Consider the following 57,671-nt stretch of genomic DNA (forward strand, 5'->3'; position numbering starts at 1 on the left):
CAGGCGCCATGCCAAATTAAGCTCCATGGGTTAGGCCTCCTTGGCACTTAATTCAAGGTTGTTATTCTCGCTGTGCGATTGGGCCGAATCTAACTCTTCCTGTAAGTGACCGTTGTCCATAACCAGTTGCCTTTGGCAGCGTTTCGCCAATTGCAAGTCGTGGGTGACCAAGATGAGCGTGGTGTGGCTCTCTTGGTTCAGCTCAAACAACATATCGGCAATTTTATGGCCGTTAACACTGTCCAAATTGCCGGTTGGCTCGTCGGCAAATAGCACCTTAGGTTCACAAATAAAGGCGCGAGCAATGGCTACCCTTTGCTGCTCGCCGCCGGATAGCTGTTTAGGTAAATGGGTCAAACGGTGGGATAACCCCACACGCCCCAGCATAGCCTCAGCCTTCTCCTTAGCATTTTTAACCCCAGCAAGCTCGGCAGGTAGCATCACATTTTCGAGGGCAGTTAAGGTATCAACTAACATAAAAGATTGAAAAATAAAACTCACTTTCTGCTTACGCAGTGCGGCTTTCTGTTCCTCATTGAGCGGTGATAGGGCTTGGCCATCGAGCCAAATCTCCCCCGACGTGGGGGTATCGAGCGCGGCGAGTAAGCCAAGCAGTGTCGATTTGCCCGAACCTGAGGGGCCTAATATCGCCACACTTTCCCCCTGCTTGACATCTAAGTTAATGCCCTTGAGGATAGTGAGCGAACCTTCCTGAGTAGTCACCGATTTTTCGAGGTTAACAACATTGATGGCACTGTTTTTTGAAACGACGTTAGACATAGGATCCTTCTTATACAAATCGTTCTTGCGTCAATCGCTTAGATGCAAGCAGATGGCAAAGGCCGTGAGCGCCTGCATCCTGTTAAGTCTGTTTATAACCACGCCAGTTCAGGCGGCGAAAGTGTTGATCCTCGGCGATAGCTTAGGTGCCAGCTATGGCATGTCGGAACAAGTAGGCTGGGTGGCGCTGCTGCAAAAAAATTTACCCGAGCATGAATTTACCAATGGTTCGGTGAGCGGTGAAACCACAGCGGGCGGTTTGCGTCGTTTGCCTGCGCTGCTCGATTCCGTGGCCCCCGATTTGGTGGTGGTCGAACTCGGTGGTAACGATGGTTTACGTGGATTCCCCCCGACGCAACTCAAAAATAACCTAATCCAAATCATTACCCTAGCGAAAAATAGCGGTGCTAAAGTGCTACTGACCGAAATCATGGTACCGCCTAACTATGGCCCTCGCTATACCCAAAAGTTCACCCAAGTGTATCAAGAGATTGCTAAAGACGAGGAGATTGCATTAATTCCCTTCTTTATGCAGGACATTGCTCCCCACCCTGAGTTGATGCAAAGGGACGGAATTCATCCCAATGAAAAGGCCCAAGAGAAGATCGCCACTTGGATGCAACCTTGGATTGAAAAAGCATTAACTCAATAAAATCGCTGCAATTTTAAGCTAATAAACAGCTTGCTGATGTAAAGTTGCATTTAAGCGATAAAAACATGCTCCAACGCAACATTAACGCCTGAGATAAACAGTAAAATTCGTGTTAGCAAATGGTTAACCCAACAAGGAGTCAATATGTCCCTTAGCCATCAGCAAAAAGTGTACATACCCAAGGAAGCTCGTACCAACCAGTACATCACCGCCGAAATTAAAGTCACGGATGAATTACTGGCGCAATACCCCGATTACCATAGCTGTTATCAAACCTTAAGCCGCATTATTTTTAACTTGGCAGAACAACACGATCTCCGTAACGTTCATGTGATCACTAACGATAAACTGCCAGTCGTGCGTTACCACACCGAAGCCTATTGTTTCCAAACCGCTGAACAAATTCTGTTTTTTTACAATCCCGCCTATCACGAGGCACAAAACCTGTTTACCGAAGACAACTACCGCGCCCGCAAACTGCGTATTGTGTTTTTAGCGACAGGCGATGAGATCCGCAGCAACTCAGCCAATTTCCATACCCGAGTACGAGAACTCCTAAACGAATTAATGCCTAAGCTGCCGATTAAAGATCTCAAAGTGAAGATCCGCGACCACCAGCATTTATCCTATGATTTATTTGCTAAATCAAAAGGTAATAAAGAAACCTACGGCTATAAACTCAGAGCCATTGCACCAAGATACAAGGCCAGAAAATGTGACCTGCCGGAAAATGTTAGCTCACTCACCTATGTCACCGTCAGCCTGCCGCTGAGTCGCAAACTCAAACAAGGTTTACTACCCGACTCCGCAACGGACTTTAGCCCGTTATATCAACATCTTGAAGATAACTTCCTCAAGGCCGCAGCTAATAAGCAATTAACGCGTTTAGCTATGATCGCCAACGGCTTAACCCCCTTAGTGCGGAACAGTAAGTTTGAGAAACTCGACAGCAAGGCCGAAGTGCAAATGATCGGTTTTGACCCGAACGCAACCGAGCAACAAGTGATCCGCCGCTGGGATGCCGACAACTTAGTCGAAGCCGCGCATTTTACTATCGTCGCGGGCGCCAAGGACTGTGATGACTCCGGCTATGGCCGTTTTATGAATAACGTCGAAGCCGCGCTGAAAACCTTTGCCGCCGAGATTGGGCTAGATCCAGAGCGTGAAGATCTCGTGGTGCGCTTCCACCAGCACATTAGCTACCAGCTCTAATCATTCGCTATAGCACAACCTAAAACAAAGGGCGCATCTGCGCCCTTTCTATCTTTTATTCCAAAGCATTAGGCTCATACGATGCTCTGCACTAAAGAGCGCTAACTTGGCTTTAGCCAACCTTTTATCAGCTTGACTACTTTATCGTAGTCATCATCAAAACTGTGGCCACCGCTTAACTCCATCACAGTGACATTGGGCTGCTTGACCTCAGGGCATAAATGCAGCGGCGCATCGTCCTCTTTACCATAGAGGCAAAGCATAGGCACAGTGGTTTGTTTGTTCACTTCGGGCAAGGTTAAGTAACGAGCCGATTGATTATCCGAGGTGACAATCTCGCTCACGTGGATTTCAAAATCCGAAGATTGTGAAGGAGAGAGCAGCACAGCCCCCAAGACATTCTTCCGATACCGGGCGGGCATCTCATTTAGCACAAAGGGGATAACTTCGGCCCCAAAGGAATAACCAATCAAAATCACTTTTTGCGTGCCAAATTCCGCCTGGTACTTGTCGATTATGGCTAAGGTATCTTGGGTGACATCTTTAGGATCTTTTTGTTTCCAATAGTATTTCAGCGAGCTCCAGCCGACCACAGGCCAGCCCTGCTGCTGTAAAATGCCCCCAACGGCTTTATCAAGGGTCGCCCAACCGCCATCGCCACTCAAAAAAATCACCAGCGGTGGTTTGGTATGTGATGATGCAGCGTTTACCTGAGTTGATGGTTCGACAGGCAACAGGGTCAGCCCCAGATTATCGGTAAACTCATCGGCAAAGGCGTTAGCAGTTGAACATAAAAGTAAAACGCTCAGTATCTTGATTAAGGATTTCGTCATCTCGCACCTACTTTTTAAATACGCCAGTTGCACCACGACTCGTTAAGGTCACCAAACTACCCACCACTACGGGTAAAGAGAGTCCGCCATAACAAATCAAATACTTAGCTTCCCATCTTGGATTAAACTTATCCTTATACCTTCTAAGCCCCTGAAAGTTGTAAAATTTATTCCCCTTCTTATAAACCGTTTTGGCAAGCTTGGTCCAAAACGGCACCAAGGCTCTATCGGTTAATCCTGACATGGGCGCCATGCCAAGATTAAACTGCTGATATCCTAGTTGTTTGCCCCAAAGCAATAGCTCAGTAAACAAAAAGTCCATTATGTTGCTGCCCGATAAATTCGGCAGATAACGCATCAAATCAACGGAGAACTCTATTTTGGCGCCACTGGCCCACACATTGGAAAAGGCCACCAGCTCGCCATTCAAATACACTAAGGCCATTGGCGTAGCGCACAGGTAAGCGGCGGAGAAATAACCAACCGAAAATCCCTTCTCTCGCCCCTGTTTGGCCTTAAGCCAACTGGTTGAAATTGCCTCTAATGTTGGCAATAGACTCTGCACTTCACTGGCATCGACAACTTTAAAGCTCAAGCCTTCCCTTAATGCCTTGGCATGGCTCTGCCGCAAACTGCGATACTTACTCGACTGCAACTCAAATTCCGCTAAGGACACTATGGCCTCTTCGCCGAGTTTATACAGGCTCAACCCTTGCTCTAAAAAGTGGGGTAAATACTTTTGCGTCACTTGATAAAACACTGGCCAGCCATCGTAGGCGTCACACAGCTCGCGAAACTGCCACAGGAGATCATCAAATTTATCTGGATTACCGATAGGATCGCCCATCACCACCCAGCAATGTCCGGCGCGGGCATACATTAAGAAGGCATCTTTTTCTTCATTAAATAACAGCGATTTATCTTGAACTAAGGCAAGATAACCGTGGCTACTCGGCGCATTGGCAACAATCTCCATGGCGCAGTACAAGGCCGAGCTATCTAGGCGACTGGTATGGGGTTTTCGCACCGCAAGCACATAGCGAATGGCAAAGCCGAGTAGAATCGCGAGAGCTATCGCACCGCCCCGTAACGCACGGGACACATGGCTATCCTGCGAGAAGGTTAACCAGAGCGAATGGTCATAATCCACATCTTGGTAGGCAAAAAACAACACCCACACCATTAAAAACAATGCTGCGGCGAGAGATAATAACCAGCCGAAGGAATATTTAACGCCCACAATCGAACCTTGGCGATAAAACACCTGTTCACAGGGCAGCATTAATAAATAGATAAGACCGAGTGCCAGAGAAATCTGCCATTCAGCGCCCTTAAGCACAATAAAGACAATGGCTACTAATAATAGCTTTTGGGTGAGTACAAAGGCTTTTTGATAACGCTTAAACAAGCCATGGGATAATAACAGTAGCGAAATACCACTGGCACTCAATATTAAGCTCGACAATTCGACTATCGGCAGTGGCACTATCTCCCCTAGCCAATGATATTTGTGCACAATGGAAGGGTTAACCACTGACAGCAATAAAACTAAACCGACAGAAAACACACTGATGCTTAATAGTGGTGGTAATAATTGCCTGACAATATGTAAATCAATATTTATCTTAGATAATTTATCCTTATTATTTAATACCAAGCCTGCCACAAAATAAATCAGGGCCAGCATAAAAGGCACAATATAATAAATGACCCGATACACAATCACCGAGCCCAGTATTTGCTCAACGGGTAAATACTGGGATAAGGTCACTGTTACTACAGATTCAAAAACACCAATCCCTCCAGGCACATGGGCAAGGACCCCGATCGCATTCGCCACAAAGAAAATACTGAGCACTTGAAGGTAACTTAACCCATCCACCGCAGGCAGCAGGCAATAAAATAATGCTCCCACCACTAACCAATCGAGTGTCGAAACCACAAACTGCTTTAACGACTGAGACAATACGGGAGGCGCGAACTCAAACCCACGAAAATATATCGTTTTTTTACGCCACAGGCTGAACAGAAAATAGCCTACAACACCGAGCAACATCAGAACGCCAAACACACGGCTCAAGGAAAACAGCCAAGTCGGCAATGGCAAATCAGCCAGTTGCTGCACCGGGAAGTTAATCAGCGCGATACCACAAATGAAGAATAACCCGAGGAAAAAAGTCACCGAGCAGGCGAGCACTATTTGAGTTATTTGATTTCCGCTTAACCCTAACTCTGAATAAAACTTATAGCGTATCGAAGTGCCTGTGAGTAATGAAAATCCTATGGTATTGGAAAAGGTAAAGGCTAAAAATGAAACGGGAGCGACCTTTTGATAGCTTAATGATGAGCCAAGTTGTTTAATCGCAAGATAATCATACAAGGTCAAGATTAAGTAGCTTGTCACAGTCAATGCAACGGCAAGCGCAAGCTGTGAAAATGAAAATAATTTAACCTCAGCCAAAATATCATTTAATTGATAATCCTGTTCAAGGTTATACAAAAGCAATAACGAGACTGTGAATATTAGTAAGCTAATAATCACCCGAATGCGTCTCCCCATTTTCATCTCCACATATTGTTTAAGGGGCAAATCAAGGTTAATGGCTATTATTGATAAAGCATTAAATCTGAATTAACTTTAATTTATTATTAAGCACTGTTTTAGCGAAAGATTTTTAACATAGTGATTTTTGAGTGGCAATCAAATTAAGTGTTAACTAGATGATGTTTTATTCATCTTGTAACAAGTATGTTTTAATTTGCATTAATAATATCCAACCGCCTTATCTGAACATAAAAACACCAGTAAGGGTATTCAGTCCCCCCAACCACTCACCCATATTTTGGGATAAGTATGTTGAGCTTAAATCGAGTCGCGTAACACCATCTCCCCTTAACGCAGCGATGACTTGCACCATTTTGGCCATATTTCACATTGCCTTTTGCTGCCCCTAGCGCATTCTGTTAACGAAATAATAACAAAAAGCAGGAGCACCTATGTTCAACAAGACGACACACCCACTGGCAAAGAAGGGCGTTAAGGCGACACCGCGCCACCTTTGGCCGAGTAACTCCCACAGGAATAAAACTCAAGCTAAGGCGAATTGGCTAATGCCAACTGGGGTCGCCCTACTGATGGCTTTTAATCTCACGGGTTGTTTTTCTGACGATGATCCAGCACCAGAGGTCGTCACGCCACCCGTGGTTCAGCCCCCTGAAACGGGCCCCACCTTCCCCGAAGGCGCCATCAAAATCCTACCGGGGGATAATCTCACCACCCGTATTCAAGAAGCCTTAATCAACGCGCAAAGTGGCGCTGTGATTGTGCTACCAAAGGGCACCTTTAATATCGATTCAACATTACTGTTCGATGGCGACGTGGATGGGGATGGCAGTTATGCCAAAAACGTCACTATCATGGGCTACGGGATGAAGGACACTATCCTCAATTTCGCCCAAGCCAACTCGGGGGATGGGATTTTCGTGCAAAATGCGCTGAACATTACCATTCAAGATCTGTCAGTCAATGAAGCCAAAAACAACGGTATCAAGCTTAAAAATACCAATGGCATCATACTGCGCCGCGTGGGGGCGGTGTGGGAAGGTGAGCTCGACAAAGATAACGGCGCCTATGGTCTGTATCCCGTTGAGTGTGAAAACATTTTGATTGAAGACAGCTATGTCCGCGGCAGTGCCGATGCGGGGATTTATGTGGGCCAATCCCAATATATTGTGGTACGCCGCAATATCGCCAAAGAAAACGTTGCCGGGATCGAAGTCGAAAACTCTAAGTATGCCGATGTGTATGACAACGAAGCCATGGGCAACACTGGCGGGATTTTAGTGTTCGACTTGCCGATCAACAACCACAGATACGGCTCTAGTGTGCGGATTTTCAACAACAAAGTGTATGACAACAACACGCCTAACTTCGCCAACGCCTCGGCCAACCCAGCTGGTGTGCATATAGTGCCGCCAGGCACTGGGGTGATTGTGCTGTCGACCGCCGATGTGGAAATCTTCAATAACGAAATTACCCATCACGACACCTTAGGGGTGACTGTCAGCAGCTTCTTTATTGCAGAACCCGATATGACCTCCTTTGTCGGCAACTATGGTCAACCAGGTCAAGCCATTGAAGATGGCTGGCGCCCAGTGCCGCGCAATATCTACTTGCACGATAACGTGATCACTGACTATGGCAGCAAGCCTAAAGGCTATTTAATTCAAGATATTATCCGCGCGTATGTCATCAGTCACGGCACCTTGCCCGGCGTGCTCTACGATGGCTTAGGGGAAATGCTTGCCAATAACGGCACCGCCGCTTACCTAGGTTTGAAAGAGGCACCCTTTGCCACAGATGGCAGCGATAACGTCTGCGCCAGTGATAACGGTGATGTGTCCTACGGCAGACTCTATGCCAACAGCAACACCGACATCAGTATCGCCGACGTGCAATACGAGAAGACCCAGAACAACCTGCTGAAATGTACCCAGGTGAGCCTACCCGTGCACACAGTCACCTTCGCGGGCCAAGTGTTTGGCTGCGGGGTTGACGATAATACCGCGGGCTGTGATGGCGGCGTGCTAGTTGGCGGCGGTGGTACTATCGGTGAAGGCGAAGGCGGTTTAGTGGGTGATGGTGACCAAAGTCTTTGTCAGGCGACGGGTTCAAACGTCAGTTGGGATGCGCTGCTAAAAGCAAACTGCCCTAAACTGTCGGATTACAATCTGTTCAGCGATGCCAAAAACCCCACGACAGGGCCTAATTCGGGCGGTGTCCCTTACGATCTTAACACTCAGCTCTTTACCGACTACGCCAGTAAATACCGCTTTGTGTATTTGCCTTCGGGACAAAAAGCCAGTTACTCCGAAAACGAAGCGTTTGATTTCCCAGTGGGTAGCGTTATCGTCAAAACCTTTGCCTTGCCAAGCGATACCAGTAAGCGTGGGATCAGTAACGAGAGTTTGATTGAAACCCGTTTGCTGATCCATCGTCCAACAGGTTGGAGCGCCCTGCCCTATGTGTGGAATGCCGACAAGACAGATGCGACGCTGGCGAAAGCCGGTGCAATTAGCAGCCAAACCTTAAGCCATAAAGGAGAAAGCCTCACCTTTAATTACATGGTCCCGAGCATGAACCAATGTAAGCAGTGCCACCAGTTTAAGGCCGATGACAACAGCAACGCCGTGTTTGTGCCTATTGGTCCTAAGGCGCGCCATTTAAACCGCAATTACAGCTATCAAGATGGCACCATGAACCAACTGCTGAAATGGGAAAGCCTAGGTATTTTGCAGGGATTACCAAACCTGAGCCAAGTACCACAAGTGCCCGCCTACCACGATGGTGATGAAGCCACTGTCGCAAGCTTAAGCGATACCGCATTAATGCAAACGGCAAAAGGTTATCTCGACATCAACTGCGCCCATTGCCATAGACCCGAGGGCAACGCCTCTAACACCGGCCTTAAACTCGAATACTGGCGTGGCTACAGTGATGATGCCGGTTTCTCCCACGGTACCTGTAAATCGCCGGTCGCCTATGGCGGTGGAAACTTAGGTTTCGACGTAGTGCCTGGCAATGCCGCTGAGTCCATCATGCACTTTAGAATGCAAAGTACGACCCCGGGCGATCGTATGCCTGAAATCGGTCGCAGCCTATCCCATGATGAAGGCGTGGCGCTGATCAGCGAATGGATTAAACGCCTGCCTGCAGCAAGCTGCTCGCACTAGCGTTAACGGTAACAATGGGTGAAAGCAGGCTTGCAATCACCCACTTGCTTACCACTCCAAGACTGAGCGACATCCAGACAGAGAAGGCCGACTTAGGCCTTCTTATTTCAAGCAACAGCTTAAAGAGCGGATAATCCAATGAAAAACCGCCTAACACTCATCGCAATATTCAGCCTAACGATGTTAGTAACAGCCTGTGGCGGCGGTGACAGCCAAAGCAGCGATAATGGCCAAACGCCGACTCCGCCGACGACACCAACTGTACCGACAACGCCCACCAGTCTGTGCGTGAATACCACTGGGCAAGTTAACTGGCCCGCCTTAATGGCAGAGGATTGCCCGGAATTAAGTCAATACGGGCTCTTTATCGACCCCGAAAACCCTACCGCGCAGCCGCAAGCACCGGGATTTGGTTATCAGCTCGCTACGCAGCTGTTTTCTAATTACGCCAGTAAATACCGCTTTATCTATTTACCCGCAGGCAGCAGCATGCAATACCAAGCGCAGGAGGCATTCGAGTTTCCAACTGGCGCCGTGCTGGTCAAAACCTTTGCTCTGCCACAGGATACAGCTATAACAGGCATAGCCAACGAAACCCTTATCGAAACGCGGCTATTGATAAAACGCTCCCAAGGCTGGACGAGTTTGGTTTATCAATGGCAACAAGGTGAAGCAAAGCTGCTTACCGCGAGCGCAAGCGTGCATCATACCCTGATTAATCAAGGCCAAAGTCAAAGCTTTGATTACAACATACCGAGCCGCGCCGAGTGCAAAATTTGCCACCAGATCAATCAAGATAACAGCAGTCAAATCATCCCGATAGGCCTTAAAGCCCATCTTTTGAATCGCGATATCATCGACCAAGGGCAAAGCGTCAATCAACTCAGCCTGTGGGCTAAGCAAGGCAAGCTTGAGCAGTTACCCGAGTTAAGCCAAGTCGCTAAAACCTATGCCATAGACAACCTCCAAGCCGATTTAACCAGCCGTGCTAAGGGCTATTTAGATGTTAACTGCGCCCATTGCCACAGCGCCAAAGGCTATGCCAGCATCTCCGGCTTACGCCTTGGGTTTTATATCGACCATACCAGCTATCAATATGGGATCTGCAAACAACCACCGGGGTGGGATGGTGGCCCTAAAGGACTCGATTACGATATCGTTCCCGGCAATGCCGACCACTCGATTCTGCTCTATCGCCAAACGCTGTCAGAACCTAAAGATCGCATGCCGCCCATTGGTCGCAACCTTGAGCACCAAGAAGGCGTGGAATTAATTCGTCAATGGATAGATTCACTGGCACCGAGTTTAGGGAATTGTACTTAGATGGATGACTAGCACTTATCAACGCTTAGGAAAGAGATACAGGCAATGGCTGTGTCTCTACACAACCACCAAATGATTTAACTATGGTTTTAACGGCAAAATAGCGGCTTTAACGGCAAGGTTCACTCAATCGCCTTGTTTAGTCAGCCCGTTAACCACCATTTAGCCGGCTAAAATACCCAGGCGGATGGCCAATCCAATGCTTAAAGGATTGACGGAAATGGCTAACATCGCTGTAACCTAAGGTCTCGGCAATCGCCTCAATATCCAACTCGTTAGCTAAAATCAACTCGACCGCCCTTTGGCAACGCACCTGATCGACTAAACGTTGGTAACTCGAGCCAAGCTGTGCCAGCTTACGCCGAAAGCTGCGATCGCTCATATGCAGTTGCGTCGCCATGTCATCTAAATGGAGCACTTGGGGAAAATGTTCGTTGATTGCCCCCAGCACGGTTTCGATAAAGGATGTGGTTGATACCGACGCGGTCTTTTCGGCGTAGGCAGGGAAAGGATACTGGATGGCAAGCGCGAGATGGTTGAGGGAAATGCTCCATTCGTAATATTCGCAATTAAACTGCACCCTAGCCCCCGTTGCCTGAGTTAAAAAACGCTCATCGCGGACAGGTTCCGCCAAATGGATTTGCCTAAGCGTTATCGCCTCCCCCGTGAGCTCTCTGGCAAGCCCTAACAGCGAACCAATGCTGTGCAGAAATTGAAATCCATATTGTGCTTTGTCGATACGGCCAGTATTTAGCCAACGAATGCAAACACAGTCTTCTTCTAGGCGCACTAAGGTGTCGGTAAAACTGCCAACCAGTTGGGGATGATTGACCACAAACTGCAGGCAGGCCTGTAGAGAAGTCAACTGCGCCAGATGGGGCAAGAGCACATCTAAACTACTCACCCGATAGCTTAGGCCTAATTTAGTGCCAATATCGGGGTCGCCGCCCTGCAAACGTAAAAACTCCATCGCATATTCTACCTGCCACACAAACACAAACTGGCAATGATTGAGCTCTGCTAGGCCAACGCCGATATGTTCACAGACTTGCTGTAAGGCGTTTTCGCCTAACTGCGAGGCAATAAAATCGAGAATATTACGTAGCTCAAATGCGGGATAGGTTTGATCACCTACCATCAGGTTCGTCTTGTAGTCGACGCGCTGTAACATGGAAAATCCTTAATTTGATTTGTTCAGCTTTTAATTCCCTAGGTGATTAGTTGTATAAGATCTCGCTTATTTTGAATAGTCTTAAACCAAACTTAATGTTAAAAAAATGTATTATTTTATTTCGCGCTCGGACAAAACAAAAACGCCTGCATATTCGCAGGCGTTTTCATCAGGATTGAGTTAACTCGTCGGCTTACATGGGACGATTTTTCTCAACTAATCGATTAAAAATCGCATTTACCGATAAAGACGCACCATGGGCGATTTTATCTGCCAACTTCTTACGGACTTGGTAGCGCAACTTGTACACAGTACGTTCGCCAGCTAACTGCATTAACACATCATCACTGGTTGAAATCGCATCGATAAGACCTAATTCAACCGCCTGTTGACCGTACCAATGTTCGCCCGTGGCCACCTTAGCCAAATCGAGCTGAGGACGATACTTGCTCACGAAAGCTTTAAACAACACATGGGTTTCTTCCAGCTCCTGTTGGAACTTCTGTCTGCCTTCGTCAGTATTTTCGCCAAACACGGTTAAGGTGCGCTTAAAATCACCGGCCGTGTGTTGCTCGTAGTCGATTTCATGTTTCTTCAATAAACGGTTGAAGTTAGGCAACTGGGCAACGACACCGATTGAACCTACGATGGCGAATGGCGCGGCATACACTTTGTTTGCCACACAGGCCATCATATAACCACCGCTGGCAGCGACCTTATCCACGCAAATCGTTAATGGGATTTCGGCCTGACGCAGACGGTCAAGCTGGCTAGAGGCCAGACCGTAGCCATGCACCATGCCACCGCCACTTTCGACATTCACCACCACTTCGTCGCCCTTTTCGGCAATGGTTAAAATCGCGCTGATTTCTTCCCGCAGTGAAGCTACTTCGGCGGCATCAATACTGCCTTTAAAATCAATAACAAAAACTTTGCCTTTGCTGTCTTCTTCGGCCGCTTTTTCCTTCGCCTTTTCGTCCGCTTTCAGCTGTTTTTCGTAGGCTTTAAACTGCTTCTTCGACAGCAGTTCTTCCTTCAAGCTGTGTTTAAGCTCTTCCAGTTCTTCTGAAAGATTGGTGATCCTCAGTTCACCTTTATCCGATTTGTGCTTCACCGTGGACGCGAGCACCACAATAATCACAGCAACAAGCGCAACCACTATTGTCACGGCTTTCGCTAAAAACATGCCATATTCGTATAGAAATTCCAAAGTACTCTCCGTTGGGGCCTAAGGTGATCCGGTTTAGTGCGCGCTATTCTAACAGTCTAAAGCGCCATAAAAAAACCCAGCAAAGGCTGGGTTTTTAGGATTTTACACGCGACTAGTTAGAACAGGTCGCAATCACGCTTGGATCGGTGACGAAAATCGTCGCTTCACCTTTACCTGCGGTAGAAGCATAGGTCGCCACTTGCGTCTGCATCTCAACGGTTGCCGCGGCAGCCATACCATCCGTTGAACTCTTCTCACTTGGGTCAACAATTGAGCTATGGTGCCCCTTAGCAAAACGCACCGCACCAGAACCTTTGGTGGTTGCATCCACACAAGGCAGACCGATTGCCGAGATCAACGGCTCAGTGCCTGAGAGCGGGAAGTTATCGACGCGATTAGGTAACACTTGGTCAGGTAAGTTACCGTTACCATCACCCGCGATTTCGATTAAGTGCACGGGTAATCCCGTTGCTTTCAACATACCTGCATGGTTAACCGGATCCGCCGAATCCACCGCCGTTTGCACCGCAAAGGCAAAGGTTGGAATAAACTGCGCATAAACCCCTTGTACTAAGGCCGCATATTCTGGGCTGCCTGGCTCGTATCCCGCAGTATTGGCTTTATCCACTAATGCTTGGAACGTCGATGAGGCAGTCACATTGCTAAACAGCACTGGGCCAAAGGTCGCAGAACCGGCAAACGCGCCCGCTAAACCACCCGCTGGTGCTGCCAGAGAGACCGCATTGATGGCATAAGGGTTAGGTAGCGCTTCGCCCGTGCTTGGATTTTTCATGCCCGTGCTGGCATAAGTCGCAAAGTCGGTGCCGACAATCGCACCTAAACTTAAGCCCTGCGCGCTAATCTTGGAAATATCGAATACTTGTGGTTGACCAGCCTGTGCAAGCCCCTGCGCTAAACCCGTTAAGGCTAAACGCACGACAAGGTGATCCATGGTGGCCTGACGGAAGTTATCCCGCACCGACAGCGTGCTTGAGATATTCACGAAGACGAGTGGATTACCATTCTTAAAGGCATCAGGTGTACCAATCACGTTACCGAAGGAAGGGTCGGTTGCCGATACTTCGTAAATCCCATCCCCATTGGCATCAAACGAGCGGGCACCATGCAAAGGCATATCGATGGCCACCGTTGCCACGCCCATAGCGGCATAGCTACCCGCATAGGCTAATGACATTTCCTTACCACCGCCTAAACCATGCAGCGCAATCGTCGTTGGCCAACCAGAAGTCGGTGGGGTAAAGGTTAAACCTTGTTGCTGATAGAAGGCCGCGAGTTTGGTCGCATTCGGCATAGAAATCAGTACAGGTACCGTTTCATAACCTTTAATCGCAGGGATGGGGTTAAATTTGGTTAAATGCTTGGTTTTATCCGCAGCCGTTCCATCATCGAGCAGCCAGGTTTTACCCGCCATCAAAGAAGGATTCGCTAACGCATCGGCAGGGTTCGCAATCCCATTGGCCACCGCCTGCATACCAAAGTTGGTTTGACTTAAGGTACCCGCTTGCAGCGCTAATAATACCGAAACAGGGCTATCACCTTGGGCTTTCCAGCGGCCATTGATCAGCGGCTGACCTGCCGATGACAGGCAGCTGACTGAGGAGCAGTCACCGTAAATTGGCAATTTAATCTTAGCGGTATAAACGTCGGCTAGGTTCGATACTACATACGCCGCGCCATCTGCTGGCGTTAAGCCTGCAGCCTGCGCCACAGTGTAACCCGCAGGCGTTGGCATTTGCGCAAAACTTGGGGCATAAGGTGCGCCCTGTGCCATCAAGAGTTTTGTGGTTTCATAGACGTTTGCAACCGATTGAGTGGTAAACAAGCCTGAATAGGTAATGGTTGAAGTATCGACATTGTGTGCCGCTGCAATCCCTTTCTCATAGCTGTTGACTAAGGTTTGTAGCATCAATTGGTCAGGCGTTTCTAAGGGTAAGGTGTTGATATCCATCTTCAACGTACCATAGGTCGTTGAAGGGGCAATGCCACGTCCCTCTGAATCCTGGATTAACTTGGTTGTTGCATAAATATAAGACTGGCCAGCTTTAAGCGGTTTGAGTGGCACAATAACGACTTTGTTACCCGATGCCGTTGAGACGAAATCCACCCCAAATTGTAATTCCGCACCGACTTTACAGGCAGAGACTGACGGTTTAGTTGTACATTCAGTATCCGATGACAACGGACCACCCACAGTGGCCTCAAACATTCTCACTGCGCCCGGTTGAGCAACCGATGCCGCCATCAGGGTCAGTTGGGTACCATCATGGTCTTTTGCTAAATCGATATCGATTGAAATGGGTGATGTGGTTGACCATCCATCTAAGGCACCAAGGGCAATTTGTGGATCGACATAGTTCCCCGAACTTTCACCCGGGATTGATAAGGTGCCATCCGTGGTGCCACTGAACAGCAAATCATTAGGCAAAGGCACTTTAGCATTCGCGGGGTCAAACACCATATGGGATTCAGGGATGAGCGGCTCTGTCTTATCCTTGAGTTCGTTATAACTGTCCTCGCCACATCCTGTGAGGCCCAGTGCTGATGCAATCGCAACACACAAAATGAGTCTTTTCATTTTTTTTCCCCAAATCTTGTTGTAATAGTTTTGTTTTCCCCAAGAAATTAGTCACAATAGCGCAAAAGCTATGACTAATAGGGCTTATGTTAGCCCCTAACTCGTTTCAAGTTAACGTAAAAGTATTGAGTTAGCCACAAGTTTGTCACAAACATTTTAGCTATTTATAACAAAGTTTCATTCATTTGTTTGAAACATGCGTTTAGCAATTCGGCGACTCTAGAAGTGGCGGGCATTTTCGCCAAGAGGAATAAAAGGCTCATGTTGGAATATCAAGCAGCAAAAGATTTACTCCAAGGTAAAACCATCCTGGTGACAGGCGCTGGCGCAGGTATCGGTCGCGCGGCGGCCATTGAATTTGCCAAACACGGTGCTACCGTGATTTTACTCGGTAAAACCGTCAAAAAACTCGAAGCCGTATACGATGTAATCGAACAGGCGGGTTACCCAACGCCAGCCATTGTGCCGTTGGATTTAAAAGGCGCCACCGAACAAAACTACCGCGACATGGCCGAAACCATTGGCGAGCAGTTTGGTCACTTAGATGGTCTGTTGCACAACGCCAGTTTACTCGGCGCCTTAGGCCCATTTGAACACATCGATATTCCATCACTCGAAGATGTACTGAAAGTCAACGTCACCTCACAGGTCATGCTGACCAAGGCCCTGTTGCCTATTATGCGCCAAGCACCCAGTGCCTCGATTATCTTTACCTCAAGCAGTGTTGGCCGTCAGGGCCGCGCCTACTGGGGCCCCTATGCCTTCTCTAAATTTGCTACCGAAGGCATGATGCAAGTGCTCGCCCACGAATGTGATGGCACTTCTGTACGCGTTAACAGCATTAATCCAGGTGCGACTCGCACCGAAATGCGTGCAAAAGCATACCCTGCCGAAAATCCATTAGATTTAAAAACGGCCGAAGAAATCATGCCAACGTATCTCTATTTAATGGGACAGGACTCTAGCGACATTAACGGTCAGCAATTTAACGCTCAATAGGCCGTGCTGCTCTAACGCATTGATACCTAGAAAATAAAGGGAGCCCTACGCTCCCTTTATTTTATCGGCCGCAGAAAGCAAAAAAGGCCGCATGCGGCCTTTTTACAGAGAGACTTAACATCACTCGAATGATATTAACTGCGCTGACGTGTTGGCTTAGCCTTAGGCGTTGCTGTCACTTTATGCTTGCGTACAGCGCGGCGAATTTTAGCGCTCTTCACCTGAGCACGGGCCACACTGTGTTTATCGGCAGCCAGCATAGTGCGAGTTTCAGGTTCAAGACCCGCTAATTGGCGCAGGTAGTTAACTTGCTCAATTGGCAATTCAACCCAGCCACCACGTGGCAGAGATTTAGGCAATTCCACCATACCGTAACGCACACGGATAAGACGGCTGACTTGCACCTCTTGGGATTCCCATAAACGACGCACTTCGCGGTTGCGGCCTTCACGTAAACATACGTGCCACCATTGGTTCATGCCCTCACCGCCCGCGGCTTTAATGGCATCGAACTGCGCCATACCGTCTTCCAACATTACGCCGGTACGCAGACGTTGTACCGCAGCCTCAGGCACTTCACCAAAGGTACGTACCGCGTATTCGCGTTCGACTTCGTTAGACGGGTGCATTAAACGGTTTGCTAATTCACCGTCGGAGGTAAACAGCAATAAGCCTGAAGTGTTGATATCCAGACGGCCGACCGCAACCCAACGGGAGTCACGCACTTTCGGCAAACGGTCAAACACGGTTGGACGACCTTCAGGGTCTTTACGGCTACAAATCTCACCTTCGGGTTTGTGATAGGCGAGTACGCGGCAAATCACATCGTCGGCGGACTTAAGCGATACGGCTCTACCATCAATACGAACCTTCGCATCGGCTTCGATACGGTCGCCAAGATTGGCAATCACGCCATCAATACTAACTCGGCCTGCAGCAATCCATGCCTCCATCTCACGACGGGAGCCATGGCCTGCACGGGCCAAGACTTTCTGCAATTTTTCACTCATTAGTATCTTGCTCTTCTGACTGTTCAGGCGTTACTTTCAAACCTGAAAATACCGCCTGCAATGACTCAGTATCCGTAAGCGCAGGTAAATCCGCTAGGGTATCTAAGCCAAAATAGGCTAAAAATTCTAAGGTCGTGGCGTAGAGTGCGGGTCGCCCCGGGACTTCTTTATGACCAACGACTTTAATCCAATGTCTATCTGACAAACTTTTAATGATATGGCTGCTAATGGCCACACCACGCACCTGCTCAATATCGCCACGGGTCACGGGTTGACGATAGGCGATCACCGCCAAGGTCTCTAATGTTGCCCGCGAATACTTAGGTGCTTTTTCCTGCCACAGGGGCTGCAAAAAAGGACTCAGGACTTCCAAGGTCTGGAAGCGATAACCTCCAGCCACTTTCACAAGTTGAACACCCCGTTCCTGATAATCCTGCTGCAACTCTTCCAATGCGGCTTTGATTTTGTCTCTGGAAACACTGAAATCCGCCAACACGGTTTCTTTCAACATTTTCACCGACAAGGGTTTCCCCAATACAAACAGACTCGCTTCTATAAGCTGTTTTAATTGAATTGGATTTATCTGCATCAATTAATAGGCCTTTACGTAAATAGTTGAAAACGGCTCTGTTTGGTACAATTCCACTAATAATTCTTTGACCAATTCCATTAGCGCTAAAAAGGTCACCACCACTCCGGCACGGCCTTCTTCGACGCTAAATAAACGCTCAAAGGGCGTAAACGTCTCGCTATTAAGCATGGCTAAAATTTGGCTCATGCGCTCGCGGGTCGATAACTGTTCACGCTTAACATGATGATCTTCGTTGGCATCGATACGTTTAAGCACTTCGCCAAAGGCGCGGGCGATTTCAAATAACGATACATCAGGCGGGATCACCAAAGGTTTGATATTCGGTGAAGGTGCCGCGGTTGCTTGAAACACATCGCGTTCAAGCCGAGGTAAATCATCAATTTTTTGCGAGGCTTCTTTGATAACCTCATAGGCCTTCAATTGACGGATCAACTGGGCCCGCGGATCTTCCTCCACTTCATCTTCCGCCACCATACGCGGCAGCAGCAGACGGGATTTAATCTCAGCCAGTGTTGCCGCCATGACCAAATAATCCGAGGCCAGTTCGATACGCGCCTGAGTGAGCATCGCGATATATTCTAGATATTGCGCGGTGATCTGCGAAATGGGTAAATCGACAACATCTAATTTTTGTTTACGGATCAAATACAAAAGTAAGTCGAGCGGCCCTTCGAAGGACTCCAAGAACACTTCTAACGCCTCAGGTGGAATAAACAAATCCTGCGGCATTTCGGTCATCGCCTGACCGCGAACAACGGCTAAGGGTAAACTTTGTTGCGTGCCCTGCATCCGCTATCCCCATGTAAAACAATCGTTTTTAAACGGTTGTAGATGACTGACTCGAACCCGTACTGAGCGCGGCATAAGCTCGCTATGCAAGCGCCCCCACGCCAAACGCGCGATTATACCCGCAATTGAGCGGCGATAATACTGTCAAATGATGGTTTTATCGCCTTAATCTCTTAGGATAAATCGCGGTTAGAGAAAGGGAGTCACATCACCCGCGCCTTCACGCAGCACTTCGAAACCATCTTCCGACATATCGATGACTGTGGTCGGTTTTTCACCTAAGTAGCCACCGTGCAGGATCACATCCACTTGATGTTCTAACAGATCGCGAATGTGCTCAGGATCCGATTCAGCAAAATCACTATTAGGCATCACCAAACTGGTCGACATCAGCGGCGCATCTAACGCTTCGAGCAGCGCTAAGGCAATCACATTGTCTGGCACGCGGATACCGATGGTTTTCTTCTTGTCATTTTGCAGACGACGGGGCACTTCCTTGCTCGCCTTAAAGATGAAAGTGTAAGGTCCAGGCGTGCAGCTTTTTAAGATGCGGTAGGCCTGATTATCCACCTTGGCATAGGTCGCTAACTCGGATAAGTCGCGGCACATTAACGAGAAATTATGGTCATGCTCGATTTGACGAATGCGGGTAATGCGCGTCATCGCATCTTTCTCGCCAATCATACAACCGAGGGCATAGCCCGAATCGGTTGGATATACAATCACACCGCCGGACTTAAGCACAGCCACGGCTTGACTGATCAGGCGTACCTGTGGATTTACTTCGTGTACATAAAAAAACTGACTCATGGTCGTTCCACCCAAGATCCCGACTGCCAGACCCAATCAATACCTTGAGGCTGGTAGAGGTTTTTACCTAGTTCAATCCAATTGCTTGGAAAGTGAAAATCACTCCCTATCGATGCAAGCAACTGATTTTGGACACTCAGCGCCACTAAATTTGCCCTGTCATCCACCGTTTGTTGGCCGAGTACCACTTCCATGGCATCCCCGCCTGCTTCTTTAAATTCTCGTACTAACCGCTTTAACCACTTGGCCGACAACTTATAACCGCTCGGATGGGCCAATACGGCGAGGCCGCCCGCATTGTGGATCACCTCAATCGCACTGGCCATATCGCCCCAATTGTTGGGCACATAACCGGTTTTACCGCGAGCTAAATAACGTTTGAACACACTTGGCATATCCACCGCATGGCCATTATCGGCAAGCCAGCGTGCATAGTGACCACGGCTTAAGGCAGCGCCAGCGGCGAGTTTTTTAGCGCCCTCATAGGCGCCTTCAATCCCGGCTTTAGCCAAGCGATGACCGATTTCTTCGGCGCGCTGCTCACGCAACTCACGCTGATGTGCCAAAAAGCCTAATAACTCGGCATGGGTCTCATCAAAGTTGAGTGCCACAATGTGAATATCGTAACTATTCCAACGGGTTGAAATCTCAACCCCAGAAATCAGTTTTAACGGTTCGGCCTGCGCTTGATTGAAGGCACGGGCTTCACTTAAGCCTGCAACCGTATCGTGATCCGTAATCGCAAATAACTGCACGCCCTTTTCAAGGGCTCTGGCGACCAGCTCGGACGGCGTGAGATGACCGTCGGATGCGGTCGTGTGGCTGTGCAAGTCAGCCAATATGCTTTGAGTATTCATGCCGTTATTGTACGTGAATTTAAGATGAAATGTGCATTTATCTCACACTTTATCGAGTAGGAATGGCATTCGGTACAGTGATTTAGCGGCGTGAATCCATCATTTTGAAAAATATTCAATTGACTTTCGGCTCAGGCTCATGTTTTCTATAGCTCAACTAACGAATTATTGAGGCCCTTTTGAATGACTCAGATTAACGCTTCTTTCAACATCATTTGGTGGTGGCACTTCCCAACTTAGCGGGTGGTGTGAAGCTCTGTGCTCATTTGAAAGTAACAGAATCAACAAAAAAGCCCGCAGAAATGCGGGCTTTTTTGTTGGTGCGAAAAATGTCTGCAACGCGGTAAACGGATAAAAAGCGAGATAAGCATGACCCTAAAGACATTTAATCAGGTTACCCAAGTTGATGGCGCGCATTTTGCCCCGTCTCAACAGACATTCGCACGTTCGCATACGCTCAAGGCGACGCTGGCATATCATAGCGACCCACTGCGCCTGTACCAGCACATCACCCAAGATGTACCCCATACCATGTTGTTAGAATCGGCAGAAATCGACAGCAAGGAAAATCTTAAGAGCATGGTGATGACCCATGCGGCGCTGATGATCCGCTGCGACGGCTATCGTTTACGCTTTAGCGCACTGAGTGACAATGGCATCAGTTTACTCGCCCCCATTGAGCAATTTTTTAGTGCTCGTTCAAGCCAAACTCAATGCCAACACGATGGCCACAACTTAGTGGTCACGCTGCAAAAGGACACTGAGCTTAAGGATGAAGATGCCCGCTTAAAATCCACCTCACCCCTCGATGGTTTGCGCTTGTTTGTAAAGCATATCGATTGTGGCCAGACGCCGGCATTCGAAGACTTATTTTTGGGAGGCGTGCTCTCCTACGATCTGATTGATACCGTCGAGCCTTTACCAGAAGCGCCAAATGGGGCAAATGATTGTCCTGATTATTTATTTTATCTCGCCGAAACCTTAATTCTTATCGATCACAAGCAAAAGCACGCCGAGATCATCACCCACAACTTTAGTGAAGGTTCTGCAAAACAGATTGAGGTGACCCAAGCCTTAGCCGAGCGAGCAGAGAATATCCGCGCCCAATGTGAAGCCTTAGTTAAGAGTGCAATGCCTGCGCCCGCCCTCATTGGCATAACGGCCAAAGAGCAAGTGAATGTCAGTGATGAGGACTTCAAACAAACCGTTATCGATTTAAAAGAACACATTATTGCTGGCGACATCTTCCAAGTCGTGCCTTCACGTAACTTTAGCCTGCCCTGCCCCAATACCTTGGGAGCTTACCGCGCACTGCGATTAACCAATCCCAGCCCCTATATGTTTTATTTCAGGGGCCATGACTTCACCCTGTTTGGCGCCTCGCCCGAGAGCGCGCTGAAATATGAAGCCAGCAATAATCAGGTCGAAGTGTACCCGATTGCAGGCACCCGTAAACGCGGCAAAACCGCCAGCGGCGAGATTGATTTCGACCTCGATAGCCGTATCGAACTCGAATTGCGTTTGGATAAAAAAGAGCTCTCCGAACATTTAATGTTGGTCGATTTAGCCCGTAACGATATCGCCCGTATCAGCCAAAGTGGTAGCCGCAAAGTGGCCGAGTTACTTAAAGTCGACCGTTATTCCCACGTGATGCACTTAGTCAGCCGCGTTACAGGTCAACTACGCCAAGACTTAGATGCACTCCACGCCTATCAGGCCTGTATGAATATGGGCACGCTAGTTGGCGCCCCAAAAGTGCGCGCCTCGCAATTGGTGCGTCAGGCAGAAAAGACCCGCCGCGGCAGCTACGGCGGCGCTGTGGGTTACCTCAACGCCCTTGGGGATATGGACACCTGTATCGTGATCCGCTCCGCCTTTGTGAAAAACGGCGTGGCCCATATCCAAGCGGGTGCTGGCGTGGTGTTTGATTCCGATCCCCAGAGTGAAGCCGATGAAACCCGCCAAAAGGCGCAGGCAGTGATTTCGGCCATCAAGATGGGCGCTGGCTTGGATGAAAGCCAGCAAGCAACTGCGACCACTACGACTGAACAATAAAGATAAGGAGCCCAAGATGAAACTCTATTTACTCGATAACTTCGACTCCTTTACCTACAACTTAGTCGACCAATTTAGAAGCCTTGGCTGTGAAGTGGTGATCTACCGTAACGATGTTGCCGCCGACTATATCGCCGACAAGCTGTTAGCGGAAACCGAGCCTAGCGCCTTAGTCCTATCGCCAGGCCCAGGTGCGCCCCATGAAGCGGGTTCCATGATGGCGTTGATCGACAAAGTCGCGGGCAAAGTGCCTATGCTTGGGATCTGTCTAGGTCATCAAGCCATGGTGGAATATTACGGTGGTAAAGTGGAGCGCGCGCCTTTCGTGGTTCATGGTAAAGCCAGCCCCACCTTCCATGATGGTACGGGCGTGTTTGCTAACTTGCCTTCGCCGCTACCTGTCGCCCGTTATCACAGCTTAGTCGCCACAAAAGTACCCGATTGTCTTGAAGTGATTGCCACCACAGAAGAGATGCCAATGGCGATTTTGCACTCCGAGCACAGAGCGGTCGGTTTTCAGTTTCATCCAGAATCCATCTTAACCACCTTGGGCAGCACATTGTTAACCCAAACCCTACGCTTTTTGACTCAAGACATCGCCCACAATACCGCAGGAGCCCAATAATGAGCGCAACATCGATTCAGCCCCTGCTCGATATTTTGTTTCAGGGTAAGGCATTGACCCGCGAGCAAACCGCCAGCCTCTTTAGCACCCTTATCCAAGGTGAAATGAATGAGGCAGTGATGGCGGCAATGTTAATGGCCCTTAAAATTCGCGGTGAAACCATTGCCGAAATAAGTGGCGCCGCCGATGCGATGCGCGCCGCCGCCAAGCCATTCCCCTATCCAGCCTCAAGCCGTAGCCAAGGGATTATCGATATCGTTGGCACCGGTGGCGATGGTTTTAATACCATCAATATTTCCACCACAGCAGCCTTTGTCGCCGCCGCTGCTGGCGCCAAGGTTGCAAAACACGGTAATCGCTCGGTCTCGAGCAAATCGGGCTCTTCGGATTTACTCGCCCAATTTGGCATCGATTTAACCATGTCACCCGAGCTGGCGAGCCGTTGCTTAGAATCACTCAACCTGTGTTTCCTGTTTGCGCCCCACTACCATGGCGGTGTCAAACATGCGGTGCCCGTGCGCCAAGCGCTGAAAACTCGCACCTTATTCAATGTGTTAGGGCCATTAATTAACCCAGCGCGCCCAGAATTTATGTTGCTTGGGGTCTATAGTCCTGAACTGGTGACGCCCATCGCCCGCGTACTGCAAGCCCTCGGCACGCAAAGAGCCATGGTGGTACACGGCAGTGGTTTAGATGAAGTGGCGCTCCATGGCAGCACGCAGGTCGCCGAACTCAAAGACGGTGAGATTATTGAGTATCAACTAACGCCTGCGGATTTTGGCGTGCCTCAAGCCCAAATTAGCGAGCTTGAAGGCGGAGAGCCTGCACAAAACGCCCAAATCACTCAATCTATTTTGCAAGGACAAGGCAGCGATGCCCACACCCATGCGGTTGCCATTAATGCCGGTTGTGCCTTATATCTGTGTGGCCTATCGGACTCAGTCAAAGCTGGCACCACCCTTGCGCTCAATACCATTAAAAGCGGCAAAGCCTTTGAATTACTGAATCAACTCGCTAAAGTCAGCAGCGAAGCACAGGAATAATGACCATGGCACAGGTTCAACAACCCGAGGCGCATCGCTCGGAAGATAATCAAGCATCGCAGGATGTAAGGGGTAGCATGCAAACCAGCACCGCAAAAGCCAACGTTTTAACCCGTATCGTCGATACTAAGGTCGCCCATATCGCCGCCCTTAAGTTGCGTTTTCCTGAAGACAGCTTAACCCCCAAGATTTCGGACCGTAGTTTATTTGCCGCCTTAAAAGCCCCGAAGGCGGGTTATATTTTAGAGTGTAAAAAAGCCAGTCCATCCAAAGGCTTAATCCGTAAAGACTTTGATGTCGAAGCCATCGCATCAATTTATACCCAATATGCCGCTGGGATTTCGGTATTAACCGATGAGCAATTTTTCCAAGGAGACATGGACTATATCCCGAAAGTACGGGCAAAAGTGAGCCAACCGATTCTGTGTAAAGACTTTTTTGTTGACGAATATCAAATCAAGTTGGCGGCACATCAGGGCGCCGATGCGATTCTGCTGATGCTTTCAGTGCTCGATGATGAGCGATATCAGCAACTTGCCAGCGAGGCGGCCAAGTATCAACTCGATGTGCTGACGGAAGTCAGCAATGAGGAAGAACTGAAACGCGCCATCGCCTTAAACGCACCTATTATTGGCATTAATAACCGCAACTTACGGGATTTAAGTACCGATTTGGCCACCACAGAAGCCCTTGCGCCGCATATCGGCAGCGAACGAGTAGTGATCAGCGAATCGGGCATTTACACTAACGAACAAGTGCGCCGCTTAAGTCCGTTAGTCGATGGCTTCTTAGTCGGTAGCTCGATTATGGCCGAAGAAGACATTGATTTAGCCTGCCGGAAATTGATCTTCGGTCACAATAAAGTCTGCGGCCTCACCCGCCTTGAAGATATTCAAGCGGCGGCCACTGCCGGCGCCGTGTATGCAGGACTTATTTTTGCTGAAAAATCACCGCGCGCGCTCACCCAAGATGCCGCCAAACAGTTAGTACAGCAATACCGCGCCGCTAACTTGCCCGCCATTGAGTTTGTCGGCGTATTTGTAAACAGCACGCCTGAATTCATGGCGAATATCGCCCAAGAATGTGGCTTAGCCGCGCTGCAACTGCATGGCAGTGAGACTGAGTTGGAAATTGCCGAGTTAAGCCAATTGCTGCAACAGGCCGGACTGAACACTCAAATTTGGAAGGCGGTCAGTGTCGATGCTCAAAGTGGTGAGCTTGCTGCGATGCCAAGAGGGGTGCAGCGTTATCTTTTTGATAGCAAGAATGACGCAGGTTTTGGTGGCACGGGGCAAGCCTTTGATTGGCAACTCCCCATTGCCCATAAAGCCGAGGCCATGCTCGCGGGCGGCCTCAATGCTGACAATGCCGCCCGAGCCAACGCCCAAGGATTTTACGGCTTAGATTTTAACTCTGGCCTCGAAACGGCTCCCGGCGTTAAGTCGGCAGAGAAAATTCAAGCGGCATTTAGTCAATTACGACTCTAGACCAGCTTTTATAAAAACCAGTGCAAAGCACAGGCTAGCAAGAATTGAAACTCGATGGCGTTAACCTAAAACGCCATCGAAACAAATGAATAGGATAAGGAACAAGGTATGTCACAGTTAAAGCTTAACCCTTATTTCGGCGAATACGGCGGTATGTATGTGCCGCAGATTTTAGTCCCCGCCCTCAAGCAACTCGAAAACGCCTTTGTCGAAGCGCAGGCCGATGAATCCTTTCAAGCCGAGTTTACCGACCTACTGAAAAACTACGCTGGTCGCCCAACGGCACTGACCTTAACCCGCAATTTAAGCCCTAACCCTATGGTGAAAATCTACCTCAAGCGGGAAGATTTACTCCACGGCGGCGCCCATAAAACCAACCAGGTATTGGGCCAAGCATTATTGGCTAAACGCATGGGTAAAAAGGAGATTATTGCCGAAACCGGCGCAGGCCAACACGGTGTTGCCACCGCCCTTGCCTGTGCACTGCTGGGATTAAAGTGCAAAGTGTATATGGGCGCGAAAGACGTTGCCCGCCAATCACCTAACGTATTTAGAATGCGTTTGATGGGCGCAGAAGTCATTCCTGTCACCTCAGGTTCTGCCACCTTAAAAGATGCCTGTAACGAGGCCATGCGCGACTGGTCCGGCAGCTACGAAAAAGCCCACTATCTATTAGGCACAGCCGCAGGGCCGCACCCTTTCCCGACCATAGTGCGTGAGTTCCAACGTATGATCGGCGAAGAAACCAAGAAGCAAATGCTGGAGCGCGAAGGTCGTCTACCCGATGCGGTGATCGCCTGTGTCGGCGGTGGCTCTAATGCCATCGGTATGTTTGCCGACTTTATTGATGAAACCAGTGTCGAGCTAATTGGGGTAGAACCCGCAGGTAAAGGCATCGATACCCATATGCACGGTGCGCCGCTCAAACATGGCAAAACTGGGATTTTCTTTGGTATGAAGGCGCCCCTGATGCAGGACAGCGAAGGTCAAATCGAAGAGTCTTATTCGATTTCAGCAGGCCTCGACTTCCCCTCCGTTGGCCCACAACACGCCCATTTGAACGCGATTGGCCGTGCTCGCTACGAATCGGCCACCGATGATGAAGCCCTAGAAGCCTTCCAATTATTGGCTCGTAGCGAAGGGATTATCCCCGCGCTCGAATCGGCCCACGCCCTCGCCTATGCCCTGCGCCTAGCGAAAGAGTGCACCAAAGAAACCATTTTGGTCGTTAACCTCTCGGGTCGAGGTGATAAGGATATTTTCACTGTGTCAGACATTTTAAACGGTAAAGAGGAATAACTAAGATGAGCAACACTGCAACCCAAACTATCCCTCAGCAAAGCGGCCGTTATCACGCAGCGTTTAGCCGTTTAAAAGCCGAAGGCCGCGGCGCCTTTGTGCCCTTTGTCACCTTAGGCGATCCAAGCCCTAAGTTGTCGCTGAAAATTATCGATACCTTAGTGCAAAATGGTGCCGATGCTCTGGAATTAGGTTTTCCCTTCTCCGATCCGCTGGCCGATGGCCCGGTGATCCAAGGCGCGAACCTCAGAGCCCTCGCCGCGAGTACAACGCCCACGCAGTGCTTCAACCTATTAGCGCAAATTCGCGCTAAATACCCTGAACTGCCAATTGGATTATTGCTATACGCGAACCTCGTATTCGCTAATGGCATCGATGCTTTTTACGCTAAAGCGCAGCAAGCGGGCGTGGACTCAGTGCTTATCGCCGATGTGCCAGTTGAAGAAGCCGCGCCTTTTATTCAAGCCGCTAAGGCCCATGGTATCGCGCCAATTTTTATCGCGCCGCCCAATGCCGATAGCGAAACCCTTGAAAAAGTGAGCCAAAGTGGCGAAGGCTATACCTATCTATTGTCCCGCGCCGGTGTGACAGGCACAGACACTAAGGCGGGTACGCCCGTTGAAGATATTTTAGCTAAGCTGCAAGCATTTAATGCGCCGCCACCGCTATTAGGCTTTGGGATCGCCGAGCCTGCTCAAGTGAGCGCCGCCATCAAAGCGGGCGCAGCGGGTGCGATTTCTGGCTCGGCCGTGGTTAAAATTATCGAAGCCCATCAACAGGATGAAGCTAAGTTACTGTCCACTTTAGGCGAATTTACCCGCGCCATGAAAGCGGCCACCTAATTAATTAAACCACTGACCATCTGAGCACAGACGTGTTTGCACCTGTGCTCAGTTGTTTCTAAGCGCTAAAAATGCCTCCAGCTCAGTTCGACAATCAGGTTTACCTCAGTGCCTCATTTGACTTAACACCTGCAAAATACGCTTTCAATGACTCAAGGCTTTGTTTGCGATCGCTAAGCTGTTGTCTCTCGCTATATTGGATCAACTGCTCGAGGTATTGCTGAGGTGGAGTCACCCTCAAGCCAAAGCGCTCCGATAATAATCGATATTGGTCAATCACTTGCTGCTTGCTAAATGTCTCGGCATAGATATCGATGGCAAAGTCTTTAAACAGATGGCGAATACCATCGTATAAACCTATGTGACTCACACTCTGATGTGTCTCGTCGGGATAGTATTTGGCCGCAAAACTCAGTCCTTGAGGGGGACTTTTAGTCAGCTTGTCCGCAAAGGCCAAATTTAAATCTCTATGATAGGAAGACACGCCAAATCCCGGTGACAAGGGATTATTTGCAATCGCCATAAAGAGTTGTTTCTGCTTGAAATCGCCCTTTTCAACTCGGTTTTCGAGCTGAGTGAGGTAATGTGGGCTGTCAAACCACAGACTAGTATCAATGGCGATATAGGCCGAAAAAAGTTGCCTGTCGGTACGTAGCGCTTCCATCGCCACTAAGCCCCCAAAGGAGTGGCCCACCAACACATTAATGCCATTGGTTCGCAGCTGACTATGTATGCTCGGCGCTAATTCCTGCTCGATAAAATCTAAAAATCGCCCCGCACCACCCGTTTGCTGGTATTTGGGATTGCCTTTTTTCCCACTAGGCAACACCAGCGTATGGGTCGGAGTGTAATCCCGCATCCTTTCGGTGTTATTAATGCCAACAATAATCATCTTGGGGATTTGCGGCATAGCGCCTTGACTTAAAAATTGCAGCAAGCTTGCCATATGATCAAATTGTTCATCTGCATCAAGTAGATAAACAACGGGATACGCCTCAGTCGATTGTGCATATCCCTCAGGAAGTGCAATCAGATACTGCCGTGTTTCCTTAAGCAGCTTGGACTGCAATTGCTGGCTTTGATATTCCACCGCCGCGGTGGGCGGTGATATCACGCTCCCCATCAATAAACCGACTACAACTAAAAAGTATCGCATTGGGTACTGTTTCCTATTAGGAAGATATTGAATATTCGATGAAAATGCATTTAAGACGCTAATAATGCGCAGTCTGCATTGAGGGACAAGGCGACAATATTTCCCCTCCTCCATCCTGCTAAGTGACGTGAATCACATCATCTTCGATTACATTGTAAATGACAATTATTATCATTCAAAGAAATGAGTGATTGTGCTATTTTGGCGACCAGTTGAAATAGTCGATTTACAAAGATTTACCATTTTTGCTTTGTTAATTAATTAGATAATGGATATCGGGGGATTGAAATTGAGTAACCATAAAACGCTAAATCGTTTTCCTTTCGCACTGTTAGCACTCGCCTGTTCACTGCAACCACTCCTGTCGGCACAGGCCGATGACACAGAACTCGAACACATAGTGGTCACCGCCAGCGCTAAGGACCAACAGTTAAGTTCAGCGCCCGCCTCTATCTCTGTCATCGATGCCGAAGAGATTAAGTTGCTGCCCGTAAAAGATCTCGGCGACGTGCTGCGTGGCAGTGTCGGTGTCAACGTGGTCAGTGGTAACGCAGGACGTAACAGCCTCTATGTCCGTGGTATGGATGAAACCTATGTACTAATGCTCGTTAACGGCAAACGCGTGTCCTCCTCAAACGGCCTTTGGCGCGGAGGTAACTTCGACATTACCGCAATTCCGATTGATGCAATCTCGCGGGTCGAAATTGTCCGTGGTCCAATGTCGGCACTCTACGGCTCAGACGCCGTTGGCGGGGTGATTAACGTGATCACTAAGGCGCCGACCGAGGATTGGCAGCTCACCCTCGATGCCGAATACAGTCAAATGCAAGAAGGGGATGGCGGCGATAGACAACGCTACAACGTGTTTACCTCGGGGAAATTGACCGATAGCTTAGGGCTGATGCTCACCGCCGAATCCGCAGAGCAGGATCTTTGGCAATTACCCGAAATCACACCGACCTTCGATACCATAGAAGAGCGTAAAACCAAGAAACTCTACAGCGCACTCACTTGGCAGTTGACTGACAATCAAACATTAGACTTTGATTATCAATATGATAAAGACAAAGTCCCTCTCACGACCTATGCTGAGAAATCAAAGCGCGAACAGCAAATCGAGCGCAATACCTTTGGCCTTACCCACAAGGCAGACTGGCAATGGGGCCAAACCCAGTTAGAGGCCAATCTCGAAGATTCTAAGCTCTACGACTACAACAGCCGTTACAGCCTGCAGCCGCCTTTAGGACGCCATATTGATGAAAAGAATACTAGCTTCAAAGCCACCAGCTTTTTCAGCCTATGGCAGCAGGACTTTACCTTAGGCGGCGAGTACCATAAGACCGAGGTTGAAGATCCAGTTCAGTACCCCACAACCAAAGGTGATAGCGTCGACCAATACTCACTCTTCGCTCAAGATGAAATCGACTTCTTAGATGACTGGACGCTGACCTTAGGTGCCCGCTACGAAGATAATGAAAAGTATGGCAATAACCTCAGCCCGCGCGCCTATATTGTCTATCGTGCCACCGATAAACTGACCTTTAAAGGCGGTGTAGGCACGGCCTTTAGGGCTCCGGCGTTATTTGAGTCATCGCCCACTTTTGCATCAGTCAGTTGCGGTGGTGCCTGCTCCGTGGTTGGTAATCCCGATCTCGACCCAGAAACCAGCGTAAACTATGAGTTCTCAGTACTCATGAGCGATAACACTTGGGATATTTCGGCAACGGCCTACCACAATAAAGTCAAAGACTTAATCACAGTATCGACCTGGGATAGAGTGAGCCCGAGCCGGACTTATTACAATGAGTCCGAAGTGACCTTACAGGGGATAGAACTGACGGGCCGAATCGATTTGACCGAAGATCTCAGTCTTAAAGGCAACTACAGCTATCTAGATACAGAAAAAAGCGATGGCTCAGAGTTAAATGGACGTCCCGATCAAACCGCCAATCTTCAGCTCGATTGGCATATGACTGATGACTGGCAACTCTATGTCAGCGGTAACTATTTTGGTGACTACTTAGATAGCAGCGCGATAAAACGCAGTGGCTATAGCCGCTTCGATTTTGGCACCAGCTATCGGTTAACGGAAAACATCAAGCTACGCGCGGGTATGACCAACTTTACCAACGAGCAACCCGCTGAAGACTCCGACGGCACCACAGAAACCATTCTGCCGGGACGCGCCGTGTTCGCTGGGGTGACGTTAACGCTGTAATCGCCTTCAATGAGTGTTTCGCCACTGAAGGGCCAAATCATCGGATTTGGCCCTTTTCTTTCTCGCCTCCCACACTGCGACAACCAATGATGCCAAAGTAAGAACTCTCAGCTTCTTAAAACTGTCAAACCCAAGGCTTATATTGAGCGCTGAGTCGCATGTCTTAGCGAAAGAGATGTTAATATAGCGCCGGTAACATCGGCAGTTTTGTTATGGTAAATGGACTTTTTATGCAGTATCAAATCTATATTCTCGACGTCACCCCTTGGGGTTGTGGTTTTCAAGGTGAAGTGGCCGCCCAATGGGATAATGGCGCCCCGGTGTGGTTTTATTATCAGGGGAGCGATCAACAGGCTAAACAACGTTTTCCCGTTAATCAGTGGGTTAAGGTTGAACTCTTCGGCCGCTTAGCCAAGGCAAACCTGCAGACCGACATCATTGAACACCGCCAGAGTCTGCACTTCCCTAAACATAATTGTCACTTTGAGGCATCCGGACAAATCGTTGAGATCACCCAAACGCCCGATGATACTGTGTATCTATTGCAATCTAGCCTTCCCCTGCCCTTCGATAACGAACTGGGCACCTCTCCGATCTCCCGCGGTCATTGGGTCAATGTCACTGGGGAATTATGGGTGACTAACTGGCAAGATTAAGGCTAAGCTAGACTCCCTCCCTAAACCATGACTTTGCCTAACGAGACGGTGAATCATGGCTAAGCGTCAATGGCTTTTAGGCCACTTTGTCTCTAGAATGGCGAACAGGTTGTGCTTAAGGTATTAATGATTAAGCCTAATCTATACATTCTTTCGCCAGAGCAAATCCGATTGAGGCCACATGTCCAGCTTAGATTCTGTACCCAATAAAAACCGTACGATTTTTGGTACTCCAAAATTACCCGCTAAATACGTTACGATTGTGATGCCGTTTTTTCTATCAATTTTAATGAGTTGCATCGTTTCAGGGATCAGTACCTTAAACGGTGTCGGTGCATCGGAGCAATTTGTTGAGCTCTGGTTTAGCGCATGGTTTATCTCTTGGATTGTCGCCTTCCCGACTCTATTGATGGTGCTCCCCTTAGTGCGAAAGTTAACCGCCGCCTTTGTGCAATTACCTTAAACTCACCTCCGTGTTTAATGCTGCTAAAGCCATTTTCTAAAATGGCTTTTATGTTTTTCCTCGCTTTACCCCTAAATCATCTAATAACCTAGTCAAGCTCTCGGATTTACAGTCGATTTACACTCAAGATTGGCTCACACTTTCGTTGCTTAAGCCTGCGTCCTCCAATCCCATCAGTCCGAAATAAATCCCTATTCAACTCAAATATAATTAACTGTTTTATTTTAAATAATTTTTAAAACATCACCTTAAGCATAAGTTTTACACCATTTTTGCTACGGCAATTCCCTCGCTAACAAACCGTATTTCAGCCCTTTATTTCCCAGTCAAAAGTACGACTCCTTCGACAACCTGCAAATGATAATGATTTGCATTTGTAATTTTTAGAATGCTAATTTATTCGCCGTTGCGCTGAGGCAGTAATCCTCAGCTTATGCGCAACACATGGAACCGATCCTGATCCGCAAGATAAGGGAATGACTCACTCGGCTGAGATAGAGAGAACCACTCCTGGCTTGCCCATCAGCCGATGATGACAACCACAGTTTCGGTTGGCAGCTGGAACTTAAGGAGGCGTAAGTGACTACCCCAAAAAAGGAAAACGATCGCAGGATTTTCGATCTACTCGGTATCGGCATAGGTCCGTTCAATCTCGGATTGGCCGCCCTGAGTGAACCCATCGATGGCTTTAGCTGTTTGTTTTTAGATGCCAAAACCGAGTTTGACTGGCACCCCGGCATGCTGCTCAGCGCCTCTCGGCTGCAAACGCCGTTTATGTCCGACTTAGTGACCATGGCCGATCCCACAAGTCGCTATAGTTACCTGAATTTTGCCAAGCAAACTGGCAGGCTGTATCCCTTTTATATCCGTGAAAACTTTTTCCTGCCACGGAATGAGTATAACCAGTATTGTCAATGGGTTAGCAAGCAACTCTCCAATCTGAGATTCGGTTTTAAGGTCACCCAATTAGATTACAACGCCGGTGAAGGTATCTACCATGTTACGGGGGTTGATAGACGCAGCGGCCAGCCCCAAACCTATTTGTGCCGTAAACTGGTGCTCGGCACGGGCACCACGCCCTACGTGCCAGACAATTGCCCGATGCACGATCCCCGCGTGATGCACAGCGCCAGCTATATGCAGCAGAAAACTTACCTGCAGAGCCAAAGCGCCATTACCGTGATCGGCAGTGGTCAAAGCGCGGCGGAAATCTTTTACGATCTGCTGCAAGATATTGATACCTATGGTTATCAATTAAATTGGATGACCCGCTCGCCACGCTTCTATCCGCTGGAATACACCAAACTCACCCTAGAAATGACTTCGCCAGATTATGTGGATTACTTCCACGAACTGACGCCAGAGAAACGCAACCGCTTGATTGCAAATCAAAAATCTCTCTACAAGGGGATCAATGCCGAGTTAATCAACGATATTTATGACCTGCTTTACCAAAAACGCTTAGTCAGCGATATCCAATGCCAACTGCTGACCAATGTGGCACTCGATAAGATAGAGACCTCGGGCGACAAGCTAACCCTCAAATTCAACCATCTCGAACAGGAATATGCCCTCGAGCAACAGACGGGCGCCGTAGTGTTAGGCACTGGCTATCAATATCGTTTACCCGAATTTATTCAAGGAATTAAATCACAAATTGAATTTGATGATCGCGGCCAACTCGCCATTCAGCGGGATTATGGCATCGATATCAGAGGCGATATTTTTATCCAAAATGCGGGCCTGCATACCCATGGCATCAGCTCACCGGATCTGGGCATGGGCTGCTACCGCAATGCGACGATTCTGCAAGCGGTTTTAGGTTACGCACCCTATCCGATTGAAGACAGTATCGCCTTCCAAACCTTCGATCCCAGCAAAATCCGCGCGCAGCAAAACCAACCCACAAGCAGCACCCATTCAGCCATAACAGCCACACCAAGCAAGACTATATCTTCGGCGGTGCAACCTGCGCAGCATCGCGGCCTTGAACCACAAACTGCGCTGCGGATAAGTCCTTCGGGCGGCAGTGTGTCGGTGTTGATGGCACCCCACAAGGAGGCGCAGTAATGGCCAGACATTGGAGTCGCCACTGTGCGGCCTCACTCTCAACACCCATTGTGATTGATGAGTTTGTGTTTAAACCGCTCAATCTCCCGCAACACCTCGCTATGTTGCAGAGCTGGTTTAACCAAGACTATGCCCGCTTTTGGGGTATGCAGGGCATGAGTCTCGATGCACTTGCTGAGGCGTTGGCGCCAAGCGAGCACAAGGTTGCGCTAATAGGTGAATGGCAAGCCAAACCGCTGTTTATGGTGGAGTTGTACGATCCCGCCCAGGATGAAGTGGGTGAGCACTATGCCGTGGAGCGACTCGATTGCGGTATGCACCTCATCCTCGCGCCGCTTGAGGGTAAGCCTGTTCATGGCTTGTCCGGTCAAGTGATGCAGGCTATTGCTGAGCTCATTCTCGAAAAGCTTGCCTTTAAACGAATGGTTGTCGAGCCGGATCAGCAAAATCACAAAATCCACCGCTTAAACAGCCAAGTTGGGATCCGCTACCAAAAAGCCATTCAACTGCGCAGCAAAGCCGCATTCCTCGGTTTTTGTAGCGCCCAGAGTCGCCAATTAGCGCAAAAAACCAGCGCCCCTTTTATGCAACGCACTGCAACTCAAGTAACCCATGCAACCGCAGTTAACCCTATCACTTTGCAGGTAACCCGATGAACTTAGCCACTAACCGCACATTACTTAAGCCATTCACTCAAGCCGAATTCCCCGCTCTGGAGGCCGCTGCCCACACGCATGTTCCCGCCCACTTAATACCGGAATATTGGCTGGCGGCCAATCGCCATTTGGTGAAAAAAATTCTCTGCGAATTTACCCATGAGAAGATCATCACCCCACAAATTTACCGCCAAGCGGCAGGTATCAATCACTATGAACTGAGGCTCAAGGACTGCACCTATTACTTCAGTGCGCGCCATTATCAGCTCGACCACCTTGAGATAGAAACCGGGTCGATTCGGGTCAGCAGCGCGGGCCAAGACAAGCCACTCGATGCCATGAGTTTGATTATCAAACTGAAAGATGCCTTAGGCATGAGTGAAACTCTGCTGCCCACTTACCTTGAAGAAATCACCAGTACCCTCTACAGCAAGGCTTACAAGTTGGCCCATCAAGCCATCCCCGTCGCAACACTCGCTAAAGCCGACTATCAAACGATTGAGGCGGGCATGACCGAGGGGCACCCAGTGTTTATCGCCAATAATGGCCGCATTGGTTTTGATATGCAGGACTATGACCAATTTGCTCCCGAGAGTGCCAGCGCGCTTAAGCTAGTGTGGATTGCGGTGCGTAAGGACAAAACCACCTTCTCCGCCCTCGAAGGATTGGACCATGATAGCTTGTTAAAACAGGAGCTTGGCGAACAGTTCACCGAGTTTCAACAACACTTAAGCGCAAAGGGACAAGCGGCCGATAGCTTTTATTTTATGCCCGTTCATCCTTGGCAGTGGCGCGAAAAAATTGCCCGCACTTTTGCTGGCGAAATCGCCCGTGGCGACATTATTTACCTCGGCGAAAGCCAAGATTGCTACCAAGTTCAACAATCTATCCGCACCTTCTTTAACTTAACTGCGCCGCAAAAATGCTACGTCAAAACCGCGCTTTCTATCCTAAACATGGGCTTTATGCGCGGGCTTTCGCCGCTGTATATGAGCTGCACCCCGCAGATCAACGCTTGGGTGGCCAAGCTTATCGAAAGCGACAGCTATTTTGCCGAGCAAGGTTTTGTGATCCTAAAAGAAATCGCCGCAATCGGTTATCACCACAGGTATTACGAAGAAGCACTCACCCAAGATAGCGCCTATAAGAAAATGCTGTCGGCGCTGTGGCGCGAGAGTCCGTTGCCGCATATTGAGCCGCAGCAAACCCTGATGACCATGGCGACGCTATTACACGTCGATCATCAGGAGCAAGCCCTGCTTGCCGCCTTAATCGCGCACTCGGGCTTAAGCGCCAAGGAGTGGGTCAAGCGCTATCTCAACCTCTACTTATCACCGCTATTGCACGCCTTCTTTGCCTACAATCTGGTGTTTATGCCTCATGGCGAGAACCTGATTTTAGTGCTCGATGCTGGCATCCCTGTCAAAATTTTGATGAAGGATATCGGCGAAGAAGTCGCAGTACTCAACGGTAGCGAGCCACTGCCGCAAGAGGTGCAGCGCCTTGCGGTCGAGCTTGAGGAAGAGATGAAGCTCAACTATATATTGCTCGATATTTTCGACTGTATTTTCCGTTATTTAGCGCCCATTCTGGATAAGCAAACCGAGGTCAGCGAAACGCAATTTTGGGAGTTGGTGGCAGACAATGTGCGCGACTATCAAGCGCAGCATCCGCAGTTGGCGGACAAATTTGCACAATACGATCTCTTTAAAGACAGCTTCGTTCGCACTTGCCTGAATCGCATTCAGCTTAATAACAACCAGCAGATGATTGACCTTGCCGACAGGGAAAAAAATCTGCGCTTTGCGGGCGAAATTGTTAATCCGCTGGCCGCCTTTAGGCAAAGCCATGCCTTTGGCTCAGCAAATCAGAAGCTAAAACCCAACCCCTAAATCACTTTTAACCTTGAGTGGGCCCGCGCCCACTCTGGGCACGCGTCTGTGCCCAAAAACAACCTAGTCAATCAAACAGCCTAAATGGAATTTAAGATCATTATTATGAAAACCTTCCCCCTCAACCGCCTCGCGGCGCACTGCCAACTCGCCATCACCCGCCCTGAGCTTATCCTCTGCTCTGCCATACTCAGCATGCCCTATGCTTATGCCGATGCCAGCGGCACCCAGAAAAAATCCACCAAAGACATTGAAATCATTAATGTCGTTGGCGCTAAGGATCTCCACGATAAGCGCTACAAAACCCAGGCGATGAATACGGCAACGGGCTTAGATTTGTCCTATTTAGAGACGCCGCAATCCGTCACCTCAGTGACTAGCCAAATGATGCACGATCAACAACTAAACAGCGTGATCGACGCCATGACCAGCGTGGCCGGCATCAATGCTCGGCCGATGGACAACGACAGATACAGCATCAGCTCGCGGGGGATTGCGGTCACTAGCATTCTTTATGATGGCGTTCCCACCACCTATGACACCCGTTTTAACTACGGCGATAACCTTATCGATACCGCCATCTACGAGCGGGTGGAAATTGTCCGTGGCGCCACAGGGTTAATGACGGGTGCGGGTAATCCCTCGGCCGCGATTAACCTTATTCGTAAACGCCCGACACAAGAATTTATGGGCAGCACCTCAGTGAGTATCGGCTCATGGAACAATCTGCGCGGTATGGTGGATTTATCCAGCGGCTTAAATGACAGTGGTAGCATTCGTGGCCGTGTTGTCGCCGCCTATCAGGATAAAGAATCCTTCCAAGACAGATACGAGCAGCAACGCACCACCCTCTATGGCATTGTTGAAGCCGATATTACCGCCAGCACACTGCTGACTTTAGGAGTGGATTATCAAGACACCACCCCCGAAGGCACAATGTCCGGCGGTCTGCCGCTGTTCCACAGTGATGGCAGCCGTACAAATTACGATCGCGCTACCTCCACCGCCCCCGATTGGGCCTCGGCGCATACCCAAGGGCTCAATATCTTCGCCAGCCTTGAACATCGTTTTGATAACGGTTGGGAGCTAAAAGGCACCTACAGTTACGGCGATAACGCACTGAAATACGATGTACTCTGGGCTACAGGCTATCCCGATCCGGTAACAAACATAGGCGCAACCGCAGGCTCAATCGCCTATGTCGACGGTAGCCGTACCCAACATAACCTCGACTTACGGGCACAGGGAATGTTTGCCCTGTTTGGCCAAGAGCACCAACTCACCTTTGGTTGGACGGGTCAGCGCCAAGAGTTTGCCAACCCTTACTATTATCCTACGGCCGCCGTACCGCCCTTAGGGGATTTTCGCGATCCTAACTTCCAGTATCCAAAACCTCAGTGGAAGGAGACTCACACCACGGGATCCTTCGGCGAAACCGAACAAAGCGCCGCCTATGTGGCCACGCAGCTTAATCTGACCGATGCCTTGGCATTGCTTGCGGGGCTGCGCCTGAACCAGTGGCAAACCGACCAAGATAACTTTGGCAGCAAGTATGATTTTAAGGTCGACAATGAGCTCACCACTTATTTTGGCCTGACCTACGCACTCGGAGAGCAATACTCCCTTTACGCCAGTTATACGGATATTTTTGCGCCGCAAACCTTGCAGCGCATCGATGCCAGTTACATCGACCCCGTCAAAGGCAAAAACTACGAGGCGGGCATTAAGGCCAGCTTGATGGATGAAAGCTTAGATATGTCGTTGTCGGTATTTGAAATTCGCCAAGATAATGTTGGCGAACGCACTGGTGATGTGTTGCCGGGCACCACTATTCCTGTGTATCGAGAGGTTAACGGTACGAAGACCCAAGGTTTTGAGTTTGAATCCACAGGCAAAATCACCGATGACTGGAATATCTACTTCGGCTACACCCAATTCAGCACCGACGATCCTAAGGGCAATCGCCTCAACACCACCACCCCTCGCCAGCAGCTAAAACTCTTTACCACTTATACCTTTAGCGGCGATTGGAACAAGTTGCAGCTTGGCGCTGGGGTCAATTGGCAAAGCCGAGTCTATCAAACCGTGAACTCGCCCTTAGGCAGAGTCGAGGTTGAGCAAGACTCCTACGCGTTAGCCAGCTTAATGGCAAGTTATGCCTTTACCGAGCAGCTAAAGCTAAGCGCCAATTTGCACAACGCCTTAGATAAAACCTATTACAGCCAAGTGGGTCAATATAGCCAGTTCCAATACGGCGCCCCACGCAGCATGAGCGTGAATTTGGATTATCGCTTCTAACAGGCTGTCGTTAACCAGTTGTTCATCAATGAAAACTGCGGTGAGTAGACTCACCGCAGTTTAATCAATTCAAGCCTAAGGAGTGATTATGGCGCGCCAAGGAGAATCAGTCCCTGCCTTAGTCAAGCTTTCCAGTAAGACTAAACCGAGTGCTACCAAGCACTGCCATAGCAAATGCTCGCAAAGTTTAAACACTGCGAGTGCCAAGCAAACAGCACTCGGTTTAACAAAGAGCCAAATAGATTTAACGCAAGTAGCCCAGGAGTTTAATCAACAACTGGCGCTGCGCGCCCCTTTTTATGCACAGCACTTTGTGGCTACCACTAAGCCCCAAGGACTCAGTTTTGATGCTTGGAGTCAGTCAGCCGTGTATCAGCAGCTATTACTGGATTTTGCCAAGACCTACCCTCCTTTGGGAAAAACCACATCTTCCAGCCCATTAGAAAATAATCCCGAGCAGATATTGCTCAGCCATAGCCATAATTCCAAAGCCCTGCACTCGCTCTGGGGGCAGTGGTATTTCGGTCTGTTAGTGCCGCCTATGCTGGAATGGATTATTAACGCGCCGCACTCGCTCGCAAGCACCCTTGAGCAGATTGAGCAAATTGAGATAGCGCCTGAGCATTTTTACCTTAGGCCCCACGATTCGGGCAGAGTCGCAGGTTTTGAGTTTCAATTAACTCCCACTCCTCGGGATAAAGCCGCCAGAGTTAAAACCACGGTCTTAACGCCCCACCGCGAACGACTTATAAAGTGGATTCAAAGCCATCTAGTCCCTAGTGTTGAGCGATTAACCGGTTTAAGCCCAACACCCACCAAGCTGTATTGGAGCCATTTAGGCTACCTTATTCACTGGTATTTAGGCGAAATGGCATTGCCAGAAATTGAATTTGAGCGCCTTAAGGCGCTGCTATTTAACACAAAATCCTTTGAAGATGGCGAGGCTAATCCACTCTATAACAGCATTAATCTGCTGCCCGACTCAGCACCTCACGCTGACAATATTCGCCGCGTATGCTGCTTAAGGTATCAACTCACCAACAGTCATCGCTGCGGTGATTGCCCGTTAGCCACGCGCGCCCAAGCAAAACGTGCCGCGCAAGCTTAGCCTTATCGGTCAGGCACTCTTACTTATAAGGGCTACATGGTGGATTGCAACAGCCGTTGCCGCCGCTTTAATGCAACAGTTAGCAATCGGTCACCTTTCACGGCTTTTTCCCTCTAGCCCCCCGTGCTACACTCAAGCCCACGTCTTCTTAACACGATTATTTATGAAACAACTGCTTGATTTTCTGCCCCTCATTATCTTTTTTGCCGTCTATAAATTTTTCGATATTTATATCGCCAGTGGCGCCTTAATCGCAGCCACCGCACTGCAATTAGTCGTGACCTATGCGCTGTACAAAAAATTGGAGAAGATGCACCTAATTACCTTCGCTATGGTGACAGTGTTTGGCACACTCACCTTAGTGTTCCATGACGATGCCTTTATCAAGTGGAAAGTCACTATTATTTATGCTTTATTTGCCCTAGCTCTTGGCGTGAGCCAGCTACTCAACAAGTCGATTTTAAAGTCCATGTTGGGTAAAGAGATGAAGGTGGCCGATAAGATTTGGGCACACGTAACTTGGTACTGGGTGAGCTTTTTTGCCATCTGTGGCCTAGTCAATATCTATGTCGCCTTTAGACTGCCGTTAGAAACTTGGGTGAACTTTAAAGTGTTTGGCCTCACCGCCTTAACCCTGATAAATACCGTTATCACCGTCTTTTACCTTTATAAACATCTTCCCGAAGATCAACGCAAGGAACTCAAATAATGTGGTATATGATTTCAGCTCAGGATGTTGAGAACAGCTTAGAAAAACGTTTAGCGGCGCGCCCTGCGCATTTAGCTCGCTTACAGGAACTGGCCGATGAAGGTCGTTTGCTGGTTGCGGGTCCACACCCCGCTATCGATAGCGAAAACCCAGGCGATGCGGGTTTTAGCGGCTCATTAGTGGTTGCGGATTTCGATTCGTTAGCCACGGCTCAAGCCTGGGCTGATGCCGATCCTTACTTCGCGGCGGGCGTATATCAAAGCGTTGTGGTTAAACCCTTTAAACGAGTTCTCCCTTAATGAAAATCGTTTCTTTCAATATCAATGGATTGCGTTCTCGCCTGCATCAATTGCAAGCGTTAATCGACAGCCATCAGCCCGACATTATCGGCCTGCAAGAAACCAAAGTGCACGATGAAGCCTTCCCGCTCGCCGAAGTCGAAGCCATGGGCTATCACGTGCATTACCACGGTGGCAAGGCACACTATGGCGTAGCCATGCTCTCCAAAGCCGCCCCAATTAAGGTGCAAAAGGGGTTTGCAACCGATGAAGAAGATGCCCAGCGCCGCATGATTATCGGCACCTTTGCTCAGGCCAATGGCCGACCGCTAACTGTACTGAATGGTTATTTCCCTCAGGGCGAAAGCATTGACCATCCGACAAAGTATCCTGCTAAGCGTAAGTTTTATCAGGACTTAATGGCGCATTTGCACGCAAATCATAGCAACGACGAAGATATCGCCATCATTGGGGATATCAATATTTCGCCCATAGATTTGGATATCGGCATCGGTGAAGTCAACCGCAAACGTTGGCTAAAAACCGGTAAATGCAGCTTCCAACCCGAAGAGCGTGAATGGCTCAAAACCCTGCAGGATTGGGGATTGGTGGATACCTTCCGTCAACTGCACCCCGACCGCAGCGAGCGTTATTCATGGTTCGATTACCGCAGCAAAGGCTTCGATGATAACCGTGGCCTACGCATCGATGTGATCTTAGCCACGCCGTCACTGGCTGCTCGTTTAGTCGAATCCGACGTCGATTACGATCTGCGCGGCATCGATAAACCCTCAGATCACGCGCCAATTTGGAGCACCTTTAAAGAAGCCTAACTCGCTCGAGTGAATTCTTTAATCGATATAAAACATCGGCCTAGGCCGATGTTTTTTTGTTATAGAGTCCAATAAAGTACCCATCTAATGTCACTGCCGGATAATGATCTGGATCAGCCGCCGATAACGCGTTTAATGTATTGAGTAATTCCGTTCTCGTTGTCACTACATACTCCATTGCGATGACTTGTTCTCGATGAGGGTTTAACGTACTGCTCACCTACACAATGCTACTCATTAGGCCTGTTGCTGACCTGACAATACAGAGATCCTCGCTACATCGAGGCTTGGGAAGTCAGGGTCGACGTACACGTACATGCGGCTAATAAGATGGTCAGTAAACTCAAAAACACTGCAAAAACGACCAGTTGAAATCTTGTTGTCTGGCCAAACGGTGCCATCACTCATGACCCCACCTTCTTGCCCTTCAACGATAACTTTATTGCCAGAAACAGTGATGTTAAAACCGTCGATATCATGCCAAATACTGCTAAGTGAACTGCCGATGCGATTGCCAAACTCAACTAAGCTGTCCTTACCCATAGCGCGTCCAAATTTGGGGAAGAAAAAGTCGACCTCTTCGCTAAATAAATCTAAGTAACTCGCATCACCCGCATCAACTTTCTTAAAGTATTCAATGGCAAGCTTAACTAATGCATCCTTTTCCATCATTTTTCCTGTATATATACTGATTTTTAAACAAAATTCCATCTAGAGGGGCACTAAAGAGTCCATGACAATATAGAGTCAAACCACGGATATTTCTGACATTAACCACTTGTTCAAATCAGTTGCCCTTAGGCTCTTAAATCTTCAGCAAGTAGCCCATAAAGAGCAGAATCCGAGATAATGCTACTCACCTCCCAGCGCTGCCTTAGATGACCTTCTTTGATAAACCCCATACGCTCCAACACCTTGGCAGAAGAAACATTCTCTGGGTCAATCTCGGCTTCAATTCGACGCAAACCTAATGTATTGAATGCAAATTTAATTAATGCTGTCCCAGCCTCGGAAACGATGCCTTTTCCCCAATATTTGGGGCTTATTCCAAATCCAATTTCAGCTCGCTTTGACTCTTTGTCATAATTAAAGAGCATCACTTTACCTAGCAGTTCGCCACTATGTTTTTTATAAACCCCTAATGTCATTCCGCGGGAATCACACATGGAGTCGGAACTATTATTTATAAATGCAGCGGCATCATCGAATGTTTTCCAAGGGGGAGTATTCCAATATTTCATCACCTCAGGATCGGAAAAAATGTCAAATAATGCTGTCGAGTCATCTTCATTAAATGCTCTAAGAACTAAACGCTCTGTTTCAATTTTTATTCCTAACATTAAAGCTATCCATTTACTGTTTAAGTTGGAAATGCACACGGAGTCACTATATGCAAAGAGATTTATTTAGTTTATCAAAAACATAGCTACCGAATAGATAGTGAAATAAGGCCATTAGACTTTTGCGACAGTAGGCAATAGTCGGCTAAAGGAGACATAACTAAATCACTTTTAAAAGGCAGATATTGAGCTTGGCAAATCAACCTCATCCCGCTAATTCAAAGCTTGATAATCAAGACTGCCATTGTGATACAGCCGGATTTCAATCATCTCTATTTGCTGTTTTAGTAATGACAAACGTTTTATTAACCAGAGATAGCCGATTTTATAGGCCGTCTGTAATAATGTGATCAATTCATCTTCTGGCGTATGCGCTTCATCAATGGCCAAGATACGGTACCAGTCGAAGGATTTAAAATTAGCAATCGTGTCGGACTCAAGCTCGGCCGTTAATAGCCATGAACCATTCATCATAGATGCTATATCAACAAAAAAATCGCAGTAAGCTTCCCCTTGGGTATAGGAGAAATTCGCATATTCTCTCACCAAGCCATCAAATTCCTCTCGGTAGCCATCAAGTGCCTCTTTAACCACGCAGGCGGCTCTCTCAACCCTTTGCATATGTTACTCTCATCCCTTCGCCCCTAATCACAGGGGCATATAGGGCTGATAACCTACCCCAGTTTCAGCTCCTCTCCAACGGTATTTTGATAATGAAACCAAAGTCACGCTTTAGACTGATGACGTTTTTACCTTTTAGTAACAATGAGTTGAATTTAAACCAAGTTGTAGTTTCAATGCTAAGCGGTTAAATGAAAGTCTGTAAGGCCTTGGTTAACTTTGGCGTGTCGCAGCAAAGGCAATAACGATATCGGATGTAAATAAGCATAAAAAATGGCGACTGCATTAGATGCAACCGCCATTTGAATTTGAATATTTGGATTTGGCGACTAAGCCTCGCCAGCGAACCACCGTTTCGCTTTTATACTAATGAGAACCAATCCATAAAAGCCGAGGCTTAGCTAGTGCGGTACTGCTTAAGGATCCCTTCAAGTTCAACCGAGGCATGTTGCAAATCATGCGCTAGGGTGACACTGCGCTGCGCCGTTTGTTTAATGGTATCGGATTGATGACGGATCTCATTAAGCTGACCGGCGATATCTCGGGCGGCGACGCTCTGCTCTTCCGCCGATGCGGCAATCTGGCTGCTCATATCGAATACGGCATTAACCGATTGCGCCATCCCCTCGACATCGTCGCCCACGGCAATAATGGCGCTACGGCCTTCATCGGCGCGATCCACAATCTCAGTGGTGATATTGGAGAGCTGACGAGTGCCCGATTGCAATCCTTCGATCATCGCTTGGATCTCAACTGTCGCTTGTTGAGTACGTCCTGCTAAGGTACGGACTTCATCGGCAACCACCGCAAAACCGCGGCCTTGCTCACCCGCACGGGCAGCTTCAATCGCCGCATTCAGCGCCAGCAAATTGGTCTGCTCAGAAATACTGTTGATGGTTGTCACCACAGCATCGATACCCGCCGCATCCTTAGATAACTGTTCTACCGATGAAAATGCCGCGCCAATCTTGGTTGAGAGCTGCCCGATACTGTCCACCGTGTGGCTAATACGTCCTTGGCTGGCACTCATTTGGCTGGCGTTATCTTTGGTCTGGAGCGAGGTGTTGCTGGCATTGACCGACACTTCTTCAATCGCCGAAGTCATCTGCGCCATGGCCACGGCAACTGAGTCTAAAAATTGATGCTGGGCACCAATTAACTGGCCACTGCTTTTGGCCTGCTGATTAAACTCATCGGCGGCGAGGGAGAGCGTCTGCGCATTGCTGCGGATAGCGCTCACCATTTCACTCATGTTATCGGCGCAGCGGTCAATTTCGCGGGCGATTAAGCTGAAGTCATCGGTGCCGAAAAAGTTTAATCTGAAACTTAAGTCGCCATCGGCTAAGCGTTTGATGGCCATGTACATATCCCACAAACCACCGCCGAGGGAAGTTGAAATCCAATAACTGAGTTGGAATAAGGGCAATAAACCGATTAACGCGAGCCAAAACATTAAGTTGGCATCGCTGCGGCCCTCGCTTTCCCATTGAGCAACATTTTGCGACAGCTCGAGTGCGCCGCCTGCTCCCACGCTGGCACTGGCGGTTACATTATCCCTTTGGCGCTGCGCCTCTGCTTGGCGAGTGACAACACTTAAACCATTATCACGGGCAAACTGTGACAGGGCATCACCCTGCAACTTTTGCGCATTCGCGACTTGGGCAAAGGCTTCGACGGTCGCCTGCACCCGAGCCAAAGAAGCGGCTTCAAGGTTGCGGTGAGCATGTTGGTAATTGACGAGTGCAACGGCAGCGGTGATCAGCGCCACCATAGAACAGACAACCCAAAACTTTCCGTTGAGACTGAATTTGATCAATATGGCATCAATGGTGCGAAACTGGATTTGTTTCATCTTGATATTTCCTAAGACCTAAAGGCTATCGGGTACTAAATCAGCATTATAGCTCATCTATTCCATCACTTTTTTACCGCATAGGCATCATCTGCAGATTAAAAAATGATGAATTTAATCGGCACTGGCGATTTCAGAACCTGTTGATGCTGACCATTTTTGGCGAAGAGTAACTAACTGCGCCGTTAACAAACTCATGCAAAAACCTAACAGCGCGCCCAACACTAAGGATGGCACAATATTGGCGACATCCCCTGCCATAGCAAAGGTAATACAACAGCCAATAAAGGCGCCGGGAATAAAGCTTAATTTTTGATAACTGGCCTGCAGGCACATTGCCGAGGTCGCGATACCCGTAAACAGATAACCTGCCACAGGCGATACGAAGAAACTGCTACCGCTGATAATGAGCCAAGCCCAAAACACACCGGAGAGATTGGTGCACCACGCCATCATCACGCCTTGAAAACCGGCCTTCGGCTGAGCAAAGAAGGTGCTACAACCTAAAAAGCCAATCCAAGTAACGAGATGAAAGGCATCTGCGATACCACACCAGACAGCGGCTAATAGCCCCGCCGAAATAGCGACTTGCCAACGATTTTCCATGATGACCCCTTTGTATTGTTTTCACGGAAGTTAATACTCAAATGCGCTTAAGGTGCGGCTGTATTATGGTGTTATAGCGCCCTTCACTTCCGTGTCGATCAATTTTTAGTAAGGATCTGCAATCGAAAACTGACTCACAGGCCGACTAGGAACCGATTCAAATGAATGTGTACGCGAGTCCGCATACCTTAGGTCACTTGAGTAAACATATTGGTTAAATTACCTCTATTCTGGTAACAAAAACCTGATCTATTGCTAATTTTCGGCATTAATGCCCGTAAATTTGCTAACAAGCAATTTATTTGTGGTAAAAAAACGAAAAAAGCGCTTATTAGGCGCTTTTTTGCTCACTTAGGTGTGGTTTACAGCATCACACCTTTAACTGTTTATTAACCGGCAGATCACGGATCCTAAGGCCTGTTGCGGCAAATATCGCGTTGGTCAGGCTTGGTGCCACCGGCGGCACGCCGGGCTCACCCACACCCGCAGGCGGTGCATCCGAGTCGATAATGATGATCTCCATCTCTGGCACTTGGGGTAAACGTAGAAGCGGATAATCATGGAAGTTAGACTGCATCACCTTACCCTGTTGGTAACTGATCTCCCCCATTAGCGCCAAGCTTAACCCAAAGACTATCGCGCCTTCGGTCTGCGCTTTCACCCTGTCGGGGTTAACCACAGTGCCGGCATCAATCGCAGCAATGGCATTAAGCACTTTAAGTTGTTTATCCTCACCGACCTCAACCCGCATCGCCACCGCCACCACACTCACAAAGCTGCGATGCACGGCAAAGCCCCAACCTTGATTCTTACCCGCTTTAGGCGCCTTGGCTTGGGCTTGTTCAACCGCCTCAATCACCTTGAGGTAACGGCCGACATCAACGGGATGACGGTTTAAGTCTTCGCCATAGTTGCCATATTTAAAGCCTTGGTTCTCAAAGGTCTCTCGCCTCGCTTGGCCCAGTAAGCTACGCCACATATCGGGACAAGATAACTTGGCTTTATGGGCCATTTCATCGACAAAACTGCCCACGCCAAACCCATGTTGAATGTTACATACCGAGCGCATCCAACCGATACGGCTGTGGGCGCTGGCCTTCACGGCCTCGTAGCGTAAATTTGCCAGGGCTAAGGGCACATCGACAAAACCTAAGTCCAACTCTCCGCCGGATGGATACTCAACGCCCTCGGCAAAGGTGGAGCTGATCGACGGGAAGCCTGTACGCGCCAGTAGCGCCGTGGGTTTGTTATTGGCATCGAACAAGGCCTGATAACACTGGGCACTGATGGCGTGATAATAACCGTTTTGGATTTCATCCTCACGGCTCCAACTCACCTTCACCGGCCGTTTAAATTGTTTGGAGAGTAGCGCCGCCTCCACACTAAAATCTGGTTTGGACTTGCGCCCAAAGCCGCCGCCCAGCAGCGTCACATTCACTTTCACCGCATCTTCGGCAATACCTAAGGCCACAGCCACATTTTGCTGGGTACTCTGCGGTGTTTGTGTCGATGCCCAAATTTCGCAGCCCTTATCGGTCACATTGGCGGTGGCTACGGGCGGTTCGATGGAGGAATGGATAAGGTAAGGCACGGTATAAATCGCCTTGAGGGTATCGTCCTTCGGCCAGGCTTTGACCTCATCCCCAACTTGACGCACCACCTTACCAGGGGCTTGTACCTTGTCCACCAGCTCTTTAAGGTAAGTTTTAGAATCGTGGCTGCTGTTGGCAGACTGAGTCCAGCTCACTTGCAAAGCTTTACGTCCCTGCAGCGCGCTCCAAGTGTTTGTCGCCACCACAGCTACGCCGCCTAAGGCTTGAAAAGCCGGAGCGCCCTTGGACGTTGGCAAACGGTATACATCGACCACCCCCGCTACTTTGCGCGCCGCACTATCGTCAAGACTTGCCACATCGCTCCCCAATACGGGTGGGCGCATAATGCAGGCATAAAGCATGTTATCCACTTGGATGTCATAGCCATAGACAGCCTTACCCGTGAGCATGGCCTGCATATCGACTATCTGACGCGAAGCCCCAATTTGCTTGAAATCCTTAACCGCCTTTAACCGCAGCGAATCGGCCGCGGGCAGTGGTAATCCCGCCGCATCGAGGGCTAATTCGCCAAAGCGCGCAGCACGGCCAGATTTGGCATGCAGCACTTGATGATCTTTGGCCTGCACCTCACTCACGGGGACTTTCCAGCGGGCGGCGGCGGCTTGCTCAAGCATGGTTCGAGCCATCGCGCCCATCTCACGCATGCGGTCATAGTTTTCGCGGATACTGCGGCTACCATCGGTATTTTGGCTGGCGTAGCGTTTATCGGCGAGCCCTTGAATAGGCACAATTTTATCCCAATCGGCCTCCAGCTCTTCGGCCAAGATTTGTAAAATCCCCGTGCGGATCCCCTGACCCATTTCGGAGCGGTGGCAGGTCAAATAGACCTTGTCATCCTCACCGATGGCGATAAATAGATTGAGCCGCGCCTGCTGATCCTGCGCCAATGCCATGGGACTCCAACTGAGGCCACTCGCCCCCAGTGCGAGGCCCCCCCCGACGGCGCCGAAGAGTTTTAACACATCGCGGCGACTGATATTTTCAACTGCGGTGAATGTACTCATCTTAGCCCTCCTCTTTGGCATAGCTTTGCAGCGCCGCTTTTATCCGAGGATAGGTACCGCAGCGACACAAATTCCCCGACATGGCAGCATCAATTTGCTCCGCCGACGGTTTGGGATGCTGAGTGACTAAGGCCGCCGCCGACATTAATTGCCCGGCCTGACAATAACCACACTGGGGCACATTGTGTTCGGCCCAAGCATTTTTAAGCTTTTGATTATCCAGCCCTTCAATCGTGGTCAGTTGTTTGCCTTGCGCCTGGGATACGCTGGTTAAACAGGCGCGCACAGGCTGACCATCTAAATGCACGGTACACGCGCCGCAGAGCCCGGCCCCACAGCCATACTTAGTGCCCGTTAAGCCTAAAATATCCCGTAACGCCCAGAGGATGGGCATATTCGGATCCGCATTTAAGGTAAAAGATCTGCCGTTAATGGTCAGGTTTTGGGATGGCATCACAAGACTCTGGTCCTTTGCCGCCTCCGAGGATGGTATTGCCATAACTCACTCCTTAAGTGCCAACCACGACGCAAGATCGGCTTTAGTATCAATATCAATCGCGGCATGGGGTAAGGGAACAGCCACTAACTCACCCACATTTGCCAGTTGTTTTAAGATGGATTTGGCGCCGCGATCGCCGGTCAAATCCGTTAATAAATCGAGTATTGAGGCATTAAAAATAGCAGGGGCGCCTAATTCATCCAACTTATCTTGTCCATTCAAGGTCCCTGCTTCGTGATGATAAAGCGCGGCCACAGATTGCTGACTCATCTGCCAAGTCTCAATCAACTGCCGATAGTCTTCAAATGTCAGCGCGACCTGATCCGCTAAGGTGAGTAACATGCCATCAAACTGCTGCGCTTTTGCATAATCCGCCGCGACTCGCAGCGACGATGACAGGCCTGTCTGCCAGTCGGCATTATGCAGTAGCGTGAATTGATTCGCCCCAAGAGCCTCAAGTTGAGAAAGCAGCTCGTTAGCATGGGCACCAAGCACCACCAGCAGCGAAGCGCTGACTTGATTGTTGGATGCACCCATTACCAATGGCGCCGAGGTAAAACGAGCCAGACGGTCGATATGGCCTTGTAAGATGCTTTGCCCGCTATTTGCACTCGAGGGCGTGGATAATGGCTGCGCCAGTTTAATCCCCTGAAATCGCCGGCTCTCACCCGCGGCCAGCACGACAATTAACAGCCGTTGGCGACTCAGCATTAAGGCATGATCCCATCGAGGGTCGAACATGGCGCGCCGTGTAGCACCCCATGGCATTGGGCTAAAATGCTCAATGCCACAGCGCTGGGTAACTCGCCGCCAAGAGCAAGTCCCGCAGGCGCCGAGAAGTAACCGCTAAATGAGTCTGTACTGAGGTCGGCCATCGCCAACACTTTGTCCCGCCTATGGGCAGGCCCCAAGAGCGCAACATATTTAAGATCATAAGCTTGAATGGCTTTAAGCGTTGCGGCATCCAAGTTCAAGTTATGGTGCATCACAACGGCACAGTCCAACTGCGCGATAAGCCCTTCGACCTCATCAAGGCCTTGCTTAACGATATGGGCGTGGGGAAAATCGGCAGTTCGCGCATACGCGGTGCGAGTATCAAATACGCTTACCTGCCAACCTAAACTATGGGCAATTGCCGCCACAGGCTGGGCATCAATTCCGCCGCCAAAAATCCCTAAATGAAATCGCGGTCTTAAGGGCATGATTAACATATCCCCTTCGGGGGCGCTGAATATCCCTGATTTTGCAAAATCTGCAGTGGGAAAAGGTGCGTTATCCACCGAATAAAACTGCGCCGAGTAACTGCGAGCATCGCTGCCCGCAGGTGCGAGAGGCAATTGATAAAAACCTGATTGCCTCTTACGCAGCGCTTTTGCTACTTCGACAAGCCCTAGATCGTGATTTTCTTTTAGTAGTGGGATCAACATGATATCGACTTTTCCACCACAACCTAGGCGGTAGCTGGCATCGGATTCATCCGTCGCATCGTAGGTGACGCAGGCAATCTGTTGCGACTGCATGGCATTTTGCGCATGGCGACGCAGATCCGCCTCTAAACAACCACCGCTTAATATTCCGGCGCCTTGGCCAAATTCATGGAACAGCATCATGGCACCGGGTTTACGGTAGGACGAGCCTTGAATATGGGTGATCACCGCCAGCACCCAAGCATCATCGGCTAAGGGCAACCAATGCTCTAATAAGTCTTCAATTTGCTGAACCATGCACAACACTCCATGCTTGCACCTGCGACTAGAGAGATGAGTGAAGCCAATAAATGACATTCGACTTAACAAGTTAACAAAGCTGAACTCGCATTGATAGGGGAAATGGTGAACAAAATATTGCGGCGAGCGAAACGAAGATAGGCGGCAATGGCCAGCGAAAGTTAATGGGCTAAATGGATTGCTCGCGACGCATGGGCATGCGTCGCGATGAAGAAGCGTCTACCTAGAGTAATAATTGATCGGCGACAAAGGGGTTGTGCTCGCGCTCTTCCCCAAAGGTCGACATAGGACCATGGCCAGGAATAAATTCCACATCCGCCCCTAAAGGCCAGAGTTTAGTGGTGATGGATTGGATTAAATCCTGATGATTAGATTGCGGAAAATCCGTACGGCCAATCGAGCTTCTAAACAGAATATCGCCCACCCAAGCCAGATGCGCGTCCGCAGAATAAAATGCCACGTGACCCGGAGTATGCCCAGGGCAATGCAACACTTTTAAGCTTTGCTCACCCACGGTAACTACATCGCCATCCTGCAAATATTGCTCGGGCTCAAAGGCATCACAATGGGGAAACCCAAAGTTTTGGCTCTGTTTGGGCAGATTATCAATCCAAAACTTATCCGCTACATGGGGGCCCACTATGGGCACATTTGTTTGCTGGGCTAATAATTTAGCGCCACCCACATGGTCAATATGACCATGAGTGAGTAAGATTTTTTCGAGCGTGAGCCCCAATTTGTTCATTTCGCCTAGAATACGGTCGACATTCCCTCCCGGATCGACAACCGCGGCACGCTTCGTTTTTTCACACCAGATCAAGCTGCAATTCTGCTGGAAAGGTGTCACAGGAATAATTTGGTACTTCATAGCTTCAATCTCGTGTTATCCATAGCCGATAGATTACGCTAAGAGGCTTATCATGGCTCAAATTTTTACAATAAAAATTGATCTTGACCAAAGGCGAATCAAATAATCCTAACTTGCGACAACAGGGCTTTTGTATACAATCTGCCATAAACAACAGACCCTACCCTTAAGGTTAATTGATGAAACCCGATATGATGCTCGCCGGTGTCCTCGCCAAAAAACACACATTCAACCTGCCACTTGATTATCAACAACCGATTGGTGAACAGATCAGTGTGTTCGCGCGGGAGCTCTGCGCCATTGAAAATAAAGATAAAAAACTACCTTATATCGTCTTTTTTCAGGGTGGCCCCGGCTTTGCTGCCATGCGCCCAGCGAATAACAGCGGTTGGATCCGCCGCGCACTCAAAGAGTTTAGAGTATTATTGCTCGACCAACGGGGAACTGGGCTTTCTAGCCCCATTAATTACCAAAGCCTCGGGCACTTAACGCCTGAACAGCAGGCCGATTATTTAAGCCATTTTAGGACCGACAATATCGTCCGTGATGCCGAATCAATTCGCGCCCAGCTCTGCCCCGCCGATAAGTGGGCGATTCTAGGTCAAAGCTTTGGTGGTTTCTGCGTGCTACATTATTTGAGCGCCGCGCCTCAGGGCGTGAGTGAAGCTTATATCACCGGCGGCATACCTTCCCTCACGCGCAGCAGTGATGAAGTCTATCAGGCCACCTATCAGCGCGTGCTCGCCAAGAATAAGGACTTCTTCCAGCGCTTCCACGATGCGCAGCATCTCGTGACTCGCCTCGCCAAACATTTACTCGAGCACCCAGTGCAGTTAGCCACGGGTGAGCGCCTCACGGTTGAAATGTTGCAACTGCTCGGTATTAACTTGGGCATGGAGCAAGGCCCAGAGTCGGTTTACTATTTGCTTGAACAAGCACTGGTGCACTCGCCCCAAGGTGATTATGTCAACCCACTGTTTTTAAATCATTTCGGCCAATTGCTCGACTATAACACCAACCCAATTTTTGCCCTGTTACACGAGGCCATCTACTGCCAACACAGTGCGTCACAGTGGTCTGCCCATAGGGTGCGTGAGCAGTATCCGGCCTTTAACTATCAAGTCGGTAAGCCTTTCCTGTTTACTGGCGAGATGATTTACCCTTGGATGTTTGAGCAATTTAGCCATTTAGCCCCACTCCAAGCCGCGGCCAATCTCCTTGCCCATAAGACGGACTGGCCGACGTTATACAATCTTGAGCAGCTCAGCCAAAACCGCGTCCCGGTTGCGGCCGCGATTTACAGCGAAGATATGTATGTCGAGATGGACTACAGCCTAGAAACGGCCAAACAAGTAGCGCATCTAAGATATTGGTTAACCTCGGAATATGAGCACAATGGCATTCGAATGGATGGCGAGCGGATCTTAGATAAGCTCATCAGTCTCAACCGCGGTGACAGCTTAAGATAAATGTTAATTTTAAGGGTTAATTAAGTAAAAGCTGTCATTGTGTGCTGGCTCCTCATCCATATGAGTGATTTTGGCTACAACATTCAACGACCAATTTTCCGTAAGAGTAATCCGTATTGGCTTACTCTTTTTTTTGCCTAAAAAAATGCACTCAACCGGGTTGAGTGCATGACAAAGATAGTCAAAAAAAGCAGGGGAGCGAGTTTCTAATCGAGATGAAATTAACGTTTCATCTGAGGATAAGTAAATTCATGGCATTGATTGCAATAGACTTTACTTTCTTTGTGTTCCTGATGGCAGTAAGTACATGGCAGATCAGTGCCGTAGTGCAGACTGTTATGGGGATTCGGCTCAACCGAATGGCCCGCATCGGCTGGGCGCTCAGTCAGCTTAGCCACCTCCTCAGGTGAACCATGGCAGCTACTGCAAGTCGCTGCATCGGGAACGGTTTTACGTTTTGCATCACCGTGGCATGCCGCGCAATCGACTTTACCATCGGCCCCAGTCATCACCTCTTTATGGTAATCCTTGATATTCAATGCATTAGCGGCCATAGGCGTTGCCAGCATGACACCGAGTAATAGAATAAATACGGGTTTTAACATCAGAGTCTTCCTAGGCGGGGCATCGCGCCCCGCATCGTAGATTAATAGTTTGCAATAAAGTAAGTTGACGCTTGGATATCGGGGGTAAACGGACGGTCCTTGGCGACAAAAGGCACTTTTTCACGGTAGGACTTGTACATGGCTTGCGTGGCCTTGCCCAGTTGCAGATCTGGGTGAGCTTGCTTACGTAAATCAATCGCTTGAGTAGAGTGCAGCAGTTCTAAACCGTAGATGACTCGGGTGTTATCCACGATTTGGATCAGGTTGTCCGAGGCCAACTTAAGGTTAGTGAAGGTATATTCAATCCCTCCTGCGATAGAGATCCCATCGAAGGATACTGGCGTAGCTAACTGCTTATTACGCACTTGCATATCCACAAAGGCTTTTTGAATCGCACCGAAGGCATGGCCTTGGTTTTCCGGCGCACTCAGGAAACGCGTCAGCTTAGTAAAGTGATCATCGGACAGATGAATCGTACGCATCACACTGTTGTGGGACACATGGGTCAGGGCGACACTCAGGTTTTGCACCGCGAGTGCCACAGGCAGCGGCTCAAAGTTAGTGGTAGGGAACACACCGCCCTGTCCTTCAACCATATATTTAGCCACTTGTGGGAACTGGGCATACTGGTTCGACGCGCCCACAATCACTGCTGGGTTATCGTCTGAATGGTTGATTTGGATATTGATCACTTCATCCAGTGAGGCTAAAGCCTGCTCGGCGCCTGCAAAAGTGTAAGCCGTGGTTCTAAAGCTTAATGGATCCTGTAATGGACGCTCATCGTTAAGCTGCCATAAATAACTGCCATCGAGCTGCTTGAGAATGTCACTGGTGGCCGATTTAATGTAAGGGAATGGACGGATGTCGTTGGTTTGCGGCAAGAATGGCGCCACGTTACCGTTTAATCCCTCAAGGCTTAAACCAAAGACGGTGGGCGATACGGACAACAATTGCTTCGCCTCACGGTAACCTTGCATGGCATACGCGACGGCAAAGGCATTGTTAGACAGAATCGATAGCGCGTCTTTGCCCATAGGTGCTAAGGGGGTGATCCCTGCATCGGCCATCGCCTCTTTACTGCTCACACGCTGACCTTTGTAGAATACCTCCCATTCACCAATCATGGCTAAACCGACATGGGATGACAGCAGAATATCCGCCTCACCTACAGTGCCTTTGGCTGGGATCACAGGGGTCAGTCCCTGATTAAGATAGGCTTCATAAAGCTCGGCCACCACAGGTTGCACACCGGTTTGTCCGGCTAGCATAGTATTTAACCGTACGGCTAAGGCTAAGCGTGTTAAGCGGATGGGCGCAGCTTCACCGACACCGGCACTGTGGGCACGCAGGGTGCTGAGGTTGAAGCTTCGAGAGGCGTCGAGCACCGCATCACTCAACTTGCCGTTGGCATCGAACAGCTTGTGGTCTTTGTTTAGCCCAACGCCCACGGTTAAGCCATACACAGGTTTGCCCAGACGGGCCGCTTCCATTAGTAGCGCGTTGGCTTTCACGAGTTGGGTCTTGGCCTGAGGTGCAATCTTCACTTTTGCGCCATCGGCAATTGCCCAGGCTTGGTCTTGGGTTAAATGTTTACCGTCGAGTACTACTTGCTCCATCGCGAGCGCGCTGCCTGAAAGTAGACTCAAGGTGAGTGAGGCCATCAACATGGATTTATTCATTATCATTCTCCAACATTTTGTTATTTTTAATAAAATCTAAGCTTGCTTGAGCGTCACAGCGTTTGCCGCGGCGCAGTTACGACCAGCATTACGCCCAGTGACGACCCCTTCAGCCACGGCACAGGCGCCTAATCGACTCGCTCCGTGGATACCGCCCGTGGCTTCGCCTGCGGCGTATAATCCGGGAATGGCTTTATTGCTGACCAAATGCAGCACTTCGGATTGGGTATTCACCTTCACGCCGCCCATGCAATAATGCACCTTCGGCCACATGCGCACCGCATACCAAGGCCCTTTATCGAGCACTATCGCCTCCTGCATAGGGCGGTCGAACTCTTTATCTACCCCTGTTTTTACCGCTTCATTCCAACGCGCCACCTGCGCCTTTAATGCCTTAGCTGGCATGCCGTAAATCGTGGCCAGTTCGTCTAAGGTCTCGGCCTTGCTTATGACCTTGTATTTCAGACCCCAATCTAAGGTCTGTGCCTTACTGGCTCCGGCAGCATTAGTAAAACCAATGGGATAGACAGGCTGCCCCTTCTCATCCCGTCGGGTCATGATGGCGTCTGCACGGGCTTTACGGTCGGCTAATTCATTGAAGAAACGCCCTCCGGTGCGCACATCCACCACAATGCCGTGGGGATAGGTGGCGATAGTGTTGAACTGGGAAGCCGTGCCAAAGCCCTTCTCGTCGGGGGATGCCCATGGGCCAAGCTGAATTTGGTCTAAATGAATGGGATTGGCCCCAATGAGCATCATCTGCTTGAGCGCCTCAGAGGTGGCACCTGCATGGTTGGTTGAATCTAAATCACTATTTAACTCAGGTAATTGCATCATACGGTATTCAATATCGCGACCAAAACCGCCAGTCGCCATAATCACGCCACGGCGCGCGCCGATACGACGTATTTTACCCGTGCGCTCATTGGGAAAATAAAAACCTTCGCGAACTTCGACACCGATCACCCGTCCGGCCTCATCTTGTACAAAGCCTTCGAGCTTGGTCTGATTTTTCATGATGACGCCCTTGTCTCGGGCAGCTTTAATTAGGGGGCGAATAATGCCAGCGCCTGAACTTTCAACGGTTTGTAGCACTCGTTGTACCGAGTGGCCGCCAAAGTGCTGTACAAAAGGTTTCCAGTTCACGCCGTAATCGATCAGCCACTGGCAGGATTCTGCGGTGCCGTTACATACCAGTTTGAGCATTTCCACATCGTTCATGCCGCGACCAGCCCGCAGCATGTCCGCCACCATGGCATCGACCGAATCTTCAATCCCTGCCTGCTTCTGTAGGGCAGAACCCGCGACCGCCATGGCGCCGCCGTTGATGGTCGAGTTGCCACCAAATACGGGCATCTTATCGATAACCATCACGCTCACGCCGGCTTCTCTGGCCTGCAACGCCGCAGACATACCCGCAAAACCGCTGCCTACCACGAGCACATCTACGATTTCATCGAAGTTAACAGGAGCCGAGTCACAGCTGGCAGAGCTAGGCAACGCGATACTCGCCCCGAGCCCTGCGGCCATGAC

Annotated in this window: 50 protein-coding genes and 1 other annotated feature (2 of these 51 cut by a window edge); of the genes, 23 read left to right on the forward strand and 27 right to left on the reverse strand. The window is 49.2% G+C overall.

What is annotated here, in order from left to right; translation table 11 throughout:
• A protein-coding gene (locus B5P39_RS15310) for an ABC transporter permease (protein WP_088212133.1) crosses the window boundary here: on the reverse strand, positions 1–27 show its beginning. The gene continues 2,475 nt to the left of window position 1, outside the view; 27 of the gene's 2,502 nt are visible here — the first part of the coding sequence; it begins with the start codon at positions 25–27; its stop codon lies beyond the left edge, outside the window.
• Positions 28–30: 3 nt separating this feature from the next.
• Positions 31–780, reverse strand: coding sequence for an ABC transporter ATP-binding protein (locus tag B5P39_RS15315; RefSeq protein ID WP_088212134.1), 750 nt, complete (start codon positions 778–780; stop codon positions 31–33).
• Positions 781–832: 52 nt separating this feature from the next.
• Between B5P39_RS15315 and B5P39_RS15320 the strand changes: the two genes are divergently transcribed.
• Positions 833–1,432: an arylesterase gene (locus B5P39_RS15320; protein ID WP_011716589.1), complete on the forward strand. Its 600-nt coding sequence runs from the start codon at positions 833–835 to the stop codon at positions 1,430–1,432.
• Between the two features lie 144 nt (positions 1,433–1,576).
• Positions 1,577–2,644 (forward strand): DUF3083 family protein, encoded by a 1,068-nt coding sequence (locus B5P39_RS15325; RefSeq protein ID WP_069455216.1) that lies wholly within the window; start codon positions 1,577–1,579, stop codon positions 2,642–2,644.
• 101 nt (positions 2,645–2,745) lie between these two features.
• On the opposite strand, the gene B5P39_RS15330 is transcribed toward B5P39_RS15325, so the two are convergent.
• On the reverse strand, positions 2,746–3,477 hold the full coding sequence (locus B5P39_RS15330) for an AcvB/VirJ family lysyl-phosphatidylglycerol hydrolase (RefSeq protein WP_088212135.1): 732 nt from the start codon (positions 3,475–3,477) through the stop codon (positions 2,746–2,748).
• A gap of 7 nt (positions 3,478–3,484) precedes the next feature.
• Positions 3,485–6,037 (reverse strand): bifunctional lysylphosphatidylglycerol flippase/synthetase MprF, encoded by a 2,553-nt coding sequence (gene mprF, locus B5P39_RS15335; protein WP_088212136.1) that lies wholly within the window; start codon positions 6,035–6,037, stop codon positions 3,485–3,487.
• Between the two features lie 437 nt (positions 6,038–6,474).
• Here mprF and B5P39_RS15340 point away from each other — a divergent pair, with 437 nt between their 5' ends.
• On the forward strand, positions 6,475–9,210 hold the full coding sequence (locus B5P39_RS15340) for an SO2930 family diheme c-type cytochrome (protein ID WP_088212137.1): 2,736 nt from the start codon (positions 6,475–6,477) through the stop codon (positions 9,208–9,210).
• A 138-nt stretch (positions 9,211–9,348) separates the two neighbouring features.
• Positions 9,349–10,533, forward strand: coding sequence for an SO2930 family diheme c-type cytochrome (locus tag B5P39_RS15345; RefSeq protein WP_088212138.1), 1,185 nt, complete (start codon positions 9,349–9,351; stop codon positions 10,531–10,533).
• Between the two features lie 151 nt (positions 10,534–10,684).
• On the opposite strand, the gene B5P39_RS15350 is transcribed toward B5P39_RS15345, so the two are convergent.
• The 3 genes from B5P39_RS15350 to B5P39_RS15360 all read right to left on the reverse strand — a co-directional run bounded on the left by B5P39_RS15350 (position 10,685) and on the right by B5P39_RS15360 (position 15,510).
• Positions 10,685–11,704: an AraC family transcriptional regulator gene (locus B5P39_RS15350; RefSeq protein WP_088212139.1), complete on the reverse strand. Its 1,020-nt coding sequence runs from the start codon at positions 11,702–11,704 to the stop codon at positions 10,685–10,687.
• Positions 11,705–11,897: 193 nt separating this feature from the next.
• A complete protein-coding gene (gene sohB, locus B5P39_RS15355; protein ID WP_088212140.1) occupies positions 11,898–12,914 on the reverse strand; it encodes a protease SohB in 1,017 nt (338 codons plus the stop codon).
• Between the two features lie 112 nt (positions 12,915–13,026).
• Positions 13,027–15,510, reverse strand: coding sequence for a VolA/Pla-1 family phospholipase (locus B5P39_RS15360; protein ID WP_088212141.1), 2,484 nt, complete (start codon positions 15,508–15,510; stop codon positions 13,027–13,029).
• Positions 15,511–15,771: 261 nt separating this feature from the next.
• On the opposite strand from B5P39_RS15360, the gene B5P39_RS15365 reads away from it, so the two are divergent.
• Entirely contained in the window at positions 15,772–16,509 is a 738-nt protein-coding gene (locus tag B5P39_RS15365) for a YciK family oxidoreductase (RefSeq protein ID WP_088212142.1), read from the forward strand.
• Between the two features lie 134 nt (positions 16,510–16,643).
• On the opposite strand, the gene rluB is transcribed toward B5P39_RS15365, so the two are convergent.
• From rluB to rnm, 5 genes are all read right to left on the reverse strand, one after another.
• The gene (gene rluB, locus B5P39_RS15370; protein ID WP_011716577.1) at positions 16,644–17,519 is read right to left on the reverse strand and encodes a 23S rRNA pseudouridine(2605) synthase RluB; all 876 of its coding nucleotides are present in this window, start codon (positions 17,517–17,519) and stop codon (positions 16,644–16,646) included.
• A complete protein-coding gene (gene scpB, locus B5P39_RS15375; protein WP_011622248.1) occupies positions 17,512–18,108 on the reverse strand; it encodes an SMC-Scp complex subunit ScpB in 597 nt (198 codons plus the stop codon). The genes rluB and scpB overlap by 8 nt, the downstream gene beginning before the upstream one ends.
• A 3-nt stretch (positions 18,109–18,111) precedes the next feature.
• On the reverse strand, positions 18,112–18,900 hold the full coding sequence (locus tag B5P39_RS15380) for a segregation and condensation protein A (RefSeq protein ID WP_011622247.1): 789 nt from the start codon (positions 18,898–18,900) through the stop codon (positions 18,112–18,114).
• A gap of 189 nt (positions 18,901–19,089) precedes the next feature.
• Complete coding sequence (locus B5P39_RS15385) at positions 19,090–19,710, reverse strand: L-threonylcarbamoyladenylate synthase (RefSeq protein ID WP_086904495.1); 621 nt, start codon at positions 19,708–19,710, stop codon at positions 19,090–19,092.
• Complete coding sequence (gene rnm, locus B5P39_RS15390; protein ID WP_088212143.1) at positions 19,707–20,567, reverse strand: RNase RNM; 861 nt, start codon at positions 20,565–20,567, stop codon at positions 19,707–19,709. The genes B5P39_RS15385 and rnm overlap by 4 nt, the downstream gene beginning before the upstream one ends.
• 210 nt (positions 20,568–20,777) lie before the next feature.
• Positions 20,778–20,885 (forward strand) — a sequence feature (Trp leader region).
• Positions 20,886–20,936: 51 nt separating this feature from the next.
• On the opposite strand from rnm, the gene B5P39_RS15395 reads away from it, so the two are divergent.
• The 6 genes from B5P39_RS15395 (at position 20,937) to trpA (ending at position 27,918) form a co-directional block, all read left to right on the forward strand.
• Positions 20,937–22,622 (forward strand): anthranilate synthase component 1, encoded by a 1,686-nt coding sequence (locus B5P39_RS15395; RefSeq protein WP_088212144.1) that lies wholly within the window; start codon positions 20,937–20,939, stop codon positions 22,620–22,622.
• A gap of 16 nt (positions 22,623–22,638) precedes the next feature.
• A complete protein-coding gene (locus B5P39_RS15400; protein ID WP_088212145.1) occupies positions 22,639–23,247 on the forward strand; it encodes an aminodeoxychorismate/anthranilate synthase component II in 609 nt (202 codons plus the stop codon).
• Complete coding sequence (gene trpD, locus B5P39_RS15405; protein ID WP_088212146.1) at positions 23,247–24,290, forward strand: anthranilate phosphoribosyltransferase; 1,044 nt, start codon at positions 23,247–23,249, stop codon at positions 24,288–24,290. Before B5P39_RS15400 ends, trpD begins: the two co-directional genes overlap by 1 nt.
• Before the next feature lie 77 nt (positions 24,291–24,367).
• Positions 24,368–25,777 carry a bifunctional indole-3-glycerol-phosphate synthase TrpC/phosphoribosylanthranilate isomerase TrpF gene (gene trpCF, locus B5P39_RS15410; RefSeq protein ID WP_425383220.1) on the forward strand — a complete coding sequence of 470 codons (1,410 nt, stop codon included), beginning with the start codon at positions 24,368–24,370 and terminating at the stop codon, positions 25,775–25,777.
• Between the two features lie 108 nt (positions 25,778–25,885).
• Positions 25,886–27,076, forward strand: coding sequence for a tryptophan synthase subunit beta (gene trpB, locus B5P39_RS15415; protein ID WP_011622240.1), 1,191 nt, complete (start codon positions 25,886–25,888; stop codon positions 27,074–27,076).
• Positions 27,077–27,081: 5 nt separating this feature from the next.
• Entirely contained in the window at positions 27,082–27,918 is an 837-nt protein-coding gene (trpA, locus tag B5P39_RS15420; RefSeq protein WP_088212148.1) for a tryptophan synthase subunit alpha, read from the forward strand.
• Positions 27,919–28,018: 100 nt separating this feature from the next.
• Here the strand turns inward: trpA and B5P39_RS15425 are convergent, their stop codons facing one another.
• Positions 28,019–29,074, reverse strand: coding sequence for an alpha/beta hydrolase (locus tag B5P39_RS15425; protein ID WP_088212149.1), 1,056 nt, complete (start codon positions 29,072–29,074; stop codon positions 28,019–28,021).
• Between the two features lie 289 nt (positions 29,075–29,363).
• Between B5P39_RS15425 and B5P39_RS15430 the strand changes: the two genes are divergently transcribed.
• The 11 genes from B5P39_RS15430 (at position 29,364) to xthA (ending at position 42,255) form a co-directional block, all read left to right on the forward strand.
• A complete protein-coding gene (locus tag B5P39_RS15430; protein ID WP_176399962.1) occupies positions 29,364–31,292 on the forward strand; it encodes a TonB-dependent receptor domain-containing protein in 1,929 nt (642 codons plus the stop codon).
• Positions 31,293–31,522: 230 nt separating this feature from the next.
• On the forward strand, positions 31,523–31,948 hold the full coding sequence (locus B5P39_RS15435) for a glycerate kinase (protein WP_088212151.1): 426 nt from the start codon (positions 31,523–31,525) through the stop codon (positions 31,946–31,948).
• Between the two features lie 181 nt (positions 31,949–32,129).
• The gene (locus B5P39_RS15440) at positions 32,130–32,411 is read left to right on the forward strand and encodes a DUF2798 domain-containing protein (RefSeq protein WP_088212152.1); all 282 of its coding nucleotides are present in this window, start codon (positions 32,130–32,132) and stop codon (positions 32,409–32,411) included.
• Positions 32,412–32,990: 579 nt separating this feature from the next.
• Positions 32,991–34,481: a lysine N(6)-hydroxylase/L-ornithine N(5)-oxygenase family protein gene (locus B5P39_RS15445; RefSeq protein WP_088212153.1), complete on the forward strand. Its 1,491-nt coding sequence runs from the start codon at positions 32,991–32,993 to the stop codon at positions 34,479–34,481.
• Positions 34,481–35,137, forward strand: coding sequence for a GNAT family N-acetyltransferase (locus tag B5P39_RS15450; RefSeq protein ID WP_088212154.1), 657 nt, complete (start codon positions 34,481–34,483; stop codon positions 35,135–35,137). The genes B5P39_RS15445 and B5P39_RS15450 overlap by 1 nt, the downstream gene beginning before the upstream one ends.
• The gene (locus tag B5P39_RS15455) at positions 35,134–37,029 is read left to right on the forward strand and encodes an IucA/IucC family protein (protein WP_088212155.1); all 1,896 of its coding nucleotides are present in this window, start codon (positions 35,134–35,136) and stop codon (positions 37,027–37,029) included. The genes B5P39_RS15450 and B5P39_RS15455 overlap by 4 nt, the downstream gene beginning before the upstream one ends.
• Before the next feature lie 84 nt (positions 37,030–37,113).
• A complete protein-coding gene (locus tag B5P39_RS15460; protein ID WP_176399963.1) occupies positions 37,114–39,327 on the forward strand; it encodes a TonB-dependent siderophore receptor in 2,214 nt (737 codons plus the stop codon).
• Positions 39,328–39,415: 88 nt separating this feature from the next.
• Positions 39,416–40,435, forward strand: a complete 1,020-nt coding sequence (gene fhuF / locus B5P39_RS15465) for a siderophore-iron reductase FhuF (RefSeq protein ID WP_088212156.1) — start codon at positions 39,416–39,418, stop codon at positions 40,433–40,435.
• Positions 40,436–40,598: 163 nt separating this feature from the next.
• Positions 40,599–41,144 (forward strand): septation protein A, encoded by a 546-nt coding sequence (locus B5P39_RS15470; RefSeq protein ID WP_011716559.1) that lies wholly within the window; start codon positions 40,599–40,601, stop codon positions 41,142–41,144.
• Positions 41,144–41,443 carry a YciI family protein gene (locus B5P39_RS15475; RefSeq protein WP_011072939.1) on the forward strand — a complete coding sequence of 100 codons (300 nt, stop codon included), beginning with the start codon at positions 41,144–41,146 and terminating at the stop codon, positions 41,441–41,443. Before B5P39_RS15470 ends, B5P39_RS15475 begins: the two co-directional genes overlap by 1 nt.
• Entirely contained in the window at positions 41,443–42,255 is an 813-nt protein-coding gene (xthA, locus tag B5P39_RS15480; RefSeq protein ID WP_088212157.1) for an exodeoxyribonuclease III, read from the forward strand. The genes B5P39_RS15475 and xthA overlap by 1 nt, the downstream gene beginning before the upstream one ends.
• 40 nt (positions 42,256–42,295) lie before the next feature.
• Here the strand turns inward: xthA and B5P39_RS25000 are convergent, their stop codons facing one another.
• The 11 genes from B5P39_RS25000 to B5P39_RS15530 form a co-directional block, all read right to left on the reverse strand.
• Positions 42,296–42,421, reverse strand: coding sequence for a hypothetical protein (locus B5P39_RS25000; RefSeq protein ID WP_254915796.1), 126 nt, complete (start codon positions 42,419–42,421; stop codon positions 42,296–42,298).
• Between the two features lie 71 nt (positions 42,422–42,492).
• Positions 42,493–42,924, reverse strand: a complete 432-nt coding sequence (locus tag B5P39_RS15485; RefSeq protein WP_088212158.1) for a nuclear transport factor 2 family protein — start codon at positions 42,922–42,924, stop codon at positions 42,493–42,495.
• A 128-nt stretch (positions 42,925–43,052) separates the two neighbouring features.
• Positions 43,053–43,595: a GNAT family N-acetyltransferase gene (locus B5P39_RS15490; RefSeq protein ID WP_088212159.1), complete on the reverse strand. Its 543-nt coding sequence runs from the start codon at positions 43,593–43,595 to the stop codon at positions 43,053–43,055.
• A 213-nt stretch (positions 43,596–43,808) separates the two neighbouring features.
• A complete protein-coding gene (locus B5P39_RS15495) occupies positions 43,809–44,216 on the reverse strand; it encodes a hypothetical protein (RefSeq protein ID WP_088212160.1) in 408 nt (135 codons plus the stop codon).
• Between the two features lie 397 nt (positions 44,217–44,613).
• Complete coding sequence (locus tag B5P39_RS15500) at positions 44,614–46,068, reverse strand: methyl-accepting chemotaxis protein (protein WP_088212161.1); 1,455 nt, start codon at positions 46,066–46,068, stop codon at positions 44,614–44,616.
• A gap of 114 nt (positions 46,069–46,182) precedes the next feature.
• The gene (locus B5P39_RS15505; RefSeq protein WP_011622224.1) at positions 46,183–46,674 is read right to left on the reverse strand and encodes a DUF1097 domain-containing protein; all 492 of its coding nucleotides are present in this window, start codon (positions 46,672–46,674) and stop codon (positions 46,183–46,185) included.
• A 370-nt stretch (positions 46,675–47,044) separates the two neighbouring features.
• Positions 47,045–49,291 carry a xanthine dehydrogenase family protein molybdopterin-binding subunit gene (locus B5P39_RS15510; protein WP_088212162.1) on the reverse strand — a complete coding sequence of 749 codons (2,247 nt, stop codon included), beginning with the start codon at positions 49,289–49,291 and terminating at the stop codon, positions 47,045–47,047.
• 1 nt (position 49,292) lies between these two features.
• Complete coding sequence (locus B5P39_RS15515; RefSeq protein WP_088212163.1) at positions 49,293–49,790, reverse strand: (2Fe-2S)-binding protein; 498 nt, start codon at positions 49,788–49,790, stop codon at positions 49,293–49,295.
• 3 nt (positions 49,791–49,793) lie between these two features.
• Positions 49,794–50,501: a nucleotidyltransferase family protein gene (locus B5P39_RS15520; protein WP_088212164.1), complete on the reverse strand. Its 708-nt coding sequence runs from the start codon at positions 50,499–50,501 to the stop codon at positions 49,794–49,796.
• Complete coding sequence (locus B5P39_RS15525; RefSeq protein ID WP_088212165.1) at positions 50,501–51,514, reverse strand: XdhC family protein; 1,014 nt, start codon at positions 51,512–51,514, stop codon at positions 50,501–50,503. Before B5P39_RS15525 ends, B5P39_RS15520 begins: the two co-directional genes overlap by 1 nt.
• A 226-nt stretch (positions 51,515–51,740) precedes the next feature.
• A complete protein-coding gene (locus B5P39_RS15530) occupies positions 51,741–52,385 on the reverse strand; it encodes an MBL fold metallo-hydrolase (protein ID WP_088212166.1) in 645 nt (214 codons plus the stop codon).
• Positions 52,386–52,564: 179 nt separating this feature from the next.
• Here B5P39_RS15530 and B5P39_RS15535 point away from each other — a divergent pair, with 179 nt between their 5' ends.
• A complete protein-coding gene (locus B5P39_RS15535; RefSeq protein ID WP_088212167.1) occupies positions 52,565–53,854 on the forward strand; it encodes an alpha/beta fold hydrolase in 1,290 nt (429 codons plus the stop codon).
• Positions 53,855–54,075: 221 nt separating this feature from the next.
• Here the strand turns inward: B5P39_RS15535 and B5P39_RS15540 are convergent, their stop codons facing one another.
• The 3 genes in view from B5P39_RS15540 to B5P39_RS15550 are tightly spaced (at most 41 nt apart) and all read right to left on the reverse strand, a layout consistent with a single transcriptional unit that may run on beyond the window.
• On the reverse strand, positions 54,076–54,459 hold the full coding sequence (locus tag B5P39_RS15540) for a cytochrome c3 family protein (protein WP_088212168.1): 384 nt from the start codon (positions 54,457–54,459) through the stop codon (positions 54,076–54,078).
• Between the two features lie 41 nt (positions 54,460–54,500).
• Positions 54,501–56,138, reverse strand: a complete 1,638-nt coding sequence (locus B5P39_RS15545) for an HAL/PAL/TAL family ammonia-lyase (protein ID WP_088212169.1) — start codon at positions 56,136–56,138, stop codon at positions 54,501–54,503.
• A gap of 36 nt (positions 56,139–56,174) precedes the next feature.
• Positions 56,175–57,671: the 3' portion of a flavocytochrome c gene (locus B5P39_RS15550; protein WP_088212170.1), read on the reverse strand. It continues 57 nt past the right edge of the window; 1,497 of the gene's 1,554 nt are visible here — the last part of the coding sequence; the start codon falls outside the window, past its right edge; the stop codon is at positions 56,175–56,177.

The sequence above is a fragment of the Shewanella sp. Shew256 genome, from assembly GCF_002196695.1.
GTDB classification, from domain to species: domain Bacteria; phylum Pseudomonadota; class Gammaproteobacteria; order Enterobacterales; family Shewanellaceae; genus Shewanella; species Shewanella mangrovisoli.

Bases quoted from the DNA above. Each gene is read 5' to 3' on its own strand.
- B5P39_RS15535 (WP_088212167.1), top strand. From the start codon at position 52,565: ATGAAACCCGATATGATGCTCGCCGGTGTCCTCGCCAAAAAACACACA.
- scpB (WP_011622248.1), bottom strand. From the start codon at position 18,108: ATGCAGATAAATCCAATTCAATTAAAACAGCTTATAGAAGCGAGTCTG.
- mprF (WP_088212136.1), bottom strand. From the start codon at position 6,037: ATGGGGAGACGCATTCGGGTGATTATTAGCTTACTAATATTCACAGTC.
- B5P39_RS15330 (WP_088212135.1), bottom strand. From the start codon at position 3,477: ATGACGAAATCCTTAATCAAGATACTGAGCGTTTTACTTTTATGTTCA.
- B5P39_RS15315 (WP_088212134.1), bottom strand. From the start codon at position 780: ATGTCTAACGTCGTTTCAAAAAACAGTGCCATCAATGTTGTTAACCTC.
- B5P39_RS15325 (WP_069455216.1), top strand. From the start codon at position 1,577: ATGTCCCTTAGCCATCAGCAAAAAGTGTACATACCCAAGGAAGCTCGT.
- B5P39_RS15435 (WP_088212151.1), top strand. From the start codon at position 31,523: ATGCAGTATCAAATCTATATTCTCGACGTCACCCCTTGGGGTTGTGGT.
- B5P39_RS15425 (WP_088212149.1), bottom strand. From the start codon at position 29,074: ATGCGATACTTTTTAGTTGTAGTCGGTTTATTGATGGGGAGCGTGATA.
- B5P39_RS15485 (WP_088212158.1), bottom strand. From the start codon at position 42,924: ATGGAAAAGGATGCATTAGTTAAGCTTGCCATTGAATACTTTAAGAAA.
- B5P39_RS15340 (WP_088212137.1), top strand. From the start codon at position 6,475: ATGTTCAACAAGACGACACACCCACTGGCAAAGAAGGGCGTTAAGGCG.
- B5P39_RS15510 (WP_088212162.1), bottom strand. From the start codon at position 49,291: ATGAGTACATTCACCGCAGTTGAAAATATCAGTCGCCGCGATGTGTTA.
- B5P39_RS15360 (WP_088212141.1), bottom strand. From the start codon at position 15,510: ATGAAAAGACTCATTTTGTGTGTTGCGATTGCATCAGCACTGGGCCTC.
- xthA (WP_088212157.1), top strand. From the start codon at position 41,443: ATGAAAATCGTTTCTTTCAATATCAATGGATTGCGTTCTCGCCTGCAT.
- B5P39_RS15525 (WP_088212165.1), bottom strand. From the start codon at position 51,514: ATGGTTCAGCAAATTGAAGACTTATTAGAGCATTGGTTGCCCTTAGCC.
- B5P39_RS15475 (WP_011072939.1), top strand. From the start codon at position 41,144: ATGTGGTATATGATTTCAGCTCAGGATGTTGAGAACAGCTTAGAAAAA.
- rnm (WP_088212143.1), bottom strand. From the start codon at position 20,567: ATGAATACTCAAAGCATATTGGCTGACTTGCACAGCCACACGACCGCA.
- B5P39_RS15440 (WP_088212152.1), top strand. From the start codon at position 32,130: ATGTCCAGCTTAGATTCTGTACCCAATAAAAACCGTACGATTTTTGGT.
- B5P39_RS15520 (WP_088212164.1), bottom strand. From the start codon at position 50,501: ATGCTGAGTCGCCAACGGCTGTTAATTGTCGTGCTGGCCGCGGGTGAG.
- B5P39_RS15505 (WP_011622224.1), bottom strand. From the start codon at position 46,674: ATGGAAAATCGTTGGCAAGTCGCTATTTCGGCGGGGCTATTAGCCGCT.
- B5P39_RS15395 (WP_088212144.1), top strand. From the start codon at position 20,937: ATGACCCTAAAGACATTTAATCAGGTTACCCAAGTTGATGGCGCGCAT.
- B5P39_RS15500 (WP_088212161.1), bottom strand. From the start codon at position 46,068: ATGAAACAAATCCAGTTTCGCACCATTGATGCCATATTGATCAAATTC.
- B5P39_RS15380 (WP_011622247.1), bottom strand. From the start codon at position 18,900: ATGCAGGGCACGCAACAAAGTTTACCCTTAGCCGTTGTTCGCGGTCAG.
- B5P39_RS15365 (WP_088212142.1), top strand. From the start codon at position 15,772: ATGTTGGAATATCAAGCAGCAAAAGATTTACTCCAAGGTAAAACCATC.
- B5P39_RS15460 (WP_176399963.1), top strand. From the start codon at position 37,114: ATGGAATTTAAGATCATTATTATGAAAACCTTCCCCCTCAACCGCCTC.
- B5P39_RS15470 (WP_011716559.1), top strand. From the start codon at position 40,599: ATGAAACAACTGCTTGATTTTCTGCCCCTCATTATCTTTTTTGCCGTC.
- trpD (WP_088212146.1), top strand. From the start codon at position 23,247: ATGAGCGCAACATCGATTCAGCCCCTGCTCGATATTTTGTTTCAGGGT.
- B5P39_RS15400 (WP_088212145.1), top strand. From the start codon at position 22,639: ATGAAACTCTATTTACTCGATAACTTCGACTCCTTTACCTACAACTTA.
- B5P39_RS15350 (WP_088212139.1), bottom strand. From the start codon at position 11,704: ATGTTACAGCGCGTCGACTACAAGACGAACCTGATGGTAGGTGATCAA.
- B5P39_RS15345 (WP_088212138.1), top strand. From the start codon at position 9,349: ATGAAAAACCGCCTAACACTCATCGCAATATTCAGCCTAACGATGTTA.
- fhuF (WP_088212156.1), top strand. From the start codon at position 39,416: ATGGCGCGCCAAGGAGAATCAGTCCCTGCCTTAGTCAAGCTTTCCAGT.
- B5P39_RS15540 (WP_088212168.1), bottom strand. From the start codon at position 54,459: ATGTTAAAACCCGTATTTATTCTATTACTCGGTGTCATGCTGGCAACG.
- B5P39_RS15495 (WP_088212160.1), bottom strand. From the start codon at position 44,216: ATGCAAAGGGTTGAGAGAGCCGCCTGCGTGGTTAAAGAGGCACTTGAT.
- B5P39_RS15455 (WP_088212155.1), top strand. From the start codon at position 35,134: ATGAACTTAGCCACTAACCGCACATTACTTAAGCCATTCACTCAAGCC.
- B5P39_RS15320 (WP_011716589.1), top strand. From the start codon at position 833: ATGGCAAAGGCCGTGAGCGCCTGCATCCTGTTAAGTCTGTTTATAACC.
- trpA (WP_088212148.1), top strand. From the start codon at position 27,082: ATGAGCAACACTGCAACCCAAACTATCCCTCAGCAAAGCGGCCGTTAT.
- B5P39_RS15530 (WP_088212166.1), bottom strand. From the start codon at position 52,385: ATGAAGTACCAAATTATTCCTGTGACACCTTTCCAGCAGAATTGCAGC.
- B5P39_RS15385 (WP_086904495.1), bottom strand. From the start codon at position 19,710: ATGAGTCAGTTTTTTTATGTACACGAAGTAAATCCACAGGTACGCCTG.
- trpCF (WP_425383220.1), top strand. From the start codon at position 24,368: ATGCAAACCAGCACCGCAAAAGCCAACGTTTTAACCCGTATCGTCGAT.
- trpB (WP_011622240.1), top strand. From the start codon at position 25,886: ATGTCACAGTTAAAGCTTAACCCTTATTTCGGCGAATACGGCGGTATG.
- B5P39_RS15515 (WP_088212163.1), bottom strand. From the start codon at position 49,790: ATGGCAATACCATCCTCGGAGGCGGCAAAGGACCAGAGTCTTGTGATG.
- B5P39_RS15450 (WP_088212154.1), top strand. From the start codon at position 34,481: ATGGCCAGACATTGGAGTCGCCACTGTGCGGCCTCACTCTCAACACCC.
- rluB (WP_011716577.1), bottom strand. From the start codon at position 17,519: ATGAGTGAAAAATTGCAGAAAGTCTTGGCCCGTGCAGGCCATGGCTCC.
- B5P39_RS15545 (WP_088212169.1), bottom strand. From the start codon at position 56,138: ATGAATAAATCCATGTTGATGGCCTCACTCACCTTGAGTCTACTTTCA.
- B5P39_RS15490 (WP_088212159.1), bottom strand. From the start codon at position 43,595: ATGTTAGGAATAAAAATTGAAACAGAGCGTTTAGTTCTTAGAGCATTT.